The sequence below is a fragment of the Mesorhizobium sp. Z1-4 genome, from assembly GCF_004000235.1.
In the GTDB taxonomy this organism is placed as follows: domain Bacteria; phylum Pseudomonadota; class Alphaproteobacteria; order Rhizobiales; family Rhizobiaceae; genus RCIO01.
Window position 1 is genome coordinate 1 of sequence record NZ_RCIO01000001.1, and the last position, 57671, is coordinate 57671.

Annotated in this window: 51 protein-coding genes (1 of these 51 running past the window's edge); 14 read left to right on the plus strand and 37 right to left on the minus strand. The window is 58.7% G+C overall.

Annotation, left to right across the window (positions count from 1 at the left end; translation table 11 throughout):
• Positions 1 to 185: 185 nt before the first annotated feature.
• The 5 genes from EP165_RS00005 to EP165_RS00025 all read left to right on the plus strand — a co-directional run bounded on the left by EP165_RS00005 (position 186) and on the right by EP165_RS00025 (position 5207).
• Positions 186 to 740, plus strand: coding sequence for a hypothetical protein (locus EP165_RS00005; protein WP_127519514.1), 555 nt, complete (start codon positions 186 to 188; stop codon positions 738 to 740).
• Positions 740 to 1006: a hypothetical protein gene (locus EP165_RS00010; RefSeq protein ID WP_127519515.1), complete on the plus strand. Its 267-nt coding sequence runs from the start codon at positions 740 to 742 to the stop codon at positions 1004 to 1006. Before EP165_RS00005 ends, EP165_RS00010 begins: the two co-directional genes overlap by 1 nt.
• Positions 1007 to 1475: 469 nt before the next feature.
• On the plus strand, positions 1476 to 2492 hold the full coding sequence (locus EP165_RS00015) for a tyrosine-type recombinase/integrase (protein WP_245439869.1): 1017 nt from the start codon (positions 1476 to 1478) through the stop codon (positions 2490 to 2492).
• A gap of 402 nt (positions 2493 to 2894) precedes the next feature.
• Positions 2895 to 4043, plus strand: coding sequence for an alpha-hydroxy acid oxidase (locus tag EP165_RS00020; RefSeq protein WP_164742964.1), 1149 nt, complete (start codon positions 2895 to 2897; stop codon positions 4041 to 4043).
• Positions 4044 to 4184: 141 nt separating this feature from the next.
• On the plus strand, positions 4185 to 5207 hold the full coding sequence (locus EP165_RS00025) for a fatty acid desaturase (protein ID WP_127519518.1): 1023 nt from the start codon (positions 4185 to 4187) through the stop codon (positions 5205 to 5207).
• 4 nt (positions 5208 to 5211) lie between these two features.
• On the opposite strand, the gene EP165_RS00030 is transcribed toward EP165_RS00025, so the two are convergent.
• A complete protein-coding gene (locus EP165_RS00030) occupies positions 5212 to 6840 on the minus strand; it encodes an alpha-D-glucose phosphate-specific phosphoglucomutase (protein ID WP_127519519.1) in 1629 nt (542 codons plus the stop codon).
• Between the two features lie 208 nt (positions 6841 to 7048).
• On the opposite strand from EP165_RS00030, the gene EP165_RS00035 reads away from it, so the two are divergent.
• Positions 7049 to 7966 (plus strand): carbohydrate kinase family protein, encoded by a 918-nt coding sequence (locus tag EP165_RS00035; protein ID WP_127519520.1) that lies wholly within the window; start codon positions 7049 to 7051, stop codon positions 7964 to 7966.
• Here EP165_RS00035 and cysQ read toward each other — a convergent pair whose 3' ends face one another.
• The 4 genes from cysQ to EP165_RS00055 all read right to left on the minus strand — a co-directional run bounded on the left by cysQ (position 7967) and on the right by EP165_RS00055 (position 12473).
• A complete protein-coding gene (gene cysQ / locus EP165_RS00040; protein ID WP_127519521.1) occupies positions 7967 to 8779 on the minus strand; it encodes a 3'(2'),5'-bisphosphate nucleotidase CysQ in 813 nt (270 codons plus the stop codon).
• Between the two features lie 37 nt (positions 8780 to 8816).
• Positions 8817 to 10754 (minus strand): sulfate adenylyltransferase subunit CysN, encoded by a 1938-nt coding sequence (gene cysN, locus EP165_RS00045; protein ID WP_127519522.1) that lies wholly within the window; start codon positions 10752 to 10754, stop codon positions 8817 to 8819.
• On the minus strand, positions 10754 to 11659 hold the full coding sequence (cysD, locus tag EP165_RS00050) for a sulfate adenylyltransferase subunit CysD (RefSeq protein WP_127519523.1): 906 nt from the start codon (positions 11657 to 11659) through the stop codon (positions 10754 to 10756). Before cysD ends, cysN begins: the two co-directional genes overlap by 1 nt.
• A gap of 220 nt (positions 11660 to 11879) precedes the next feature.
• A complete protein-coding gene (locus EP165_RS00055; RefSeq protein WP_127519524.1) occupies positions 11880 to 12473 on the minus strand; it encodes a biotin transporter BioY in 594 nt (197 codons plus the stop codon).
• Positions 12474 to 12581: 108 nt separating this feature from the next.
• Here EP165_RS00055 and EP165_RS00060 point away from each other — a divergent pair, with 108 nt between their 5' ends.
• Positions 12582 to 13487, plus strand: coding sequence for an MBL fold metallo-hydrolase (locus EP165_RS00060; protein ID WP_127519525.1), 906 nt, complete (start codon positions 12582 to 12584; stop codon positions 13485 to 13487).
• A gap of 15 nt (positions 13488 to 13502) precedes the next feature.
• On the opposite strand, the gene EP165_RS00065 is transcribed toward EP165_RS00060, so the two are convergent.
• A complete protein-coding gene (locus EP165_RS00065; RefSeq protein ID WP_127519526.1) occupies positions 13503 to 14330 on the minus strand; it encodes a DUF1499 domain-containing protein in 828 nt (275 codons plus the stop codon).
• Between the two features lie 22 nt (positions 14331 to 14352).
• A complete protein-coding gene (locus EP165_RS00070) occupies positions 14353 to 15990 on the minus strand; it encodes a long-chain-fatty-acid--CoA ligase (RefSeq protein WP_127519527.1) in 1638 nt (545 codons plus the stop codon).
• 155 nt (positions 15991 to 16145) lie between these two features.
• On the opposite strand from EP165_RS00070, the gene EP165_RS00075 reads away from it, so the two are divergent.
• A complete protein-coding gene (locus tag EP165_RS00075) occupies positions 16146 to 16505 on the plus strand; it encodes a hypothetical protein (RefSeq protein WP_127519528.1) in 360 nt (119 codons plus the stop codon).
• Positions 16506 to 16620: 115 nt separating this feature from the next.
• Entirely contained in the window at positions 16621 to 17592 is a 972-nt protein-coding gene (locus EP165_RS00080) for an NAD-dependent epimerase/dehydratase family protein (RefSeq protein ID WP_127519529.1), read from the plus strand.
• Here the strand turns inward: EP165_RS00080 and EP165_RS00085 are convergent.
• From EP165_RS00085 to EP165_RS00115, 7 genes are all read right to left on the minus strand, one after another.
• Positions 17589 to 18536 (minus strand): glycosyltransferase family 2 protein, encoded by a 948-nt coding sequence (locus EP165_RS00085; protein ID WP_127519530.1) that lies wholly within the window; start codon positions 18534 to 18536, stop codon positions 17589 to 17591. The genes EP165_RS00080 and EP165_RS00085 overlap by 4 nt on opposite strands.
• On the minus strand, positions 18515 to 20272 hold the full coding sequence (locus tag EP165_RS00090) for an ABC transporter ATP-binding protein (RefSeq protein ID WP_127519531.1): 1758 nt from the start codon (positions 20270 to 20272) through the stop codon (positions 18515 to 18517). The genes EP165_RS00085 and EP165_RS00090 overlap by 22 nt, the downstream gene beginning before the upstream one ends.
• On the minus strand, positions 20250 to 21506 hold the full coding sequence (locus EP165_RS00095; protein ID WP_127519532.1) for a glycosyltransferase family protein: 1257 nt from the start codon (positions 21504 to 21506) through the stop codon (positions 20250 to 20252). The genes EP165_RS00090 and EP165_RS00095 overlap by 23 nt, the downstream gene beginning before the upstream one ends.
• Before the next feature lie 88 nt (positions 21507 to 21594).
• Positions 21595 to 22371 (minus strand): GNAT family N-acetyltransferase, encoded by a 777-nt coding sequence (locus tag EP165_RS00100; RefSeq protein WP_127519533.1) that lies wholly within the window; start codon positions 22369 to 22371, stop codon positions 21595 to 21597.
• Positions 22361 to 23350 carry a glycosyltransferase family 2 protein gene (locus EP165_RS00105; protein ID WP_127519534.1) on the minus strand — a complete coding sequence of 330 codons (990 nt, stop codon included), beginning with the start codon at positions 23348 to 23350 and terminating at the stop codon, positions 22361 to 22363. Before EP165_RS00105 ends, EP165_RS00100 begins: the two co-directional genes overlap by 11 nt.
• On the minus strand, positions 23347 to 24570 hold the full coding sequence (locus EP165_RS00110; RefSeq protein ID WP_164742904.1) for a lipid-A-disaccharide synthase-related protein: 1224 nt from the start codon (positions 24568 to 24570) through the stop codon (positions 23347 to 23349). Before EP165_RS00110 ends, EP165_RS00105 begins: the two co-directional genes overlap by 4 nt.
• Entirely contained in the window at positions 24567 to 25355 is a 789-nt protein-coding gene (locus tag EP165_RS00115) for a DUF2334 domain-containing protein (RefSeq protein ID WP_127519536.1), read from the minus strand. Before EP165_RS00115 ends, EP165_RS00110 begins: the two co-directional genes overlap by 4 nt.
• 308 nt (positions 25356 to 25663) lie before the next feature.
• Here EP165_RS00115 and lptC point away from each other — a divergent pair, with 308 nt between their 5' ends.
• From lptC to EP165_RS00135, 4 genes are all read left to right on the plus strand, one after another.
• Complete coding sequence (gene lptC / locus EP165_RS00120; RefSeq protein ID WP_164742905.1) at positions 25664 to 26344, plus strand: LPS export ABC transporter periplasmic protein LptC; 681 nt, start codon at positions 25664 to 25666, stop codon at positions 26342 to 26344.
• 178 nt (positions 26345 to 26522) lie between these two features.
• On the plus strand, positions 26523 to 27638 hold the full coding sequence (locus EP165_RS00125) for a DegT/DnrJ/EryC1/StrS family aminotransferase (protein WP_348629547.1): 1116 nt from the start codon (positions 26523 to 26525) through the stop codon (positions 27636 to 27638).
• A 186-nt stretch (positions 27639 to 27824) separates the two neighbouring features.
• Positions 27825 to 29171, plus strand: a complete 1347-nt coding sequence (locus tag EP165_RS00130) for a DUF2793 domain-containing protein (protein WP_164742906.1) — start codon at positions 27825 to 27827, stop codon at positions 29169 to 29171.
• A gap of 186 nt (positions 29172 to 29357) precedes the next feature.
• A complete protein-coding gene (locus EP165_RS00135; RefSeq protein WP_127519539.1) occupies positions 29358 to 31259 on the plus strand; it encodes a polysaccharide biosynthesis protein in 1902 nt (633 codons plus the stop codon).
• On the opposite strand, the gene EP165_RS00140 is transcribed toward EP165_RS00135, so the two are convergent.
• The 23 genes from EP165_RS00140 to ppdK form a co-directional block, all read right to left on the minus strand.
• Entirely contained in the window at positions 31260 to 32417 is a 1158-nt protein-coding gene (locus EP165_RS00140) for an acyltransferase family protein (protein ID WP_127519540.1), read from the minus strand. It lies immediately after the preceding gene.
• Positions 32418 to 32540: 123 nt separating this feature from the next.
• Positions 32541 to 33767 carry an O-antigen ligase family protein gene (locus tag EP165_RS00145; protein WP_127519541.1) on the minus strand — a complete coding sequence of 409 codons (1227 nt, stop codon included), beginning with the start codon at positions 33765 to 33767 and terminating at the stop codon, positions 32541 to 32543.
• Positions 33764 to 34453: a glycosyltransferase family 25 protein gene (locus EP165_RS00150; RefSeq protein WP_127519542.1), complete on the minus strand. Its 690-nt coding sequence runs from the start codon at positions 34451 to 34453 to the stop codon at positions 33764 to 33766. Before EP165_RS00150 ends, EP165_RS00145 begins: the two co-directional genes overlap by 4 nt.
• 18 nt (positions 34454 to 34471) lie before the next feature.
• Complete coding sequence (locus EP165_RS00155; RefSeq protein ID WP_164742909.1) at positions 34472 to 35299, minus strand: aldolase/citrate lyase family protein; 828 nt, start codon at positions 35297 to 35299, stop codon at positions 34472 to 34474.
• 7 nt (positions 35300 to 35306) lie between these two features.
• Complete coding sequence (locus tag EP165_RS00160; protein WP_127519544.1) at positions 35307 to 36563, minus strand: alanine racemase; 1257 nt, start codon at positions 36561 to 36563, stop codon at positions 35307 to 35309.
• Positions 36560 to 37144: a sugar transferase gene (locus EP165_RS00165; protein ID WP_127519545.1), complete on the minus strand. Its 585-nt coding sequence runs from the start codon at positions 37142 to 37144 to the stop codon at positions 36560 to 36562. The genes EP165_RS00160 and EP165_RS00165 overlap by 4 nt, the downstream gene beginning before the upstream one ends.
• Positions 37145 to 37152: 8 nt before the next feature.
• Entirely contained in the window at positions 37153 to 38058 is a 906-nt protein-coding gene (gene ilvE / locus EP165_RS00170) for a branched-chain-amino-acid transaminase (protein WP_127519546.1), read from the minus strand.
• Positions 38033 to 39271, minus strand: a complete 1239-nt coding sequence (locus EP165_RS00175; RefSeq protein WP_127519547.1) for a hypothetical protein — start codon at positions 39269 to 39271, stop codon at positions 38033 to 38035. The genes ilvE and EP165_RS00175 overlap by 26 nt, the downstream gene beginning before the upstream one ends.
• Entirely contained in the window at positions 39261 to 39974 is a 714-nt protein-coding gene (locus EP165_RS00180) for a class I SAM-dependent methyltransferase (protein WP_127519548.1), read from the minus strand. Before EP165_RS00180 ends, EP165_RS00175 begins: the two co-directional genes overlap by 11 nt.
• Before the next feature lie 40 nt (positions 39975 to 40014).
• Entirely contained in the window at positions 40015 to 41220 is a 1206-nt protein-coding gene (locus EP165_RS00185; RefSeq protein WP_127519549.1) for a glycosyltransferase family 4 protein, read from the minus strand.
• Between the two features lie 11 nt (positions 41221 to 41231).
• The gene (locus EP165_RS00190) at positions 41232 to 42371 is read right to left on the minus strand and encodes a glycosyltransferase (RefSeq protein ID WP_127519550.1); all 1140 of its coding nucleotides are present in this window, start codon (positions 42369 to 42371) and stop codon (positions 41232 to 41234) included.
• 3 nt (positions 42372 to 42374) lie between these two features.
• Positions 42375 to 43586, minus strand: a complete 1212-nt coding sequence (locus EP165_RS00195) for an N-acetyl sugar amidotransferase (RefSeq protein WP_127519551.1) — start codon at positions 43584 to 43586, stop codon at positions 42375 to 42377.
• 16 nt (positions 43587 to 43602) lie between these two features.
• Positions 43603 to 44775 (minus strand): glycosyltransferase, encoded by a 1173-nt coding sequence (locus EP165_RS00200; protein ID WP_127519552.1) that lies wholly within the window; start codon positions 44773 to 44775, stop codon positions 43603 to 43605.
• 9 nt (positions 44776 to 44784) lie between these two features.
• Positions 44785 to 45957: an N-acetyl sugar amidotransferase gene (locus EP165_RS00205; protein ID WP_127519553.1), complete on the minus strand. Its 1173-nt coding sequence runs from the start codon at positions 45955 to 45957 to the stop codon at positions 44785 to 44787.
• 56 nt (positions 45958 to 46013) lie between these two features.
• Positions 46014 to 47348 carry an oligosaccharide flippase family protein gene (locus EP165_RS00210; protein WP_127519554.1) on the minus strand — a complete coding sequence of 445 codons (1335 nt, stop codon included), beginning with the start codon at positions 47346 to 47348 and terminating at the stop codon, positions 46014 to 46016.
• Between the two features lie 7 nt (positions 47349 to 47355).
• On the minus strand, positions 47356 to 48114 hold the full coding sequence (locus EP165_RS00215) for an AglZ/HisF2 family acetamidino modification protein (RefSeq protein WP_127519555.1): 759 nt from the start codon (positions 48112 to 48114) through the stop codon (positions 47356 to 47358).
• Positions 48111 to 48731, minus strand: a complete 621-nt coding sequence (gene hisH, locus EP165_RS00220) for an imidazole glycerol phosphate synthase subunit HisH (protein WP_127519556.1) — start codon at positions 48729 to 48731, stop codon at positions 48111 to 48113. Before hisH ends, EP165_RS00215 begins: the two co-directional genes overlap by 4 nt.
• Positions 48732 to 48933: 202 nt before the next feature.
• Complete coding sequence (locus EP165_RS00225) at positions 48934 to 49536, minus strand: acyltransferase (protein WP_127519557.1); 603 nt, start codon at positions 49534 to 49536, stop codon at positions 48934 to 48936.
• Complete coding sequence (locus EP165_RS00230; protein ID WP_127519558.1) at positions 49536 to 50477, minus strand: Gfo/Idh/MocA family protein; 942 nt, start codon at positions 50475 to 50477, stop codon at positions 49536 to 49538. The genes EP165_RS00225 and EP165_RS00230 overlap by 1 nt, the downstream gene beginning before the upstream one ends.
• A gap of 13 nt (positions 50478 to 50490) precedes the next feature.
• On the minus strand, positions 50491 to 51807 hold the full coding sequence (locus tag EP165_RS00235; protein WP_127519559.1) for a nucleotide sugar dehydrogenase: 1317 nt from the start codon (positions 51805 to 51807) through the stop codon (positions 50491 to 50493).
• 66 nt (positions 51808 to 51873) lie between these two features.
• Entirely contained in the window at positions 51874 to 53076 is a 1203-nt protein-coding gene (locus EP165_RS00240) for a hypothetical protein (RefSeq protein ID WP_127519560.1), read from the minus strand.
• The gene (locus tag EP165_RS00245) at positions 53073 to 54731 is read right to left on the minus strand and encodes a GumC domain-containing protein (protein ID WP_127519561.1); all 1659 of its coding nucleotides are present in this window, start codon (positions 54729 to 54731) and stop codon (positions 53073 to 53075) included. Before EP165_RS00245 ends, EP165_RS00240 begins: the two co-directional genes overlap by 4 nt.
• An 86-nt stretch (positions 54732 to 54817) precedes the next feature.
• On the minus strand, positions 54818 to 57487 hold the full coding sequence (gene ppdK / locus EP165_RS00250; RefSeq protein WP_127519562.1) for a pyruvate, phosphate dikinase: 2670 nt from the start codon (positions 57485 to 57487) through the stop codon (positions 54818 to 54820).
• A gap of 131 nt (positions 57488 to 57618) precedes the next feature.
• On the opposite strand from ppdK, the gene EP165_RS00255 reads away from it, so the two are divergent.
• Positions 57619 to 57671: the 5' portion of a cupin domain-containing protein gene (locus tag EP165_RS00255; RefSeq protein ID WP_127519563.1), read on the plus strand. It continues 409 nt past the right edge of the window; the window shows 53 of its 462 coding nt (coding positions 1–53); the start codon lies at positions 57619 to 57621; its stop codon lies off the right edge, out of view.

Here is a 57671-nt window from a genome sequence, read left to right on the forward strand (position 1 = left end):
CCGAGGAAGAGACATGAAGCTGACTGAGGCTGGTCCCCGAAACCCAAACCTTGCGCATCTTCAATGCGTGAGTTGCCACCGCTCTGATCGGCTCTACGAGGACGCGCACGGTGTCTTTTGCAGTCGCTGTGGCCCGTCATATCCGGTCAGATTGCGCGCAGGCCGAACCGCCCTGGAGGAACAGGATGGATAGAGCAGAGCTTATTGAGCGGCGCGATGGCGCAGACTGCCCGACGCATATCAAGCTTCGAAAGGCCATCGAAAAGCGCGAGAGTGCATATCTCTGGACGCCGAGCGATGCGATCACCTTCATTCCTCGCGTGCTTCCAACCATCTTCGGCGACGGGCGCGCCCTGTTCACCCTAGCGACGATCAACCAGCGTCCCGCCTATTGGGTCATCCGGGCTTGCAGCACGTGGGGATCAGGTTTCGACCGTGAGGATTCAGCCGGCCCTGACTTCGGCGAGGTGGTCGACGACATCCTGACGGAGTTGGAAGAAGCTTTCGGCAACGGAAGATGTGGCTATTCCGACAACAGCCTGTTCTGGCCGAAAAAGGATCGTATCCAGAATTGCCAATGCGAGGAATGCTCCGACGGACGTTACCGAGCGCGCTGGCCGATGGTCGACGGTTACGGTGGCTGCTCATGGTCTCGCATCGACTGGCCCGAAGAATTCGATACCGTAGATAATCCGCTGTCCTGGCAAGGCAACCTGCTTCGTTCAGAGGAAGCGGGGTGATGGCGACGGCGCTAAAGCCCGGCATGGTCGTTGTCAAGAAAGACGGAACCGAGTTTGTCGGTAGGGTTGCGGTCGTCTATGCGCGCGAAGATGGTTCCGAGCGCATGGACGTGGAGTGCATCGTCCCCGGTGCGCGCGGACTGCTCCACATCTACAGGCCAGACCAGTTTCGCCCTGCCACCGGATACGAGATCGGCCGCATCGAGCGCATGACTGCGATTTGGCAGCCCGCTTCCCGCCCCACCCCACAGGAGAAAGACCTGTGACGAGGGCAGCCGCGGATATCCCCGTTGATCACAGGCCAGATCGCAATGCGCCGCTACGCCTAGAGTACGCGGCACGGGTTGCATATCCTGATGGCTCGATGACCGCAGCCGGGCTCCGCAAGGAACGAGATCGCGGCCGGCTCGTCACAGAGATCACCGCCGGCAAGGAGTACACCACCTTGGCCGAGATCGAGGAAATGAGAAAACGATGTCGCGTCCAAGCAAAGGCGCCCGCCTCGTCTGGCGCCGGGAATACCGGAAGAAAGACGGGTCGCTCAGGAGCAAAGCCGGCTGGTATATCGAAGACGCAGGAAAACGATATCCAACTGGCTGCAGCAAAAGCGAGCTTGAAGAGGCTCAAAGGAAGCTCGCCGAATACATCACCGACCGACACCAGCCGACGCGAGAGCGCAACCGTAACCCGGATCAGGTAAGCGTCGCTGAGGTCATTCACGTCTATAGCGAGGACGTGATCGCCAACAATCCATCAGAAGCCTACCGGAAAGAAGCTGCTTCTCGCCTATCGGCGACGCTCGACTTCTTCGCCAAAGACACGCTCGCGGACATCACCGGTGCACGGTGCCGCGAATATGTAAATGGTCCTAGCAGAAACGGACGTGTCCTTCCGACGCTTGCCGCAGGCCGCCGGCAGCTCGAGGATCTTCGCGCTGCGATCAATCACTATCACAATGAGAAGTATGTCTCGGCTGTCCCGAAGATCGTTCTCCCACCCAAATCCGAGCCACGATACCGGTGGCTAACCCGCGACGAGGCAGCTCGATTGCTATGGGCAATGTGGCGGATGAGGCAGACCTGGAAAGGACAGCCGAGTGATCGCAGGACCGGTCGCCACGTCGCTCGGTTCACACTGACAGGCTTGTACACGGGCACACGCTCTGGCGCGATCTGCGGAGCAGCCATACGGCCAATGCAGGGACGCGGCTGGGTCGATTTAGACCGGGGCGTCTTTTTTCGACGTCCAGCCGATGTTGTGGAAACGAATAAGCGCCAGCCGCCAGCGAGGCTTCCCGACCGCCTGATCGCCCATATGCGCCGCTGGGCGCGAACCCCTGTTGAGGTCAAGACCAAGCGACGCGGCAAGAGCCGAACCATCGGCCGGATGATCGCGCATGACTATGTGGTGGAGTGGGAAGGTGCGCCTGTTCGATCTGTACGGAAAGCCTTCAAGACCGCATGTGAGATCGCGGGGCTCGGATGGTACGAAACCCGGATCGTGAAGGGCGTCGAAAAGCGTGTCTTCGTTACCGATGTGACGCCGCATGTTTTGCGCCACACAGCGGCCACCTGGCTGATGAAGAACGGTGTGGAGTTGTCCAAGGCGGCCGACTATCTTGGCATGACCGAGGCTGTGCTGCGCAAGCACTACTATCATCATCATCCAGATTTTCAGGCTGAGGCCGCTGCCGCCATCGTTGCCAAAGGCCCGCTGCCGCGCGAGCGGAGCAATGTCGTAGCTTTGCGGTAGGTCTCCCACCCGATACCCACCTGAAACACCGAAACCGATCGGGAACAAACGCATTCGGACGTGGCGAACGGCACTCGAGGAAGCCCGCAATGCCGGGGTTTCTCTGGAAGCCACTCTTGTTCGGGACGATGGGGTCGCAGGTTCGAATCCTGCCACTCCGACCAGCTTTCAACCCTCTGACATTCTTTGAAAAAATTGCAGATGGGCTTCCCGGGAAGCCAGCTGAAATCGCTGCCTCACATCCAGGGCAATGCAGAATCCTCGGGTTTGTCCGGTTTCACGTCCGGCAAGGCAACAACTCGTGACGAAAAAAGCCGGTGGCGCGCCTGCACGAGACAATAGACGTTGCAGGAATCAAGCTGCTACGACGTGTCGTGCTTGATGAGGGGTTCAACAATGCGGATAGAAGACGCTCTGACCGTCGCCGATCTTAAGGAAATGGCACGCGGCCGCGTGCCACGCATGTTTTTCGACTATGCGGACAGCGGCTCCTGGACGGAAAGCACCTATCGCTGGAACGCCGACGACCTGCAGAGGATCAAGTTCGAGCAACGGGTCGCGGTAGACCTTTCAGACCGCACGCTGCAAAGCACCATGGCCGGGCGGGCGGTTGCAATGCCGGTCGCTCTTGCGCCGACCGGCCTGACGGGCATGCAACATGCAGATGGCGAGATACTTGGCGCCAAAGCAGCCGCCGAATTCGGTGTCCCCTTCGTTCTTTCGACGATGAGCATCTGTTCGATCGAGGCAGTGTCGGACGCGACCGGGCAGCCATTCTGGTTTCAGCTCTACGTCATGAAGGATCAGGAATTCGTCGAGAACCTGATTGGACGGGCGGAAGCTGCAGGCTGCGACGCTCTGGTGCTCACACTCGACCTGCAAATACTCGGCCAGCGCCACAAGGACCTTCGCAACGGGCTCGGCGCGCCGCCCAAATTCGGGCTGGGCACACTTGCGCAGCTTGTCGCCCGTCCGCGCTGGTGCATGGAAATGCTGGCGACGAAAAACCGAACCTTCGGCAATATCGTCGGTCATGCGAAAGGCGTCAGCAATACGGCCTCGCTCTCGGCATGGGCCGCCGAGCAGTTCGATCTGGAACTCGACTGGAAGAAAGCCGAAAAACTCAGGAAGCGATGGCAGCGCAAATTCATCGTCAAAGGCATCATGAATGTCGATGACGCGCGCATGGCGGCCGACATCGGCGCCGATGCCATCGTGGTCTCCAACCATGGCGGACGCCAGCTCGACGGCGCGCCATCGTCCATATCGGTGCTGGCCAGCATTGTTGACGCTGTCGGCGACAGGCTCGAAGTCCATATGGATGGCGGCATTTCAAGCGGCCAGGACGTCATGCGCGCTCTCGCGCTAGGTGCAGATGGCACCTATATCGGGCGCTCCTGGCTCTACGGCCTGGGCGCCGGCGGACAGGCCGGGGTTCGCCGCGCGTTGGACATCCTGCACAAGGAACTCGACCTCACGATGGCGTTTTGCGGTGAACGTGACATCAACAAGGTCGGCCGCCACAACCTTCATGCCCCGCTACCCTGGTAGCGGCCCGGGCCGTCGAACATCCTTGCCAATGCGGGCCAAACTGCGCTCCAATGAAGCACCGGCCGGGACGTGGGACAGTTCGGGCCGGAGCTGAACGCACGACATGAGAGCTCCGGCAAGCGGAGCCGGTTTGGGGGCAGTTTGATTTCAGTTTTCCGGGTCGTTTTCGCGCCGTTTTCTCTGCTCTTCATCTCGGCAGCACTGCTTTCCGGCGGCGCAGCGCTCTGGGCCGGGGTGGCCTATGTCGTCTTCGCCGCAACCGCGCTCGACGCGGTGTGGCAGGTGCGCAACGAAGGCGATGCCGAAAGCGAGCCGGACATTTTGATGCCGACCGCGATGCTCTCGGTTGTGTTTGCCGTTGCCTTCGCAGCTTTCATCCCCGGCGCTACCACAGCCGAACTGATTGCCGGCACACTGATTGCCGGCGCAGTCTTCGGCACAATCGCTAACATCGTCGCGCATGAACTCATCCATCAGGAAGACCGGCCACTGCGTTTCTTCCTCGGCATGGTGCTTGAAACGCTGTCGCTCGACCCTGCGGACACCGTCGGCCACGAGCTGCACCATTCGCTTGTCGCGACACCGGCCGATCCGTCATCAGCGCGCAAGGGCGAAGGGTTCTGGCATTTCTTGACCCGCTCGATACCCGGCGCCGCCGCAGGTTCGTTTCAGCTTGAGCGCAGGCGGCTCGGCGGCCGCATGTGGTCGCCCGGCAATCGCGTCCTGCAGGCCCTTGTTCTTCAGGCCGCCGTGTTTGCGCTATTCTACATTGCCGCTGGATGGCGCGGGCTCGCGGCCTTCATCTTCGCCGGCGTGCTTGCCCGTATCATCGTCGAGGCGACGAAATATTCATCCCACTACGGGCTGGTACGCGTGCCGGGTAGCGAGATCGAAATGCGTCATTCCTGGAATGCGAAAGGCGGTGTCTCGTCGCGCGCGCTTTTTAATGCAGGCTGGCATTCGGACCATCATGTGAATGACGAGCGTCCCTACCGGCAAATCCAGCTGCCGGACGATGCGCCGATCAACCCGCACTCAGCTGGGATGACGTTCGCATATGCGCTGGTGCCGCCGCTCTGGTTTTCCGTCATGGACCCGCTGGTCGAGAACTGGATGCAGAACTTCGCTTCACCGGAGGAGCGTGCGGTAGCCGAAGCCGCATAAAGCGTCAGGTTATGACGGAAGGCGCATCGCGGCCGATGCTCGTCTTGGGATCGAGAAGCAGGTCTGCCGCTTCGATCAGTTCGGCAAGCGCTGCCTGCGTTTCCATGTCGTGCTTGTCGGGGTCAGCTTCGAAACGCTCTATGTACACGCGCAGGGTCGCGCCACTCGTGCCGGTTCCCGAGAGCCGGAAAACGACGCGCCCGCCGCCGCTGAAACTGATCCTGACGCCCTGGTTGCGGGTGGCCGACCCATCCACCGGATCGATGTAGGAGAAATCGTCGGCATCCGTAATAGCGAGTTCGCCGCACCTCGTGCCGGGAAGAGCTGCGAGGCGTCCGCCAAGACTGTCCATCAGCGCCTCCGCCGACGCGGCATCCACACCTTCATAGTCGTGCCGCGAATAGTAATTGCGGCCGAACTCGCGCCAGTGTTCGCGCACGATTTCGGCAACGCTCTGGCGGCGCACGGCGATGATGTTGAGCCACATGAGCACGGCCCAGAGCCCGTCCTTTTCGCGGACATGGCTGGAGCCCGTGCCGGCACTTTCCTCACCGCAAATCGTCGCCATTCCGGCATCGAGCAGATTGCCGAAAAACTTCCAGCCGGTCGGCGTTTCGTAGATGCCGATGCCAAGCTTTTCCGCGACGCGGTCGGCTGCGGCGCTTGTCGGCATCGAACGCGCGATGCCCTTGATCCCGTCCTTGTAACCCGGCGCCAGATGTGCGTTCGCAGCGATGATAGCGAGAGAATCCGACGGCGTGACGAACAAGCCTCGGCCGATGATAAGGTTTCGGTCGCCATCGCCATCAGACGCGGCACCGAAATCCGTAGCCTCATGCGACATCATGAACTCGTACAGGTCGCGCGCATGCACGAGGTTGGGATCAGGGTGATGGCCGCCGAAATCAGGCAGCGGCACGCCATTGCGCACGGTTACGGGGATCGCGCCGAGCCGGCCCTCGATGATCTCATGCGCATAAGGCCCGGTGACGGCGTACATGGCGTCGAAGACCATCTTGAATCCGGACTTGAAGAGATCGCGGATCGCGTCGAAATCGAACAACTCCTCCATCAACGCGGCGTAGTCGGCGACGGGATCGATGACCTCAACCGACATATCGGCCAGCTTCGATGTGCATCGCCTGTCGAGATCGATGTCCGGAGCGTCGGCGATCAGATAGCGATCGATAACCTTGCTGCGGGCAAAAACTGCATTGGTGACCGCCTCCGGCGCGGGGCCGCCATTGCCGATATTGTATTTGATGCCGAAATCTTCGTTTGGCCCTGCCGGATTGTGGCTTGCCGAAAGCACCAGCCCGCCAAACGCCTTGTATTTGCGGATAAGGTGAGACGCAGCCGGCGTCGACAGGATACCCCCCTCGCCCACCAGGACGCGCCCAAAGCCGTTCGCCGCGGCCATTTTGATTGCGACCTGGATGACCTCGCGGTTGTGGAAACGACCGTCGCCGCCGATCACCAGCGTTTCGCCTTCGAACCCTCGCAGGGAATCGAACAGGGATTGGATGAAATTCTCGACGTAGTTCTCCTGCTGGAACACCGGCACCTTTTTGCGCAAGCCGGAAGTTCCGGGTTTCTGATCGTCAAAGGGCTTTGTCTTCACAGTTCTGATCATGCGCAGCCTTCCCCAGCCATAGGTGCACAACGAAGCACGGCATATTGCACGCGATTCTTCTTAACATCCCAATAGCGGTCGCGAATTACACGGTGGGGATCGAACCGACGTCCTCCCATGCTTTTGCAGGGCCGGTGAGCTGGCATCCACTTTCAAACGATTGAAGTTGATGCCATTACAGTCCGCAAACGCACTTCCGGAGGCCAAATTGATCGTCTGCTGCGGCGAAGCGCTCATCGACATGCTGCCCCGTCAAAACCCGGACGGCACACCAGTCTACATGCCCAAGACCGGCGGTTCGGTTTTCAACACGGCGATAGCACTCGGACGGCTCGATGTGCCGGTTGGCTATTACGGCGGGCTGTCGACCGACTTTTTCGGCGCCGATCTGAAAGCCGCGCTCGAAGCCAGCAATGTCGACCTCGGTTACGTTCGCTATTCCGACCTGCCGACGACACTTGCCTTCGCCAAGCTGACAAACGGCCACGCCAGCTACATTTTCTACGACGAGAACTCCGCCGGCAGGATGCTTTCGGACCTTCCGGTGTTGCGCAACGATGTTGCGGCGCTGCATTTTTCCGGAATCAGTCTCGTTCCCGAGCCCTGCGGATCGACCTATGAGAGCCTGATGCGGCGCGAGAGGGACGAGCGTGTCATCATGCTCGATCCAAATCTGCGCAAGCCGTTCATCAAGGATCCGGCGAGCCACAGGAAGCGGCTGAACCGCATGATCGCGATGGCAGACATCGTGAAGCTTTCCGACGAAGACATGGAGTGGTTCGAAGAGGCCGGCTGCGTTGATGACATCGCGCAGCGCTGGTTGAAACTGGGACCAGCGCTCGTTGTCGTGACCTCTGGCGAGAAAGGTTCGGTCGCCTATACGGCCACCGGCAAGGTGGAGGTGGCCGCGTACAAGGTGCAGGTCGTCGACACGGTTGGTGCCGGCGATACCGTAAATGCCGGTCTTCTCGCATGGTTCCACGAGGCCGGCCTGCTCAACAAGGATTCGATCCGCAAGCTGTCGACAACCGACATTCGGGCAGCACTTGAGCTGGCGGCAAAAGCAGCCGCCATCACGGTATCCCGCGAAGCCGCAAATCCGCCCAAACGCTCGGAGCTCGGCTGATCAGCCGGCTTTCGCCTTTCCGCCCCGCGCGATGAAGGCCGGGTTGGCCAGCCGGCTCGAGCCGCTGCCCTCGCGATAGCCATAGATCAGCGGTGCGCCGTCCAGCGTGGAGGTCGTTCCTCCGGCGGCACGCAGGACCGCGTCACCCGCCGCGGTATCCCATTGCATCGTCGGCCCGCAGCGCGGATAGATGTCGGCCTCGCCCGCAGCCAGCAGACAGAATTTCAGCGACGAGCCAACGGTGTGCACCTTGCCGACCTTCATGGAGGCGATGAGGTGCTCGGTCGCGGCATCCTTGTGCGAGTGGCTGGCCAGGATATCGAGCGCATCGCCGCTTTGGCGCACATGGACGCGATGCCGTGACGCAACCTGAAACGTTTCGTCCAGCACCACTTTTTCGGCGAGGCCGGGCCGTCCGACGAAGAGCCAACCGCGAGCCGGTGCATAAACGACGCCGATCTCGGGGACCGATTTGCGCACCAGCGCGATGTTGACGGTGAAGTCGCCGCGCCCGCCGACGAATTCGCGTGTGCCGTCGAGCGGATCGACCAGAATGAACTCATCACCCAGCGCAGCGGGCATCCGGCCTTCAGCGACCGCCTCTTCGGCAACCACCGCAATACCCGGCAGAGCCGCCGCAAGACCACGCTGAATGATCTCTTCGGCCGCCCGATCGGCCTCCGTCACCGGAGATTTGTCCGGTTTGTGCTCGACCTTGCAGCCATTTTTGAAAAGCGCGTATGCGGCGCGGCCCGCGTCAATCGCGATGCGTTCGAAAGCGGAAGATATCTCTTCGTCGCTGGCGGGTGGCATAATCTTGAACCAGTTGCGCTGCCAGTTGGGGATTAAGTCAGATTCCGGCGCCGTCGGCAAATCCTTCGGACGACTGGCGCTGGTTGATTTTCTCGATCAGGCGCTCAACTGCCTGATCCGGCGACAGGCCGAGCGTTTCGACATGCAGTTCAGGCGCTACCGGCGCCTCGTAGGGCGAATCCAGACCGGTGAAGTTCTTGATCTCGCCCTTGAGAGCTTTCGCGTAAAGGCCTTTCGGGTCGCGGCGGATGCACTCTTCCAGAGGCGTATCAACAAATACTTCAACGAATTCCTTCCCGTTGAACATGTCGCGCACGAGCTTTCGATCCGCCTTGAAGGGCGAAATGAAAGACACGATCACGATCAAACCGGCATCGACCATCAGCTTGGCCACCTCACCGACGCGGCGAATGTTCTCAACCCGGTCCGTATCGGAAAAACCGAGGTCGCGGTTGAGGCCGTGGCGTACGTTGTCGCCGTCGAGCAGATAAGTATGGCGTCCGGCGGCGTGCAGACGTTTTTCAAGCAGATTGGCGATGGTCGATTTGCCTGAACCCGACAGGCCGGTGAACCACAGAACCGTAGGGTCCTGACTTTTGAGCGCTGAACGCGCCGCCTTGTCCACTTCGACAGCGTGCCAGTGCACGTTCGATGCGCCGGTTTGCGCGGCATCGATCATGCCGGCGGCGACGGTGCGATTGGTCAGCCGGTCGATGAGGATGAACGAGCCCGTGGTGCGGTTTTCACCGAACGGATCGAACGCGACCGGCCATTGAGTGGTGATCTCGCACAGGCCGATCTCGTTCATCGCGAGCGCCGACGCAGGCGCCTCGTCGAAGCTGTTGATGTCGATGGCATGGACCAGCTTTGCCACCGACGCATTCGTCTGGTCGGCTTCGGTTCTGAGGATATAGGAGCGTCCGGGCACCAGCGGCTCGTCGTCGAACCAGACGAGCTTTGCTGTCAGCCGATCCGAAACACGCGGACGCGCGTCGGGCGTAACCAGCATGTTGCCACGCGATACCTCGATCTCGCTGTCGAGCACCAGCGTGACCGCCTCGCCCTCGCGCGCGGACGCGGCATCGCCATTCGGCGTCACGATGCGCGCCACTCTGGCGGAACGGCCCGATTTCGCGACAACCACCTCGTCGCCGGTTGCGACAGTTCCCGATGCGATAGTGCCGGCAAAGCCGCGGAAGTCGAGATTTGGCCGGTTCACATATTGTACGGGCAGCCGGAACGGCAGGTCGATCCGATCTTCCTCGACTTCGATCTCTTCCAGATGCTCAAGCAGCGTCGGCCCGTCATACCAAGCGAGATTGCCGGTGCGCGCCATAACGTTGTCGCCATAGCGGGCCGACAGCGGAATGGGCTGCAGCGTCGAAAAACCCAGGCCGGCGGCAAAGACCGAAAACTCTTCCGCAATCGCCTCGAAGGTTTGCCGGGAATAACCGGCGAGGTCGATCTTGTTGACCGCCAGCACCACATGGCGAATGCCGAGCAGCGAGGCGATGAAGGCGTGGCGGCGCGTCTGCGGCAGGATGCCCTGGCGCGCGTCAACCAGAATGACGGCGAGATCGGCAGTCGAGGCGCCCGTTGCCATATTGCGCGTGTACTGCTCGTGGCCCGGCGTGTCGGCCACAATGAACTTGCGCTTGGCGGTCGCGAAGAAGCGGTAGGCGACATCAATGGTGATGCCCTGCTCGCGTTCAGCCTCCAATCCGTCCACAAGGAGCGCGAGATCGACCTCCTTGCCGACTGTGCCGTGGCGCTGCGAATCCCGCTCCAGTGCCGCCATCTGGTCTTCGAAGATGAGCTTGGTGTCGAAAAGGAGCCGGCCGATCAGCGTCGACTTGCCGTCGTCCACCGAACCGCAGGTGAGAAACCGCAGCAGCGACTTCTGCGCAGTCTCGGGCACGAGCTCGGGTGCCATCGGCTGCGCGTCCCGTTCCAGGATATGGCTGCGCTGAAGCATCAGAAATAGCCCTCGCGCTTCTTCTTTTCCATCGAACCGGACTCATCGCTGTCGATCAGACGGCCCTGCCGCTCCGACGTGCGGGCGATCAGCATTTCATCGACAATTGCTTCAATCGTGTCGGCGCTGGACTCGATTGCCCCCGTCAGTGGGTAGCAGCCCAGCGTGCGGAACCGCACCAGCCGCTCCTGCACAACTTCGCCGGGCAGGAGCTTCATGCGCCCATCGTCGGCCATGATGAGCATGCCGTTGCGTTCGACCACCGGGCGGCGGGCGGCGAAATAAAGCGGCACGATCGGGATGTCTTCCTGCTGGATGTACTGCCACACATCGAGCTCGGTCCAGTTTGAGAGCGGGAAGACGCGGATCGATTCACCCGGCGCAACGCGCGTATTGTAAATCTTCCACATTTCCGGGCGCTGGTTCTTCGGGTCCCAGGCATGGTTGGCGTCACGGAAAGAGAAGATGCGCTCCTTGGCGCGCGACTTTTCCTCGTCGCGCCGCGCGCCGCCGAAAGCGGCATCGTATTTGCCCTTTTCGAGTGCCTGACGCAGCGCAACCGTCTTCATGATGTGGGTGTGCGTGCTGGAGCCGTGTGTGAACGGCCCGACGCCGTCGCGCAAGCCGTCCTCGTTGATGTGCACGATCAGGTCGATGCCTTTTTCCGCAGCCATGCGGTCACGGAACTCGATCATCTCCCGGAATTTCCAGGTCGTATCGACATGCAGGAACGGGAACGGCGGGCGAGCCGGGTAAAACGCCTTCATCGCCAGATGCATGAGCACCGAGGAATCCTTGCCGACCGAATACAACATCACCGGGTTGGCGAAATTCGCAACCACCTCGCGCATGATGTGGATCGCCTCGGCCTCAAGCCGGTTCAGATGGGATAACCTTGGCTGCATCGATGGAATTTTCCGTTGGCCGCCCAGCGGTTTGCAACGCAGGACGCTTCAGCGATCGTTGCATTGTGGGTACCAACGGGGGTGGCGTGTCTCAAGAAGAGGTCCACCAAAAACGGCTCACGGCAGGGTAGCGGTTTTCCGCTCCTGCCGCGACGCGGGAATATTGTTTCCCGGGACGGCTCCAGACGCGATCCGGAGCCGGAACGTGCTTAAAGGCCGGTCAGTCTGCCTTGCGCCAGAACGACCAGATCGCGGGCATGAATGCTGCGGCGATGCCAACCTTGATGAGGTCAGGCAGGATGAAGGGCAACACACCGAACTGCCAGGACTTCTCCGCACCGATGAGTGTCGCCAGCCAGGCGAAACCGAGAAGCATGATCGCGAACTCAGCGATCAGTAGCGCGCCGAGGAACTTGAACACGCTGCGGTCCCAACCGCGGTCCGCGGCCCAGCCGACAACCGCAGCCGCGACCACAAAACCGGCGAGATAGCCGCCTGTCGATCCCATCATGTACGCGATGCCGACCCCTTTCTCGGGTGTGCCCTGAAACACAGGCCAGCCCATTGCGCCTTCGGCGAGGTAAATCAGCAGGGTCGCAACGCCGAGGCGCATGCCAAAGGTCGCAGCAATCAGGAAGATCGCAAGCGTCTGCAGCGACATGTCCACCGGACCAAGGACAACCTTGGTCTTCGCCGACAGCGTCAGCAGGAGCGTGCCGCCGAAAACAAGCAAGATCTGGGTAATCAGCCGCGCAGTGCGGTCATTCGGCAACGCGGCCGAAATGAGAGGGCGTGCGGTAATTGCGGATGCCATCAAAGTCTCCTTGCGTGAAATTCCGATGCCGGAATGAACGTGGTTTCCGTATATTGGCTTCCGTGTTAAGCGGCAACATGCATTCCCGTTAACCGCACAAGTCAGCAAATGCCGCTCACTTTCGCCACGGCGTTCGAACCGGCCTATGGCAAGGCAGTCCCGGTAGCAGAGGGCGTTTTGCGCCTCACCGCGAACAACCCCGGGCCATTCACCTTCCACGGAACCAACAGCTACATTGTCGGTCGCGACACGCTGGCGATCATCGATCCCGGCCCGGAAGACGACAGCCATTTCAATGCGCTTGTCGGTGCGATTGCCGGTCGCACGGTCAGCCATATCTTTGTCACGCATACCCATCGCGACCACTCTCCGCTGACACCGAGGCTAAAGGAACTCACGGGCGCGACAGTTTTGGCGGAAGGTACGCACCGCGCCGCTCGACCGCTGAGGATCGGCGAAATCAATCCGCTCGACGATTCTGCAGACATCGATTTTGCGCCTGATGTTGCACTTGCCGACGACGAACTGACCAGGGGCGATGGCTGGGCGCTACGCGCCATCCACACGCCGGGCCACACCGCCAATCACGCTGCATTCGCACTCGAGGGCACCGGCATCGTGTTTTCCGGGGACCATGTGATGGCGTGGTCGACCTCGATTGTCGCGCCACCTGACGGCTCCATGCGCGACTATATGAACTCGCTCGACCGGCTGCTGGAGCGCGACGACACGGTCTATCTGCCGGGACACGGTGCGGCGCTCGAAGAACCCGCACCCTTCCTCGCCGGGTTGCGCGAACACCGCCTCGGGCGCGAAGCGGCGATCCTCGGCCGCATCAAGACCGGTGATCGGACGATCCCGGACATTGTGCGTGCTGTCTACAAGGACACGGACCCGCGCCTTCACGGTGCGGCCGGTCTTTCGGTGCTGGCGCATGTCGAAGATCTGGTCGGGCGCGGACTGGTGGCCGCGGAAGGCGGCATCGCAATAGACGGTGTTTACCGCATAGCCTGACATTACCTGACAAGGCTATTCGGCGGGTGCCTGAAACAGCGCGTTGCGGTCAGCAATCTCGGCCTCCATGGCGGCATAAAACCGCGTAATCGCAGCGGCATTGCCGCCAAGATCGTGAACGCCGTAACGAGATGCCGCCCGCAGGTCGACATAGATCGCATCCCCCTCGTCGCGCAGCCGGATGGCCACGTCGGAAATCAGCCCGAGCCATGGCGATGGTGCTATAACCTCCAGCGTGACGATGCCTCCAAAACCGCCCAGGCGCGCGCGTTCGTGCGTAGACCAGCCGAGCTCCTCCGTCGTCGCCGCGACAATGTCGAGCGCGACGTCGAGCCCAAGCGCATATCGCCGGCCAGAGACTTCAGGATACGCCTCGGCCTGAACGGCGGCGTTGCCGCGGTCGAAATAGGCCAACGTGTTCATGGATGAATCGCGCTGGCTTATCGCGTGATGGAAGGTCGGCGGGTCCGACAGGTCGGTTGAGACATCGACCAGGCCGGGCAACGTCAGCAGACGATGCGTAGCCAGGCAAAACGGAACCAGCACAATCAGCGCCAGGATGAGACCTTTGGTTGAGTTGCGCCCACCGCGATCGCCAAACTCCCAAAGCTGGGCATAACCCAACACCGCCAATACGATGGCAAGCAGCGCCATTGCGGCTACCAGGCCAAGCAGCCAGAACAGCGAAATTGTGTCGATCAGGCCCGAGCGATGGCCAAGCACCGTCGAAACAAGCAAAGTGGCCGAAAAAAGAGCTGTGCGCCGCGACCACTTGGCCGCGGTCGAAACCCGCCTTTCCAGAAGTACCGCCATTGCCGCATTGAACCCCAGAGCTGCGCTCAATTAGCGGCTGGTTGCCCTTGGGTCAAAGGCTGTTGACGCCTGGCAGCGAATAGTCCTTGAACTGGTCGCGCAGCGTCGTCTTTTGAATCTTCCCGGTGGCCGTGTGCGGGATTTCTTCCACGAAAACCACGTCGTCCGGCAACCACCATTTTGCGACCTTGCCGGCAAGATAGTCCATGAGATCGTCTTTGGTCGGTGACTTGCCCGTTTTGGCAACGACGACAAGCAGCGGCCGCTCATCCCATTTCGGGTGAGCGATGCCGATCGCCGCCGCTTCCGCAACGTCGGGATGGCCAACGGCGAGATTTTCGAGGGTAATGGTGGATATCCACTCGCCGCCGGACTTGATCACATCCTTGGCGCGGTCTGTGATTTCCATGTAGCCATTGGGGTCGATATGGGCGACATCGCCGGTATCGAACCAGTTTTCGGCATCGAACTGCTCGGCACCTGCGCCGCCATAGTAGGCAGAGGCAATTGCCGGGCCGCGCACTTTCAGGCGGCCGAATGTCTCGCCGTCCCAGGGCAGATCGTTGTTGTCGTCGTCTGTGATCTTCATCTCGACGCCGAACGGGGCAAATCCCTGCTTTTCCTGAATATCCAGCTTGGCGTCTCCCTCAAGGCCGGCATATTCCGGCTTCATGGAGCCAAGTGATCCGAGCGGCGACATCTCCGTCATGCCCCAGGCATGGATGACCTCCACTTCGTAATTGCGCTGGAACTTCTCGGTCATGGCGCGCGGGCAGGCCGAACCGCCAATCACCACCCTGTTCAGATACGGCAGCTTCTTGCCGGTCTCCTCCAGATGCTGGAGGAGCATCAACCACACAGTCGGCACAGCGGCGGTGAAAGACACCTTTTCGGTGTCGAGCAGCTCGTAAATTGCTTCGCCGTCCATCCGACCGCCCGGCATGACAAGTTTGGCACCGATCATCGGTGCGCTGTGAGCCAACCCCCATGCATTGGCGTGGAACATGGGTACGACCGGAAGGATGGTGTCGCGCGAAGAGATACCCATTGCGTCGGGCTGCACGGCGATCAACGCATGCAGCACGTTGGAGCGGTGCGAATAAAGCACCCCCTTGGGGTCGCCCGTCGTACCGGAGGTGTAGCACATGCCGCATGCGGCATTCTCGTCGAGTTCCTTCCAAGAGAAGTCGCCATCCGCATCGGCCAGCCAATCCTCGTAAGCAACGACATTGTCGAGCTTCGTTTCCGGCAAATGCGCGCCGTCAGTGAGGACAATGATCTTCCGGAGCGAAGTCACCTGCCCAGCGATCTTTTCAACGATCGGCAGGAAAGTGAGATCGACGAACAGAGCCTTGTCTTCGGCGTGGTTCATGATCCAGGCAATCTGGTCAGGGAAGAGCCGCGGGTTCAGCGTGTGATAGACGGCGCCAATGCCCATCGTGCCGTACCAGGCTTCGATATGGCGGGCGGTGTTCCAGGCCAGCGTTGCGATCCTGTCGCCTTCGGCAAAGCCGTCACGCGCAAGCTTCTGCGCAACCTTCAACGAGCGCGCCCTGATCTCGACATAGGTCGTCCGCGTGATCGGACCTTCCACCGACCGCGTGACGACCTCACGACTGCCATGCTGGATTGCAGCGTAGTCGAGTATCTTGTGGCACAGAAGCGGCCATTGCTGCATCAGTCCAAGCATGCGCGTTCCTCCCAAATCGCAATTCGGATTGTGCAGTCTTGGCCGGGTTTGTCCATTGTCTGTTTGTTGGATGCGGCGGCATGGACCGCGCCACAATTCCACCATCGATCAGCGCGAACATAAATTTGGGGAGGCTTGTTGCGTAGGAGGTTCGCATGAATGCGGCTAACCCGGTGCCCCCCGACACATCAGCGACAGAAGAGGCTGCAGGTCTCCAAGCTGCGCTAAAAGCAGCCGCTCCGTTCACAGACGGCTGTCAAACCGCCCTTGAAACCGCGCTTGCCGAAACCGACGGGTTTCTGCTCTTCCAACTCCGATCCGAACCCGAAGAAGACGACCGCTGGGTTGCCGCTGTAATGCTGGGCACCGGCGAAAAGCAGTCCATGAACATCGTCACGATGGTCATCGGCGATGGCTCCGTCACGGTCGAAACACTGGACAGGTCGCGGGAGCCGCTGGCGCGCATCGTGCCGGCCTACGCGGACGTGCTCATCCATCTGCGGGCGGCCGCCTGACGGCAAATCGACCTCCGGCATGGACAGCAAAGCTCCGCTGCTCTAAGGCAGCGCCTTCCAATGTCGTTTGACCGCTTGCCGGCCCACCGGGCAGCGGAACCGTCCGAATTGAGCCATGCCGAGAGCAAAAAAGACCAAGCGCATTCTGATCACCGGAGGGTCGGGCTGCGTGGGCCACTATCTGGTGGAGGAACTGGCGCGCGAGACGAAGCACGAACTTGTGCTGGTGCTGCGCAACCCGGCCAAGCTCCAGCTCGCGCCAGAACACATGGAGCGCATCACGGTCATAGAGGCCGACGTCAAGGATACCGGCGCCTATCTCGACAAGCTCGGCCATATCGACGCGGCAATCCTCGCCGCCGCCTGCTGGGGCGGACCCGACGCGCCGGTGGTCAACGTCGATACCAAAGTCGCGATCACCCGGCACCTCGCCGCGCATGGCGGCAGCCGCGTTTTCTATTTCAGCTCAGCCAGCGTGCTCGACCACGACGGCAGCATGCTGCAGGCGGCACACGACCTAGGAACGGAGTATATCCGCTCGAAATACGACCAGGTGGTCGCCATCGAGAGCATGGACGTGGACATCGAGCGCATCGGCATTTTCCCCACGCTGGTTCTGGGCGGCGAAGAGGGCAAGCCGATGTCGCACTTCGCCAAGCTGTTGAAGGAAGCGGCGCCGTGGGCATGGGCAGCCAGCTTCTTCCGCGCCGACGGCAGATTTCACTACATCCACACACGCGACATCGCGCGCACTATGCGCATTCTCGTTGATGCCAAGGATATTCCGGGCGGCAAGCCCGCACGCATCGTGCTTGGCAATACGGCGACGTCGGTCAATCAGTTCGTGGGCGACTTCACAAAATATCGCGGCATCCGGAACCCGGTGGGCATCAAACTCCGCGACTCCTATGCGCGCGTCTTCATCAAGCTGTTCCGCGTTCAGATGGAAGCCTGGGACCGCTACTGTATGGAACATCGCGATCTGTCTTTCCACCACCCGGTGAACCCCGCGGTGCTGGGCGAAGAAGCCTATTGCAGCGATTTGCCCTCGGCATTGGCCAGCGTCGGCGTGAAGGGCAAGCGCTAGGCCGCTATTACACGGGCTATCGTTTCAGCTTGCATCGCCCGGCGCTTTTCCGCACCAAGCTCTTCCCAGGTGCGGCGGCCGACATCGATTTCAGTATGCAGCACCAGCAATAACCGCATTAACGCGGAGCCTGGCTCATCACCGCTTTCAATGGCCTTTTCGAGCCGCGCGGAAAGCCCGATTGCGCCATCGACCACGCCATCCAACCAACGGAACAGGCCGAGCTGCTTCGTTTCGAACGCAACTCCGAAGATCGGATGCTTGGCGTAATAAAGCGCGCCCATGGCGCCGCGCTTCTGTTCCAGTCTGATGCGGTCGAAAAAGCTGCGGCGTACCGTTTCAGGTTTGTAGTGATAGATCGGAGCACGCCAGTTGTAGCGGCGTTTCACGCCGGTTTTCACCAGCCGGCGATACATCTCCGAATCTTCCCAGCCATAGGTGCCGAAGTCTTCGTCAAACATACCTGCACGCACAATCGTCTCGCGCGCTATCGAGGCATTTCCCGTTGCGAAGGGGTTCGAGTGACGGCCGAGCATCCAGCCCGCCGGCGGGTTGCGCTCTGCCGGCGGTTTCGAGCATTCGACGATGGGGCCGCTGACCACCAGGCCCGGGGCCTGCTCATGGGTGGCGAGATGCTGCTCGATGAAGTCCGGCCGGACGAGAGCGTCGTCGTCCACGAACAACAACAGCTTGCCGCTCGCCGCCTCGATTGCGCGATTGCGGGCATATGCGGCCGCCTTCTGCGTTTCGTTGCGGCGATAAACTATGTTGGGTGCCGCGTTTTCTTCGACTACGGCAGCCGTGTAGTCATCGGATGCGTCGTCCACGATAACGATCTCATAGCGCTCGCGCGCTACCGTCTGGTCCTGGAAGCGCGGAATGCTGAGCCGAAGAATGTCGGCACGGTTGCGGGTGGGGACGATCAGGCTGGTTTCAACGCCCATTCTTCCACCTGTCCGAAAAACTGCTGTTCGCTGAGCTTTCTGTAGAGCCCGCCCTGGTTGAAGAGCTCTTCATGTGTGCCGTCCTCTACGATCTCGCCGTCGCGAACCACCACAATGCGGTGCGCGGACTGCACCGTTGCAAAGCGGTGCGCGACAATCAGAGTCGTTCGGCCTTCCGAAGCGCGGTCGAGCGCGTCGTGTACCAGCCGCTCCGATTCCGCATCGAGCGCTGATGTCGGCTCGTCCAGAAGCAGAATCGGCGGATTCTTGAGGAATACGCGCGCGATGGCGATGCGCTGGCGCTGGCCCACGGAAAGGTTCGAACCATGCGCCTGCACCCGCGCCTCATACTGGCCGGGCATACGCATCGCGAATTCGTCGACATGGGCCGCACGCGCTGCCGCCTTTACTTCGTCGAGCGTGGCCTCCGGTGCGCCGAAGCGCAAATTCTCAAGCAATGTCCCCTCAAAGAGTACCGGCTGCTGGAAGACTATGCCGATCGCTTTACGCAGATCGTTGAGCCGGTAGGACGCCATGTCCGCTCCATCGATCATGACAGTACCGCTGTCAGGCGTCAGAAAGCGGGGAACAAGGTCGAGAATCGTCGATTTGCCGCCGCCGCTCGGGCCCACCAGGGCGATGCGCTGACCGGCCGGAATGTCGAGACTGAAATCCTTGAGCTGGAAGCCGTCCGGTCGATAGGAAAAGCTCACCTTGTCGAAACGCAGTGCGCCGCTCACGCCATCCGTCGCGAGAGCCTTCTCGCCACCGGTTTCGAGCGGCAATGCCAGCAGGCGCTCGAAGCGGTCCATCAGGGCGGCGAACTGAATGAGCCGTCCGACTGAATGTGCGGCTTCCTGCAGTGGCGAATAGGCGAGGCCGACACAGACCAGAAACGCCGTCAAAGTTTCGATCGAGATGAAGCCGCGCTCCAGAAGTACGGCGCTCAGCAGGATCATTGCGGCGATACCAGCTGCGGCGACCAGCGCAACGGCAAAGGGATGAAACGAATCGATGCGCTCGCGGCGCAACTGTGCTTCCAGCGTCTGCCGGTTCAGCCCGTCGAACATCTCCAGGACATGTTCTTCGCGCCCGAAGGATTTGATTTCCTTGGTGCCGTCGAGCATCTCCTCGAAGCGTCCGACAAGCCCCGCCAGCTGCTCCTGCGTGCTGTGGGACGCACCATGCAGGCGCTGGCCGAAATAGGATGTCACGAAAGCCAGCGGGCTGATCAGTACGATGACACAAATGAAAAGGACCCAGCTGTACCAGGCCATCGCCGCGCCGAAGACGACGATCAGAATGACGGAAGGCGCAAAAACAGCGACAACGCGCGTCAGCGCTTCCTGAAAAGTCTGCAGATCATTGGAGAAACTCGACACCAGCTCGCCGCCGCTCATGCGCGCAAGGCTACGGGGTGATGCGCGCATGATGTGGTGGAAGAGCTTCTTGCGCATCTGCATTGTGACGAGATGCGCAAGCCTCGTCATGAGGTAAATGCGGCCGAAGGTCAGCAGCGATCCGGCCATAAAGATGATGAGGCCGAGCGCGAGATAAAGGCCCAGCGTTGCGGCGTCTGAGCTTGGGAAAACCTCTCCCACAAGACGCTGCGCCCACATGGGCATGAGCACGAACGCGCCGGCGGAAGCGCCGGTGCAAAACAGCGCCGCGCCGAAAAGCCCCCTGCGCGACCACAGCTCGCGCCAGAGCCAGCTAATGTGCCGGCGCGATTTCATGCCGCCGGCCCTTTTCTGCCAGAAAATCTTCGAGTTCCGACACCAGTTTGGAAGTCGCACCGGGCGGCCCCATAATGGCCCTCAGCTCTTCCTGCAGCGCGCTCGTGTCGCTCTTCAGAACGCCTTCGATCGCATCGGCGAGATCCTGCGCATCCAGTTCACCGATCAGCTCCGGGATGACCATCCTGTCGGCGCGGCGATTGGGATGACTGAGAAATTTCATGCGCTTCAGCACCTGCTTCGCCAGGAAGCGCTTCATGCGCCAGCCGATGACCGGCAGACGGCCGAGATGTCCGGCAATCCCCGGCAGCGGCGCGATTTCATGCTTGTAGGTCGGCAATGTCAGGATCATCGGTACGCCGAGTGTCGCAAGCTCGGCCGTGTTCGACCCGGGCACCGTCAAGGCCAGATTGACGCGCGGCGCAACCTGCGCGGGCGAAAGCACTTCCATGGTCAGGCCGCCGGGCGTAACCATGTATTCGCGGTCGCCTTCGCGCTTCCACTCAAGATTGACTCCCTCCAGAGGGCGGCCATCGTCCACATCGGGCAAGTTGCGAAGGAAGTCGCGATCGACGAAGTCGGATTTGGAAATCACCCAGTCGACGCCGGGCATCACTTTGGCGACCTTTTCCGCCGCGGCCGCATAATAAGGAAGCACGTATTTCGTGAGGTACATCCGGCTGCTGGGGTAAAGCCCGACCAGCGGACGCCCTTTGCCGGCCTCGCTACGATCCGGGCACCGCAGGTGCGCTGCGTCCACCATCATTTCGCCGACGACCTTGTGGCGTTCGTCTTCCTTGAGGCCTTCGATCTTCTCGAAGCCGGAGTAGAACACCCGATCAAAGAGAAACTGGAAGGCGAGCGGCCGCTCGACATAAGCAAGCGCAGGAACACCAAGCCGCTTTGCCAGCATGATCGTGAACATGCTGTCACCGCCCAGGTGCAGCATGAAACCCGGCCCCTTCTTCCGAAAGCCCTTCGGCAGCTTGTTCCACTTGATGAACTTCATCGTTTCATCGATCGTGCAATAGGCATCGACGTAAGAAAGCGTTTTGAGGACGTCGGCCTCGGCGCCTGAAGAAAACACGCAAGGCACCACCGCGACGCAGATGCGCACACCGGGAATGCGCCGCTTCAACTCATGCGCCAGCGGGTAGAGCCAGCACGCGACCTCTCCGGGCCCGTTCACCGTCACCACGACCTGGATTTCGTCGCGTGTGTTTGTGTCGTCCAAAACCTGTCTCCAATCGATTCCGCGACGCCCTGCATGGCGAGTGTACAACCGGGTGTGCGGCGCGCCGGTCCTATCGAGCGTTACGCGCTCACAACCGGTACGTCTCACCTGTCCAAGTCATCCACTGGCGGAAATCATCGACTTTGGCACCCCATGCCCGATTGACCATCGGTTTGTCCACCCCGAGCACATATTGCTGAAAGGTCGATGGCTTTTCTGCAAAGAGTTCGAGCTCGTCGTGGCGGCCGCTGAAATCGAGAAAACCCTGGACCATCTTGCGCCATGGGCCACCCTCGGCAAACTCCTCGATCTGGCCGTGAAGTCCGCTTACGCCCTGGCGATCGATCTGGTCGGCAAAATGCAGCGCCAGCTTCGAATAATAGCCTTTGCGGAATCCCTTGCGCAGTATGTTGCAGTGATAGTGTGCGGGAAAGCGCTCAAGCGGGATCTCCGGAACTTCACGCCAGCCACGCGCAACCAGCCAGTAGAGCATGCGCCGTGTCGAGGCCTTGCGGTACTGAAACGTCCCCAGCCGCCAGAACGCGCGCGCCAGCGCCGGCGGCACAATTCTGCGCGACATCACCTTGATGAACCGTCGTGTATCCTTGCAGCCGAGCAGGTAGCCGACGACCTCACCCTCCTCTTCCACGATGAGACACGATTCAGGCTCGTAGTCTGTGTAGTAGCGAGTCCAGTAGTCGGCAAAAACCTCGCCGTCCTCGAACACAGCGTCCGACCCGCGATTGCGGTAGGCTGTCGTTCGGCAGATGTGGCGAACCGCTTCGCGGTCTTCGGCCCGATAGGGTCTGATGATGCCGTCGGCGTGGCGTTCACGCCGTTTGGATTTGTTGGTGTCAGCGGGCATATTTGCGGCCACCCCATTCGATCTCGGCGTTTCGCGTCAGGCGCCACATCACCGCAACGCCAATCGCAATCGCAAGCGGTTCATATAGAGGCGCGAGCGGCAAAAGTCCCGGCTTGCGGACGCGGATCAATGCCCAGCCGACGAAAAGTGCGCCCAGCCCGTATCGCAGCCAGAACAGCCAGGCGAACACGCCGCCAAAGACCAGCGCGCAAACGGCCAGAACCACAAGCAGCGTCATTCGGATGCCGAGCCAAACGGCAAGCGCGGACGCACCACCGGCACTGACCCGCTTTGCGCGCTCAACCAGGACCCGCCAGCTTTCGCATGCCGCGACTTCGACCGTGCCGCCGGAGACATAGACGAGCCGCGCCCCCGCTGCCTGAATCGCACGACCAAAGGCAAGGTCTTCGGTCAGCGTCATGCCGATCCTGTCGAAACCGCCGATCTTGTCGAACCATTCGCGCCGGAACGCGAAATTGCCGAAAAGCACGCCACCCTGGAAACCCAAAGCAACCAGCATCTGATTGGTTGCCAGATAGTCGGAGACATCGACTGTCTGCCACGCACCGAGCATCCCGTGCCGGGCCTTGAACGAAACGGGCCCCGCTGTGGCGTCGGCGCGGCCCGACAGGATTGGACCCGCCAGTGCCCTCACCCAATCTTCAGCGACAACACCGTCTGCATCGGTCGTCAGCACGATTTCGCCGCGCGCGGCACCGAAACCGGCGGCCAGTGCATCCTGTCGCGTCGTCAAACCGCTTGATGAAGCCTGGTCTATGCGGATTGTGCGCAGGCTAGGCAATGCCGTCGCGCGTGCTGCATCCAAAGTTCCGTCCGTGCTGCGATCGTCGACAAGAACGATTTCCAGTTCGCTGCCGGCGATGCCGGCCTGTTTGGATACGGAGTTCAGCGTCGCGCCAATCGTACCCGCAGCGTTGTGAGCGGTGATCACCACCGAGTAGGTCGGTGCGCCGGTCATTGCGCGGCCACTTTCACTGCTTCTCGATCGAGCCCGGCAAGCACGCTCTGTGCAATCGCGCGGCTTGCACCCGGCTCCCCCATGCGCTCGCGCCCGGCTGCGGCCATGAGGGCGCACCGCCCAGGATCGGCAAGCAGATTGGCGGCGGCCGCGGCGATACGGTCGGCTTCGCGCGGCACGTTAAGCGCCGCATCGCCGAAATAGACGCTCTTCATCTTCACATAATTGTCGCCCTGGACGCCTGCAGAAGGCACGGTAATCAGCGGGATGCCCAGGCCGATGGCCTGCTCATTCGCCGTGCCCGCCATGCCGATCACGAGCGACGACGCATGCAGCACATCGGCAAATGCGTCCTTGGCGACGATCACCTCGACGCCGTGCAGATCACCAAGCCGCAACACAACGCCAGAACCTTGCGCACCCGCGGCGACCGAGATCACGCTCCAATCGCCGAAACGGCTGTCGGCATTGATCTTGGCCGCAATTTCTGCTGCATCCAGGCCCGAGCGCGCGGCGAACACAAAACGTACGCGCTCTGGGCGACCGAAGTGCGCATGCGCGCGGCCCGCCGCCTCGATCAGGTCGAGCATATTGCCATCCGCATCGGCGCGGGTGCCGGCAAGCATGCCGATCACGACGTCATCGGCGCCAATTCCGAGGTCCGTGCCGGACGGCTCCAAGCCATCCATCATCGGATTGCCGAGGTAGAGCGTCCTGATACCGCTCGCTTCCAGCTCCTCAACGGTCTTGCGGTCGCGCGGGAATGTAAGCGTGCAGTATTTGCGCAAGAGGTGCTTGTCGGCCGCAGCGTAGGCGCGGCCGGGATTGTAATAATAGGATTTGGCGCAGCCGATGAACATGAACGGTGAACGGGCGGCGACTGCGGCAACGATCGGGATGATGTCACCGACGGCCAGCACCATGCGATAACGGCCTCGTAGAGCACGGGCGGCCGTGTACTGCCGCCAATGCGTCTGCACCCAGCCGGCAAGAAGATCGTCGATCATCAGCTTGGGGCTGATCGTCGCGAAACCGGCACTCGGCAGCAAATTGCGGGCGCCGACTATCTGTTCGCCCCGTGACTGGTAGACGGTCCCCTCACCCACCATCGGCCAGACTTCGACGCCAAGCGAAGGGCGCAGCGCCCGAAGTTCGTCGAGCACCTTCACAGCGATCGTGTCCTCGCCGTGCCCGTTGGAGAATATGCCCAGATCGATCATTGAGCGGCGACCGATCGAGGCTGCCCGGCAAAATCCCCTTCGCTCAGCTGTGCCATCGCCTCGTCGAGGCTGAGCGGCGTCCATCCCTCGTCGGTCAGGCGGCGCATCACCCGCTTCACCTGCCGCCAGGCCGGCGCATCCGTGACATCGCTTGGGTGAAGGGTGATCCTGAACGGACGTCCTGCCCTGAACAGCCGGTTGATCGTGAATTCGCGCAGATGCCGCGCAATTGCAGAACGAATGCGGCGTTCGCCCTCATCGAAGCAGAGCGCCGGCATACCGACCGAGGCTCCGGAGAAGAGCTGCAGCGAATTGCGCAGCATGTAGCCCTCGAACCCTGCCGAGCGCAGCGCCCCGGCTGCAGCAGCGCTCTGATGCCAGCGCGGCGCACAGAACCAGCGCGGCTTGCTGCCGAAATTGTCGGCGAAGCCCTTCACACCCGCGGCAATGCGTTCCGCCGCTTCATCCGCATTCAGCTTGCCGAATTCGGAGCGGTTGTCGTGGCCGTACAGCAGCCAGTTCCAGAACTCGGGGCCCAGCGAATGGGTGTACCCGTGCAGTACCTTTTCGCCCGGAAGCGCGGCAACGCGGCTCACGAACTCAGGAGAGGCCACAAGCGGGAACCGGTTTTGCCAGTCCGGCACCACAAGCAGCGCCAACTTGTCGCGCGCGGCCGCCGGCCAGACGTCCAGCATGGCGTCGAGCTCACGCTCCATACCCGGAAAAATGTCATGCACCTCAGGTACATAGAAGCGCGTCGCGCTATCGTTACCGGCGTTTGCCATTCGGTCCTGGCTTGTCGTTTCCCGGCCGGAAGATGTGACTTTATCGCTTCCGGTTCAACGGCTGCGGCTCGCATCCGGCTTCGCCTGCGTTCTGTGTGATGGTGCCTGGTTTGTCAAACGTTGCGGCGGCCCCTGGGTCATACGATGCAATGCCGCGACCGCGGATAAATCTCGTGGTAAGTATCGCCAATTCAAACTTGCGGGCCTAGATGTGCGACAGTGGCCGGTGCTGGTTGCCGTTGCCACCGCATATTGGCCACGATGCGATGACGTAAGGAGCGCAAGATTTTCGACTGGTCGAAACGATGATGACGGACGCTACATTTGACGCGGCAGCAGCACCTGCGCAGCGGGTGACAGCGCAGGTCTATGCCAGCGAGCAGCGCCGATCGCGCCGCATCAGGCTGCTTCGCCGCCTGTTGCCCGCGCTGGCGCTCGTCATGGTCGCGGCGCTTGGCGCGCGCTCTGTCTTCAATCAGGTCGTCAGCGCCTCCATCGATCTCGACGGCATCACCATCGAAAACGCCAAGGTCGTTATCGCCAATCCACGCATGAGCGGTTTTACCGAAACAAATCGCCCCTATGAACTTCAGGCGCAGCGCGCGATCCAGAGCCTTCTGGACAACAACCAGACCGACCTCGAAAAAATCACTGCCAAACTGCCGCTGGGCACCGCGGCGTGGGCCAATGTGGAGACCGCCGGCGGTACCCTGCTCAAGGGTTCCAGCAAGCTTGTACTCACCAATCCGGTGAATATCGAAACCACTGACGGCATGACCGCGCGGCTCGAAAAGGGCGAACTCGACCTCGGCTCCGGCACGGTCGCCGGCCGCGAAGGGGTCCAGATGACGACCAAGGATGCCCGCGTCATCGCCGACACGGTCGACGTCACCGGCGGAGGCGCAGTCATCGTATTCGAGCGCAACGTGAAGATGACGATCCAGCCCGAAAGCGTGCAGCCGGCCTCCGGCACGACGCCGGGGAAATAGCGAAACTTCCGCCTGGGAAATCCCGCCGCCGCATCGCACAAGCGCTGTTACGGCCTCGTTACAATCCGTGCATATGGCCGCGCTTGCCGCTTAGCTGCCTGGCGTGATAGCTGCCTGTGGCAGCCGCGCTCAGCACTACTGCCGTCTCAGACAATTTCCCGGAAAGGCTCCGCCAAGCATGACCATGCCCTTTATCGACCTTGCGGCGCAGCAGGCGCGCATTCGCAACCAGCTCGACAGCGCGATCGGCCGGGTATTGGAACACGGGCGCTACATCATGGGGCCCGAGGTTAAAGAGTTCGAGGAAAAGCTCGCCGCATTCTGCGGCGCCAAACACGCGCTCGGCTGCGCAAACGGCACCGATGCGCTTTCGCTGGCGCTGATGGCGCTCGGCGTGAAGGCGGGCGACGCGGTGTTCGTACCGTCCTTTACCTTTGCGGCGACCGCGGAAGTGGTGCCGTTTCTCGGAGCGACGCCAGTCTTTGTCGACGTGTTGCCAGACACGTTCAACATGGATGTCGAAAGCCTGAAGCGCGCAATCGCCTTCGCGAAAGCCGAAGGCCTGACGCCGCGCTGCGTCATTCCGGTCGACCTGTTCGGGCTTTCAGCCGACTATGACGCGATTATTCCGGTCGCGCGCGAGAACGGGCTGTTTGTCATCGACGACGCAGCGCAGGGTTTCGGCGCCAGCTATCACGGCCGCACCGTCGGCGCGCTTGCCGATATCACCACGACCTCGTTTTTTCCCGCGAAGCCGCTCGGTTGTTATGGCGACGGCGGCGCACTGACGACTGACAATGATGAATATGCGGCACTGATATCGTCGCTGCGCAATCACGGTCAGGGCGCGGATCGCTACGACCAGCAGCGTATCGGCATGAACAGCCGCCTCGACACGCTGCAGGCAGCGATCCTTATCGAGAAGCTGGCCGTGTTTGCCGACGAGATCGAAGAACGCCAGCGCGTGGCCGAGCGCTACTCGCAAGGGCTCAAGGGCCGCTACGGCGTGCCAACCGTGCCCGAAGGCCTGCGCAGCACCTGGGCGCAATATACGATCACCACCAAATCCGCCGCCGAGCGCGACGAGGTGATTGCAAAAACCAAAGATGCGGGCATTCCGACTGCGATCTACTATCCGATCCCGCTTCATGCCCAGGTAGCGTTTCGCGATTTTCCGCGCGACCCCAATGGCCTGCCGGTCAGCGACGGGTTCGCGGCCCGGGTAATCAGCCTGCCCATGCACCCCTATCTTGGCGCGCAAGTGCAAGACAAGATCATCGAGGCTATCCTCTAGGTCGCACGGCTGTGGGACAGATTTTCTGTCCCGCAACATTTATTTCCACCTGCAAGCAGTTCGAGCGCCCACGAGAAAGGCGTTTTCGGGCTGGCGCAGCTTCATATTTCATATTCGGCCCTCCGCGCTGTCCCACAGCCTGCGGATGCCGCCATGCTGGGCTCCGCAATTTGCGAAAGGCCCGCCATGGAAAGCACCCCAAATCTTGACCTGCCCTATGTAATGCCGGCGCAGGCACAGCCCAACGTCACGCATAATGAGGCGATCCGCCGGCTGGATGCGGTGGTGCAGGTCGGAGTCACGTCGAGCGGCACAGACACGCCGCCCGGCAGCCCCGTGGATGGCGAACGGCACGTCGTCGGCAGTTCACCAACCGGCGCCTGGGCAAGCCATGCAGGCGAACTTGCGGCCTGGCAGGACGGAACCTGGACCTTTCACGAACCCAAAGCGGGTTGGCTGGCCTGGGCCGCTGACGAAACGATGCCACTTGTTTTCACCGGAAGTGACTGGGAGCGGCTGGACGCGGTGATCGGCGCCGGCGGCAGTGCCGCCTTCTCTGTCGGCAGCCTCGGTATCAACACCTCTGCCGATCCGGGCAATCTGCTTTCGGTTCGCGCTGCCTACGCGCTTTTCACGCATGCGGGCGACAGCCACCGGATATCGATCAACAAGGCGGGTTCGGGGGATACCGCCAGCCTCATCTTCAAGAGCAATTGGACAGGGCATGCGGAAATCGGCCTGGCGGGCGACACCGATCTCAGCATGAAAGTGAGCCCGGATGGCGGAAGCTTTGTCGAAGCATTGAAAATCGACAGCACCAGCGGCATCGTCTCGATGCCGCAATCAGGCTTCCTGACCGACCATGCGATGAACCTTCTGCAGGACAGCGGGCGCATGGCGGGCAACGGCGTCGTATCCGCAACGATTGGTGCGTTTTCGTTTCCCGCCTATCTGTCTTTGCTCAACGGGGCAACACCTTCGAGCCTCGCCAAATACATCAACGACAACACCGACTATGGCGGCGCGGCGGGTAGCCTCAATCCGGATGTGAAGGGGTTGATCGACAAAATCCGCGACGTCGGCAGCCGGCGGTACGGAGCAGAGTTCTGGGTGGCGCAGATCACGGCCGGTGCTGGCACGGCCGGATCCGTCAGCCATTCAGGCCACACCTATTATGAAGCGCTTGCGATGGCGCAAGGATTGCGGCCGCCAAGCCTCACCATCCATGTCTATCTGCGCGCGGTGGACGACACGCTGCTCATTCACCGGTCGGACGGCGTGACGATCCACAAGGATGGCAGTTCCGCTGAAGACCACATGCCGGTCACTTCCGGCGAGGGCTGGGTCTCCGTCACGATCCACGACAAACGCGGCCTGCGCGGTTTCGACGGCATGACGCCCAGCCCGGTCGATATCCGCTGCAAAAACAGCGGCGACCGGGTGCTCCTCGCCTGCCCTGCCCTGATCGGCGGACTGTCGAAGATCGACGACGATATCGGGATCGTGCCGGCTTACGGGAGCTGGGCGGGGTAGTAGTCGGGTTTGCGCAATGTTTCCCGCTGCAACAGCTGTCGCCCCGGGTTGCCAGTTGAATCTGGCTCCATGGGTTAGATTCAGGCGGCACCCGAACTGAAAATAGTTGGATTGCAAACTTCAATTTACAGAATCCGCCAAAATTGAGCTTGCAATTCTAACTGTTCGCCGGTTTGTGCAGTTGCCATGAACGGCGGCATTTTGAAGATCAAGGGCGCGTTGACTGCCCTCCCGCGCCGGCAAAAGCAGTTGATCGTGCTTTTTGCCGATCTCTGTTTGGCGCTGTTTGCGACCTGGCTTGCTTTTTCGCTTCGCCTGGAGGTGAGGCACATACCGACGGGACATCAGTGGACGGCCTACGGGCTATCGGGCGTCCTGTTTATCCCGTTCTTCATTCGGTTTGGTCTGTATCGCGCAATCTTTCGGTATTCTGGAGCATCCAGCTTGGGCGCTACTGCTACAGCGGCCTTGCTATATGGCGGACTGTTTTTTTCGATATTGCTGTTGGCTAGATTTCCAGCCGTGCCCCGATCGGTTGGTATTCTGCAGCCAATTCTTTTTTTCAGTCTCGTGTTCGGCGGTCGGATCGCCGCAGCGCAAATGCTAATGAGACCTGCCGGAACCGGAAATACGAGAAAGATTCTCATTTATGGAGCAGGCGAGGCAGGAGCACAGGCCAGCCAGGCCCTGTCGGGCACACATGAATACAAGATTTGTGGATTTCTCGACGACGACAAGGCCAAGCATGGCCGGCGACTGAATGGCTTCGAGATTTATTCACCTGCGGACGCTGCCGCAGTTATTCGACGTTTCGATATAACGGACATTCTCATTGCGGTTCCCAGCGCAAGCGTGGAGAGGCGAAGGCAAATTGTCGATGCGCTAGTCGACCTCAAGGTGCGAGTGCGAGCAATACCGGGGATCCTGGATATCGCACGTGGCGAAGCACAATTCGCCGACCTTCAAGAACTGCAGATTATCGACCTGCTCGAACGCGCGCCCATCACCGAGTCAATTGATCCGGCTTTGCTCAGGGGAAAATGCTGTCTTGTAACTGGTGCAGGCGGGTCGATTGGCAGCGAGCTTAGTCGTCAGATCCATGCGTGTAGTCCATCACGGATCGTTCTCTTCGACCACAACGAATTCGGCCTCTACACAATCGACCAAGAACTTCGGACTCTGGCCGAGAAACATGCGATCGAAACCGCGATCAGTCCTTGCCTTGGTTCTGTTCGCGACACCAACCGCCTAAATTCAGTGTTTTCGGAGTACGAGCCACAAATCGTATTTCACGCCGCTGCCTACAAGCATGTTCCGCTTATCGAGGGAAATAGCATTGAGGCAGCAACGAACAACGTTATTGGAACGCTTAACGTTGCGCGCGCGGCACAAAATTCACGCGCCGAGCGGATGACACTGATCTCAACCGATAAGGCCGTGAGGCCGACAAACATTATGGGAGCAAGTAAACGACTTGCCGAGCAGGTCGTCCAAGCACTGGCGGCGCAGAACGACAACGAAGTCCTGTTTTCTATGGTGAGGTTCGGAAACGTCCTGGGAAGCAGCGGATCCGTCGTCCCGCTTTTCCGCCGGCAGATAACCTCGGGCGGCCCGATTACGGTGACCGACCCGGAGGTCACCAGGTATTTCATGACGATCCCAGAAGCCGTTGGGCTGGTCTTGCAGGCGTCGGCGATGGCTCAGGGCGGCGAGGTATTCGTTCTCGATATGGGTGAGCCTGTGAAGATCATCGATCTTGCCCGAAAGATGCTCCGTCTCTCCGGCAAACTCGAAAAGACGCCTGCCAATCCCGATGGTGACATTGAAATCGTGCCCATCGGATTACGGCCGGGAGAAAAGCTCTATGAGGAGTTGCTCATCGGTGACAACCCGCAGCCAACCAGCAGCTCACACATCATGATGGCCCGCGAAGGCTTCTTGTCGTGGGACAAGCTGGAGCGTGAACTCGAGGAACTGCGTGCCGCGGTGGAAGCCGAAGACAATAGACGCCTGCATGCGGTGTTCGAGCGCACCGTCATCGGCTTTGAGCGCGACGCAAGCCAACGGCTCGTCGTGGAACCGACCTAACTACCCTGCCGGCTTAAGCGCAGTCGAGGTGACGCCGGCCTCGTATCGATGCCGGTGCCCTAGCCGCTGGAACCTTTTCTCGACGGTCTCGAACAGAGCTACACAGAAGGCGACGGTCACAGCTAGAGACCCAACCACCAAAGCGACATCGTACCACCCAAGGACTAGCTCACGCCTGCCTGCAACAACGAAAAATAGGCTCAAGAAGAGCGGATGGAAGAGATAAAGCGAGTATGAGTATCTCCCCGCGAGAGAAAGGGGGAACGAACTAAGGAAAGACAACTTGTGGGCATTCAGGACGACTGCCGCAATGACGAGCGCATACACAACCGATAACCAAGCATGGCCCCACAGGTACATATGCCAAGCAAGCTCGTGCCTGATTAGCGCGATTTGAAACGGCACACAAAGAACACTCACTGTTGCCGCAGCTAGCAGCGCGACTCGCTTTTTCACTGCGATTTTCCAAACAAAAGCGCACCTGTAGCCCAACGCCAATAGCCCCCCTACGCACAGGCCGTCGAGCCTAAACGGCGTCAGCACATAAGGAGCCAACTCGTACTGAGGATAGGTCAGATGAAACCCAACCCGTGCTGCCCATGATCCAAGTCCAATAATGACCAAAAGATGTGCGATGCGTTCACGAGGACAAACCCAAACAAGAGCTGGAAAAACGAGGTAGAAATGCTCCTCGATATTTACCGACCAGGTAATTGAAAAGCCCCGTGCGATGCCATTGTCAGCCCATGACATGGCAGCATTCCACAGCATGGAAGCTTGTGCCATCAGGTTTAGGGGAAAGCCGTCGTTGTTGAACGCCTCTGAACTGCCCAGCAAAAGAAAGCAAAGCCAATAGAGAGCAATGAGCACCATGTACGGCGGCAGGATGCGGCAAGCGCGCCGGACATAGAAGACCGAAAACAGGTTTTTAGATCGGCGCCTATCTATCAGAATTCCGACGATAAGGAAGCCGGAAAGAACAAAGAACAGATCCACTCCTGTCCGTCCGAAGATAGTCGTCGCATAAACCATCTCGGACCATCCCTGGCGGTTTACCATTGACCCAGTGAGGTGCCACGCGATTACCATGATGGCTGCGATGCCTCTCAGCCCATCCAGAGCTGGAATTCGAGTCTCAGAGGGTTGTGAAGGGACCATCTCAGCTACCTAATACAAAGATTTTCCTACGACCCACAGGCCATTTGGCATCGGGAAATTGCTGCTGCGCATTAACTTGGAACCACCGCGCACAAGCGACCAAGGGGATATTGCCGGCATTCTTCAGCGCGCTATCCTTGCGAAGGAAAGCCGTGGCGAAACGTTATCAGTGCTAAAGAAATAAGCTGTGAGAAACCACCAACTGTAACTCGTGGGGGCATAGTTTAATGCGATATCGAAATTGAGGAAGACGAACCCCGCCGAAAGCCAAAGTATGCCTGCTCGCTTGTCCGTATCCATAGCGGCATGGTGAATCGCCCAGAGCGCAGTCCCAAACAATGCAAACATGAACAATAGCCCTGCAAAGCCGAAGGCAGCCGCGTGGACGATAAACTCGTTGTGCAGGGTGGAATAGACCGGGAAATTCTCTGCTCCTTCCCGCCGGAATTGCGCACTGGCCTGGGCATGCTCCAAAAGCCCCCAACCGGTCAGCGGACGCTCAACAAATGCTGCAATGCCGCTCAACCAATATTCGATACGCACACCCATGCTCGTTAGCTGCGGAGCTTCGAAGGCTGCCCAGGTTTCCTGTATTGCAACCTCAAAGCGCCAGAGCACATGGGTAGTGCTTTCCGGCAGCAGCAATGCCGCGAGGACTGGTACCGCCAGCAACACGGCAACCAAACCGCCCGATGCGACCCAGTTGCGTCGGCTTTGCCATGGCGCGGCCGCAGCTGCGACGATCAAAGTCACAGTAAATGCTAGTATGGAGGCGCGGTTGGCAAACAGGATTAGCCCAATCATCGCTGCGAATAGTCCAACAAGCGCTCCCAGCTGGTGCCAGCCGCGTTGAGGTACCCATGCCAGTAATATTGCGGCGGACACCAGCAGATTGAACGCGCCCGAAACCGTCCCGTAGCCGAGCGGAGCCGGGTCGTTGTTGGCGAAGACGAGGTGCTGGACGAGCAGATATCCCGAGTAGAGGGCTGCAGCAAGCAAAGCGGAAACGAGAAGCGCCCGACTTCCGAAGCCAATCCACCCAAGAGATACCACCGTAGGATAAAGAAGCAGTACTCCCGCATAACTCAACAGTACATGCAGCCCGCTTTGAGCAGCTCCGCCGGCAAGCATGTTGAGACCAGCCAGCAAGAGCACCATGATTCCAAGCGCTAGAAACGGCCCTGGAGCCGGGCGGGGACCTCGGTTCAGCGCTATCAAAACGAGCCCCAAAACCGCCAGAACGCCGAAACATAGCGGGCCTCCGGCAGACCACAGCGTTGCTGGCAAGAGACCATATGCTGCTGTTCCGATGACGAACGTGGCCAGACCGGATAGGGTCTCCGTTCTCATCGCTGCTGCCGCCACGCGGCGAATGAATGCTTGCGGGATTGCTCGATATGCGAGGCTTCGACATGACCGTTCGACCGCCGCACCTGTCGAGGAAGGCAAGCTAGCGCACCCAACTTGCGCAAATCCAGCGGCCAGTCGGCAGTCATGCTCACAGGGGTTGTCGCTTCAAGCAACGTCTCCGCCCCCCGCCGCGAAAGCGAATAGCCTGTTGCGTAGTTGGCCTTGAAGCCAACCGGAAGTGCAATTCCGCCGCCCGGCAGGCGATGCCATCGGCCGAACCAGGGTATGATCTGCCCGTGATCGAGCAGCATCAGATCGCCGCGCCGAAATGCCCGATTATCCAGAAATGATCGCAATCTCGAAGTAGGATGCGCATCATCTTCGAGGATGACCGCTCCCTCCACACTGGAGGAGAGTATGTGTTCATACGCCGACCGGTGTGAAAGTGCGCAGGCCAGCTCCGCGTCGGTCATTTCGCGGCCCTTCAGCCTTTCGCGCGCCGCCGAACGATCGACAAGTACCTCGAAGTGCTCTGCAAGCCCTGACCTGCCGTCGATTGCATCGAGAAACGAGAACGGAATCCCAAGAGCGTCAAGGCGGGCCTTGATCCTTGTCCTGCGATCGCTGTCGTCTTTCAACGAGATGACCAAGACAGGCCAATTTCGAGGCTCGGTAACGTGCTGCATGTAAATGCGATATACCTCTCAGTCGCAGGAATTTCCAGCCGCTGCGCGCAGCGTCGCTATCTGGGTGACACGATCCCTAAAGGTGGCCTGATCGCTTTCGACTTGCGATATCGTCCGTTTTTCAAGTTTTACCAGATGACGTCGCAAATCACCGACGGCTCGGGTCCAGGCCGAGACACGATCTTCGGGGGTCGTCGCAGAAAGAGTGCGGAAGTCTCGCGAGAGGATCACTCGCTGAGACCCCAGCCGGCAATGTTCAGCCAACACCAGATCTGCGGGCAGCACTCCCTGCCCCAGGCGGGCGACGCCTCCAATGCCAAAGCGAATACCGGCGGCGTTGCACAGACCCGCAGCATGGTCCATCAGGCCTCCGGACATCACCTCGAACATAAAGTCTAATCCGAGTGCCAAATGCAGATCGTTTAGGCCAAAATGTATGGAGTCTACGCCTGCAACCTTCAGTATTTCAGGCAGCCGGGCCAGTGCAGCCCCGGTTTCCAGAAGTGCGACGGTTGCGGCACGCCCGTCGACCAGCTCAACAAAGCGGGCGAGCTCATCAGCGTTGGTAAACATCGGCAGCATGAGGAGATCGGCACCTCTCGCCACCACCTCCTCAATCTCAGATTGGCTACCTTCATGTAGTGGATTAATCCGTACGACGAGTTCGCCCTCTCCCAGCGCCGCGCGCAGGGCTGACACGTCCTCAATCCTGTGACGCGAAATCACCGTGTCCAGGTGTCCCTGGCGAGTTTCTTTTCCCAGAATTTCTAAGTCGACCATCACCAGATCGACACCCGCATCGCGGACTAGTGCCGCCTCCGCCGGATCATTAGTGATGTAGATCAATCTCATCTCAGAACCGGAAGTTATGGAAGACGTCCTCCATGCTCTGGCGATCCCGCAACACTCTTACCTCTCCGCCGACCCGCATGAGGATAGGGTTGGCGGGCAAGATAAACGGGGGACGCATGACTACCGAATAGGAACCGACATTGCCGTAGCAGAGGAAATCTCCGTTGCGAAGCGCAGCCATAACGCCTTCGCTAAGGATGTCTTTTTCTATGCAGGTGTAGCCCGCGACATCCCATGACGAAAGCGCGGAAACCTCAGGGTTCTGATGCAGCGCCCGGACAGGGAGGGCGCGCGTTCTGGCCATGGGGCTTATATCGAACATGGAACCGGCAACGGTCGCGAAGTGCTTCCCTCTGATGCTCTTGGTTGAGACCACACGCGTGACGAAATGAAAACAATCGGCCACGATTGCTGTGCCGGGTTCCAGAAACAGGGTGGGCGGTTGTGGCCCATCCGCGAATGCGGATATCAAGATAGGACCGACCAGCTCGGCATAGTCCGTGAAGCTCGCCGGCGGTACAGCAAACTTGTCACGGAGACTTTCAGGCATAGTGCTAAAATAGCCACCCCCGATATTGAGAATCTCAGGCGGCGCCTCGGTGAATACATCTTTCACCAACCTTGCCATCTGCTCGGCGCGGCGCCCGAAGCTATCCAGATCGCGGTCAGGAAAATGGCAGTGCAACCCCGCCAGACGAACCCCATCCAAAGCTCCGATCCGGTGAATCATTTGCCGAAACTCAGGCGACCCGACATCGACCCCGAAACGCGAAATCTCGCCAGGCGATAGTTCGAAATTACAACGGATTACCGCACGAATATCGCCTCCGTCTGCAGTTGCGGCCGTCTCCTCCAGAAGCTCCAAATCGCGCGCACTGTCGAGATTCAGAATGGCTCCGCTTCGCGCAGCATCGGCAAATGCCGCAGGCGCCTTTACAGGGCCATTGAAAACGATACGGTCTCCAGGGATCTCAAGCCGTTTGGCAAGCGCATATTCCATCTCCGAGACGACTTCGGCGTAACCACCAAGTTGGTGAACAATCCGACAGAGGTGCGGGGTGTAGTTGGTTTTATAGGAATAGCCTATCGCGACCCGCGGATAGGTTGAAAGGAAAGCGTCCCTCAGCGCGAGGAAGTTTCCCCGAAATCGGCTCTCATCAAACAGAAAGAAAGACGGCCCGTACTCGTCCGCAATCGCTGCAGCTTCAGCCCAGGTCAGATCGTCTGGCACGGATGTCACCTGTTCGTAGTCGCTCATATCTGGTCCCGGCGTTTCTCAATCACATTGGCCGCACTCAGAACCACCCAAAGGGTCCGCAGCAGTATCCAGACATCGATCAGGATGCCCCATTTTTTCCAAAGCGCTACATAACGATTGTCGTGGACAATCTTCTGATCCCAGTCGAGATCATTGCGACCGGTCACCTGTGCCAGGCCAGTTATTCCGGGTTTGACCTGGAAGCGTATCTTCATTGCCTCTGTATACTCTTCGATGGGCCCAAGCTCGTAGCTGACTGGCGGGCGCGGCCCCACCAGCGACATGGTTCCCTGAAGCACATTAAAAAGTTGGGGAAGCTCGTCGAGGCTGGTCATGCGAAGAAATTTGCCCACGCGCGTAACGCGCGGATCATCGTCGTAGCTAAAGAGCCCGGTTCCCATGGTCTCGGCTTTGTCAACCATCGAACGAAACTTCAGCATTGAAAAGAGCCTCAGTTCGCGTCCGACCCGCTTCTGCGCGAAAAAGACTGGCCCCGGGCTGTCTAGGCGAATTAGCAGCGCGATCAGCAGGAAAAGAGGACTGAACAGTATTAGCGCAATCAGGCCGCCAACCAGATCCATCAACCGTTTCAGCACGCCGTGGCCCAGTCAACGAACCGCGGATCACGGCCATCGGCGGCAGTGTAGTAGAGTTCCAACATGCGGCGCGACAGCGGGCCCATTCGGCCACTGCCGACAATAAGTCCGTCGATTGTCGTCAGCGGTGTAATCTCAGCCGCGCTGCCGCAGAGAAAAATCTCGTCGGCAAGCAGCAGTTCAGTGCGGTCGATACTGCGTACATCTGCCGTTATGCCTTCAGCCGCAGCGAGCTTCAGGAGACTGTCGCGCGTTATGCTTTCCAGGATTGAGTCACTGATCGTCGGCGTCACCAGCATGCCGTCGCGAACCAAAAAGAGACAAGCTCCCGCCCCCTCGGCCACCCGCCCGTGCTGGTCCAGAAAGATCGGCAAATCGCAGCCCTTGCGTTGTGCATCGAGTACGCCATAGCGGCCGTTGATGTAGTTTGCGCCAGTTTTGATCCGGGGAGGCATGGACTGATCACTGATGCGCCGCCAACTGGATACGCAGGCGCTCTTACCACTGTCGTCGTTCACGTCGCGGCGTGGCCGCGAGACCGGGGCGATGAACATATCGACGGGGCCGAGACTGTGCCACGTTCCGGTTCCATCGACGAAGATCGTCACGCGCAGCGCTATGTCATCATTATAGTCATTTGCGGCTATAGCCGCGGCGATGTTGCTGGCAATTTCGGCAGAACAATAGGGACTCTCGATGCCGATCATACGGCAAGACTGGAATAGCCGCTTCAGATGTTCATTCAGACGGAAGATGCGTAGAACGCCATCGCTTCCGCGATAGGCGCGAATGCCTTCGAAGACGTTCAATCCGAATTGTGCTGTCGGGGACAGAACATTTACCCGTGCCTCCTCGGAGGGAACCAAAGAGCCCTTAAACCAGATGATTTGCTGGGCCATCTACATCCTCCGGTGTTGCTAACGAACTCTCGGCCAAGGGCATATCAGGTGGTAGCCATCGCGGAGACCGAGGTGCACGGTTGCGCAGCCAATTTGCAATCCCAGCGGCCAAGTTTCCGGACGTATGATAGGTAATTACCCCGTCGGCAAGCTCACCTTCTGGCAATAGGTCGATATTTTGCATGGCGACGCATTCCACTGCGCCTATCTGACGGAAAGGCGCTCCCGGACGCCGTATCGCGGTTAGGTCCAGAGCCTCTTCCAGCGCACTATTCAGTTCGCGTTTGTTGGCTCGCCGTTCAAATTGCAGCTCAACAAGAAATCGCTTGATGCCGGCTTCTGACTTGTCGACTGGAGGCATCGTATCCACACGCGAAACCCGGCGCAGTGGCCAGCGCCGCCATATGCCAACGTAGCATTGGTGTGTCAGGATGTCCGCTTCCGCAAGTTCGACAACTACGGCCAGCCGTAAGTCGGGCCGCGCCTTTGCGGCAACCCACCCGGTTCCTGCCTGATCGGGGCGAAGCCCCACAGAAGTGGTGGCATGTACGGCAGACACCAAAAGAGTGCGCCTCTCGGAATCAGTGACCCTCCATCGATTTCCGTCGCGATGAATGGCTGTAACTTCCCGCCTCTCGAAATCGGCTCCAGCGCGTATAGCGCGTTCGTAGAGGCGCGTGAGGAAATCTACGTAACCGAAACGAGGTCCACGCATTTTGGGACAGCCGCGTAGATAGCCGATCTGGAAGCGCAGAAGATTGGCGAGCTTAATGCGATTGTTCAGATATTCGTTCCTGGCAGATCTCCGACCAAGGACCGTTTTCAAACCGTGAACAGCGACTCCGGCCGTCATCCGCAACGCCGCGAGTAAGAGGAGCGGGCGGTTGAAGTAGGGCAATAGCCGACCGTTGCGCCCAACCCGCATTGGTTGTTCCCGCAAGGTCTCGAAAGGAACCCCAGCCGCGGCTTCCAAGCATTCATAAACACCTGGAAAGGCCTCGATCACATGGCAAGCGATTTCGGTAGCGACATCGGATCGCTTTGAATCGTCCTTTATGATTGCTGTTTGCCAAGCGCCCCCGCGCACCGCATCCCGGTCGACGATCAGAACCCGCCGCCCTTCTACCGCAAGCAGTTGAGCCAACATGAGCATCAGCGGGCTGGTACCTACGACTAGGTCGTCCCACCTCTCCTGGGCGATCTTATCCGGCATCTCCCGGCTCCGTTCGCAATGTCTCAGAGCGCGCGACCAGCCAGGTGTCCGCGTTATACCGCCCCTTGCGCCGCTCCAGAATCTCATAACCGAAATGTGCGAGCCTTTGGGCTTCGGCAGGATCCACGTAAATCAGCAGGTGCGGATGATCGCGAAGCGCATTCAAAACATGGCCAAGCGTTTCGCCCTGAAACGAGTTATAGAGGTAGATGATCGACAAATCGCCGGCTGTGTATTCCCGAATATTTGTCGCGCTGTCTGCGGCTACTTGAACCTCGTTGGGCTGGAAGCCACAGGCTCGGACATTGGCTTTTGCCAAGTCCGCAAGGTCGGAATCATACTCGATTCCAACGGGCGGATGTTGGACCATTCGCGCGTAGTTCAACGCATAAACAAGCAGGGCTTTGCCTTTTCCGCAACCGAGATCTAGGAACTGCGCCTGTCTGAAACGGGCCGAACCAAGAATTTGCTCAGCCAATGCAACACTCTGGCGGGTCACGGTCGTAAAGGAAGCAACGTACAGCAGGCCATCCGCTGCATCAGTGCCAGCCTCAACCAAATCCTGGTCTTGCTTCGGGACGCGAGCGCTTGTGCGCGTACGGTGCCTCAGATCGAACCAGACCGATTCACGGAAATAGATGAAAAAGAACGACAAGCCGCGCCGGCGTAAAATACTCAGTGCATAGAACAGTTTTGCAACCATCTCATATCGTCCTTCGCGGCATCGGCTGCCCGGTTCGTTCTTATTGTGGGAAAAGTCTCGCTGCAATCGAGGCTGCCAGCGCGCCGTACTCCATACTGCCGCAGGCTACCCGGTGACCGATTTCCCCTAAGCGCTGGCGTTGAACGGGGCTCATGTCTGCCAATCGTTCCGCGGCGGCCGCGACGGCTGCACCGTCCCCTGCTGGTACGCTAAGTCCAAAGCCCGCCGCCGCAACGGGATCTCCCCGGCCCGAATAAGCATGCAAAACGGGCAGACCGGCATACATGTAGTCGACCAATTTGTTTGGTGAGATGCCAAAATCATAGAGCGGCGACGCATGCCAGCCCAGATAAGCTGCATCGAAACGTGCGAGAGCCGACTGGACCTGGCGCTTCGGCACAGCATCGACAAACGAAACGGCATCAAGCTTTTCAGATGCAACGCGCTTGATGAGCGCGTTCCGCGCCTGCCCCTGTCCGACAATTCGGATAGCAATGTCAGGCCTATGGCGCAGCCGCGCCGCCGCATCAAGCAGCGTGTCGATGCAATTTGCTGTGCCTATCGTTCCTACATAACCAAGGACGAACTTGTCTCTCGGCAGATCTTGTTCAACGTCTTTTGGCAGGGGATCCGGGTCCGCCAGCTCTGCATCACTAAATCCGTTGGGAACATGCAGAAACTTGGCCGGGTCGAGGCCTCGCGCCCGCATGTGTTCAGAGGCGTTTGAGAGGGGTGAAATGGCTACATCCGCTTGGCGATACGCCTGATCTTCTATCCATTGCATATATCGGATCGCTGGATGCGACGGAGCATACCCGCCAAGCTGGCAAAGTGTCAGTGGCCAGATGTCGCGCACTTCGAAAGCCAGTCGAGCTCGATGGCACTGCGCCAATCGCGCCGCTCCCCGGAACGGTATCAGCGAGGGAGACGAATAGAACACTGCGTCAGGAGCATGTGGCAACATACGGCTTAATTGCCGGAGCCGCACGTTGAACAGGAACCAGTTCAGAATGCGCTTGCGATCATGAGCATGCTCATAGTCCATGACCGGTAAGCGCACGAATGTGTAGCCATCTACGGGCTCCAGCTCCGGCGCCTGGGACGCTTCCCCGCGGTCTATCAGGTAGTGATGCCAGCGCGCCGCGATCAGATAGACGCGAAACCCTAGAGCAGCGAACTCGCGCGCGAGATGGTGCGTCCTGCCTCCAAGACCGTTATTTGGGGTCGAGGCATACTGGTTGATCATCCATATTGTTTTCACGATCGGAGCAGCCCGCCATATATGTCGAGGAGCTTAGATTTTTCAGTCGCCCAGTTCGGCGGCGAGAACGCCTCTAGTGCCGGTCGCTGACCGCGAATGTCGGCGACGTCCCATTCGTGGAGCACGGCCGAGATTACGTCAGCATCAGGTGCAGTCAGTCTGGCTGCCGGATACCCGGCAGCAAACCGTGCTAGTTCCGGTCCGGGACCGAGCAAAAGCGCCAAGCCTGCTGCGGCGTATTCGAAGACTTTGTTCGGCAAACAATACTGATAACTGAGCGATTGGCCGTCTGGGACAAAGACACCAACATCCGCACCGCTCAGGAACGCAACCAATTCTGAACTTGGCACCGCTGGGTGAATATGCACGTTGGGCAGATTTTCTGCGCGCGAACGCAACTCGCTCTCAAGCGGTCCATAGCCCACAAGGACCAAATGCCGGTCTCTCGGCGCTGCAAGGAAAGCATCAATTAACTGGATGAGCCCCCGACCACCGCCGAACGCACCACAATAAGCATAGACGAGATCGCTTTTGGACAAGCCCAGATCTTCGCGCAACGAACGGGCAGTAGAACCCATATGCCCCAGTTCAGGTACGTTGCGCAGCGTCGATACAGCGAGGTTCGGGTATGTTGCGGCATACCAGTCCCGAATAGTGTCGCTCACAGCGAGAGTGTGATCGACTTGGCGGACAAAATGCCCTTCGAGTACACGGGCGGCCCAGCGAACTGGACCTGCCCAACCCTGCCGTTCGCTTTCGAGCTCATGCGCATCATAGATCAATGGCGCGCCAGTTCGGCGCGCAAGCATCGCCGCGCCTGGAAGAGAAGCCAGACTATGAGCGGTGACAAGGCCAATCTCCTGTCCATTGAGCATGTTTTGGAACGCCTGCCACCAACGTGGCAGCGAAAGAGCACGTTTCAAGCGCGGGCTGCCCGGGCGGCTAGGCTCGGGACCGATGCGTCGCACCGTCTGACCAGGTCCAATTTCCTCTATCTCAGGAAGTCCCGAGACGCGGTAGCCGGCGTAGATGATTTGGTCCGCAAAGCCGTGCTCCAATGCTGCGGTACCCGCGCGCCAGGCGCGGCTTTCGTGTGTCCAGTCACAATAATAGAGATGCAGATGGTAGCGAGGCATCACCTATCGCCCGGCCTGTCGGATTGTGCTAAGCTTGGAAAGGGAAAACTCGCCCTTTGCGATGTAACGCGCAATTTGCACCGGCAGCGAAGACTGATTGAACATCCACTGTGCGTTCCGGAATTCAGTGTGCGCCCGGGGGGGCGCCATAATCAAGGCCTCCAGCTCATCTGCGCTGAAACCGAGTTTCTTGGCCACGTATTCGAGCTCTTCGCGCGCCTCATTACCTTCATAGAGCGGCTCGGCGATCTTCCTCAGTGCGTCGTCGCGTGTCATTTCTCCGGCCACGATCAGGCTAGAATAATGCCCGACCCGCTTATCGATACCGAATTTGCGCGGAAGGTAATATTCTTGGAAGAATCGGGTGAATCGATTTTCTCCATGCTTTCGTGGATATGGGCGCCAATCGAATAGCGCCTTCATCTCTTCAACCGCCTCCGTCTTGTTATAATCCAGGTAGTTCAGGATGGGCAGCGTCTTGATACGACGGATGAAGAGATAATTGAAGAACTGCCACGGCATCATATAGGGGTAGCTCTTTAGTGGCACACTGCCAAAGGCACGGTGCACAGCGCGCAGGTTGACACCATCGCGCTTATCATAGGCCCACGCTGCCGGCATGGTGGATTCTGTCGCGACATTGCCACCATGGATAACGGTTCCGATACGCATATCGTAGGCGGTCCGGAACATGATCGTGTTGATTGCATGATCGCTAACGCACTCGAGATCCAGAAGCGAAGCGCGTATATATGCGCGCTGCAGATCCTTGATCTCTCCCCAATCGACCACATGGGTCATCAGGTCGATCCCAAGCCGTTTCACCAAGCGCTCGATATTGCTCACGGCCGTGTCAGTGTTCCATCCGTTATCTAGATGAATGGCAAGCGGTCGAAGTCCTAATTCGACCACGCGCGCGGCGACGAAACTGCTGTCGACTCCGCCTGATAACCCAATCAGGCAATCGTAATCTCGCCCCCGACCTTCGGCTTTGATTCGGGCGACCAAAGCATCCAAACGCTGTCGACCGTCCTCTCCGTGGAAAACCTCATGCTCGAGCCTCCACAGCGACTTGCGCGCGAAATTGCAAACCCCGTCCTCGTCGAAGCTGATCCCTGGCGCGGTGTCATCGAAAATCGTCATCGCGCACATGCGGCGGTTATGCCCTGGGCGCGCAATCCGTGCTGCCTGTTTCGGCCCGTTAATCTGTGACATCCCTCAGGCGCCTCTTTCAGCGATAAATATATGAAAAAAGGGCAGCGTCGGCTTCCCAAGTCGCCCGTTCGGCATAGTGCGCGACCCGCTCCCGCATAGCTTCGATGTTCTCCAGCGATACCGACTCGATAGTCGCGCGCGCATCCTGAAACCTAGTCACCCAGCCGATATCTGCCTCCTCGATAAGCTGAGCCAGATAGCTCAGATTGTCGCTGACCAGAACTGGAAGACCGGCATGGGCGTACTCATAGAACTTGTTGGGCAGCGCATACCGATAGCTAAGCGGTGCCGTCTCATTGATCCAGATACCGATATCCGCGCCGGAAGAATATGACACGATCTGATCGGCTGGTACTGCAGGCTGAAAGTGGATATTTCTCACCGTCGCCGCAAAGGACCGTATCTCCTCCAGAACTGCGTCCGTTCCGTAACCCATCAGAACCAGATGGCAACGGTCCCTGGGAAGATCTGCAAATATGTGCAGCAGTACATCGGTGCTGCGCTCGGGCCCAAGCACCCCCTGGTAGATAAAAACGGTAGCTGCTGACGGAATTGCAAAGCGGTCTCGAAACGCACCACTTTGGATAGGCTTGCGCATGACGGAAGCGGCTTCGGGAAGGTTGCGGATCACATGCACGTTGTCGCCGCCATATACCTGTCGGTACCAGTCGGCGATCGGGGGCGATACGGTGACGACATCACGCGCACGGCCAATCAGCTGTCGCTCGATCCATATCTCCATCCGCTTGCGCAGACCGCCGAGACCCGTGCGCTGAGTTTCTAGCTCGTGTGGCAGATAGACGAGATGCGCGCCCGTAATCCGAGCCGCGATCCATGACAGCGGCAACAGGATCAAATTGTGACAGCTGACATGCGTTGGCTTGAGCCTACGTGCGCGCAGCAAAACAGAAGCCGCGTATTGCAACAAGCTCAGCGACGCGACCACTTGCCAGATGAAGCCTCGCCGGGTCAGAACCGACCAACCGCGGAGGCGACGCACCCAGGTGGGCACGCGCTGCACCTCCAGCCCTGAGGACAAGGTCTCACCCTCAGCCAACCCCTCAGCCCAAAGCCCTACCACAACCACGCGATCAAATATGCTACGCCCGAGTGTATAGCGGGCCTCCTTGAAGAGGCGGGTTTCAGCTTCGATGTTCGAGGCGAAAATATGAAGGTTCAACCGTGTCATCAAAGTCGGTCAGACCGTGCGCACCCGACGATATGCTCGCACAGCCGGCTTCAGCCGACGCTTGATCCACTCGTAAAATGCTTCGCTGTTGCGATAGTCAGTGTAGTCGCGAGGACGCTCGGCCATGACCCGATCGTATTCTGCGCGGGAGATACCGAGCTTCTTAATCCAGTAGGTACGGTCTTCCTCAAGCTCTCGCGGATCGTAAAGCGGCTTCGCCAGTTCGATCAGTGCTTCATCGCGACTGATCTGGCCGGAGACAATCAGACTAGAAAGATGCGCCAAGCGCTTATCGTAACCGAATTTCTCGGGCAGGTAGTGCGCTTGGAAGAATTTGGTGAAAGTGGACTCATAGTGCTTGCCACCATAGTCGCGCCATCCAAGCTTTGATTTGAGAAGCTCTTTCGCCTCGGCCTTGTTGTATTCGATCAGTTCCAGCGGGCGGTGGGTACGCATCTTCAGGATAAACGGATAGTAGATCATCCGAAGCCAATTCGAATAGATCGGGAATGTCTTCAGCGGCACGGTCCCGTATGCCTTGTGAATCGCCTTAAGCGACACAGCGTCTGAGGCATCGTACCCCCAGGCGTTCGGCAGAATGGACTCGGTCTGCATGTTGCCGCCGTTCAGAATGTCGCGAAGGCCATATTTCTTCGCCTCCCGGTTCAGCGCCGCAATAAACGCATGGTCTTGCGGAACATCCAGATTGGCAACGCCGGCTAGAAAATAAGCGCGTTGTAGGTCTCGAATTTCTTCCCATTCAATGACGAGGGTGTGCAGGTCGATCCCAAGCCGGTCTACGATGTTCTGAATATTGTTGACCGCCAGTTCCGAGTTCCACCCGGCGTCCACGTGCACCACCAGTGGGCGAAGACCCATTTCCTTGACAGCGAACCAGGCCAAGTAGGAGCTGTCCACGCCGCCTGACAAGCCCATAATGCAGTCATATTCTTTGCCGCGGCCCTGCTCCTTAAGGTGAGCAATCAGTGCCTCGAGCTTCGCGCGACGATCCTCTGGCGTGCCGTAGCCCGCCAAATAGGCGTCATACATCTGGCAGTGGCTGCAAAGACCGTTTTCATCAAAGCTGATCCAAGGGTCAGAGGTGTCCATCACGCAGCGCACACAGGTCTGGTGCGGGGTTTTGTGCAGTATCTCGGTAAAGGGGTTGTCCCGGTAATCCATAACTCAATACCTGGTGGCGCTTCGGAGGATTGCCATCGGAGAATCGTCTGGCTTTTCTAAACTGTTCCGTCTGTTCGTGAAACAAGAGTAGTACTCCGTTCAGGCGGGGCGACTTTGGCCACAGCTAGACGCCAAGAGACAGTCAACGCAACCAAATACCATGCGGCAAGAACCAGGCTAAAGACCCAAAGCGCGCGTTCAATCGACAGCTCTGGCCACAACTGAAGCGGGACGAAAAATCCGAGTAGACCCAATATCAGCAGGCCAATTTGCCACATGAGGTCCAACCGCTGCCGCCCGCGAATGATCCAGACATAGCTGAGCGGGGATGAGACAAACCGGATTGTAATCAAAATCGCCAATGCCTGGATAAGATGCCCCGCTTGATCCCAGTCGGGGCCAAACACGATCGGAACTAGCCAAGGAAGGAGCGCAATCACCGGAAGCAATACGAATATGGCCATCCCGCTCATCAACAAAAAAAACCGGGTGAACGCAATGCGGCAGGTGCCGGTCTCGTTGAACTCGCGTGTTGCCTGCTGGCGGAAAATATCCTGAACTGCCGTCGAAACGAAAGCGAGTGGAAAGTTGACCACTCGATTAGCCAACGCATATTGCCCCAAGGGCGCGGTGCCAAACAAACTGTTAATCAAAAAGTCGGGCGTAAACGTGCTAAGCATGTTTACCAAGTTCGCAGGCATCGTGTAGAGCGGAAGCGCGATGTGCAGGCGGAAACGCTCGGCTAGAGCAGCGTAGCTTCGCTCCGGAGAAACTCGCCGCCACCCCTGTGAAAACAGCCCTACTAGCAACCCCAACGCTAGTGATTGACTTCCAAGTTGCGCCAGCACGAAGCCAATTGGCCCTGGGTCGGTAAGGCCAATCCCGATTTGCAAGCCGGCTGTTGCAGCACCAAGAATGAACTTGTTTCGGGCTAGCAATTGAAACGCTTCGCAGCGTACAGCCCATGCATAGAGGGCTTGATAGAGACTTGCCGCCAGGAGAACTACCGGCAACCAAATAAGCAGATCGGCGGCGGCGATGCCAAATATTTTGTGCAAGATTGGCTTGGGCACCGCCAAAACAATTAGAAGCAGGCTTGCTGAGAAGCAGGTGCCTATGCTGAGCGACAGCAGAGCTGACTGCATTGCAGTCCGATCCTGTTTTTCTAACAGAATGGCGTTGTTCATCGCTAGCAGCGATACCCCGCCCAGCACAGCAAGAAGGGCATAGAAAACCGCAAAAGCACCGAAATCTTCTGGGCTGTAGAGCCTAGCCACAATTGGTGCCGTAAGGAGCGGCAATGCTTGCACCGCAGCTGAACTGACCAAGAAGTGCGCATGCCCACGATTGAAAGCCGTTCCAAAATAGGAAAGAAGCTGCGCGATCTTCATCAACTGGTCAAAACCCGGCGCGTTCTTCTTCGGTGGGATATGTGATCAACACCGCCCGGTGCTTCCCCTGAAATACGAACATCGCGCCACCGGCGGCGGCCGTAGCATCGGCCTCTGTCACTGCTGCCTGTAGATCGGAGATAGAGGATGCACCGCCGGCGGCGATTACAGGCACGGATACTGCGCCTGCCACACTGCGTACGAGGTCTAGATCGTAACCAGTCATTTCGCCATCCCGGTCGATGGCATTGATCATAATTTCGCCTACGCCACGACGCTCCATTTCCAGCGCCCAGTCGACGGGGGCAAGCGCGATCTTTTCCTGACCACCGCGAATCATGACCTGCTCTTTACCGCGCCAGTTGCGTTTCACGTCGATTGATCCAACGACGGTCGAGCTACCGAAATGATCTGCAATGCGGGTGATCAGGCCTTTGTCCGTCCACGCAGCTGAGTTGACCACGATCTTTTCGATCCCGATCGCCACCAACTCGCGCACCATTTCAACCGACTTTACGCCACCCCCATAGCTAAGGGGCATGAAGCACTCACTGGCGATGTCCTTCAGGAGGTCGAAGTTGGGGTCACTCCCATTCCGAGCGGCTCCAATATCAAGGAAGCCCAGTTCATCAACCGCTTTCTCATTGAATATGCGGACCGCGTTTATCGGGTCACCGATATAGGTTTCATCGCGAAATTTGCGGGTTTTATAGAGCCCCTGCCCCTTAAGCAGCAAAAGCGGGATAATACGGGTTCGGAGCTTCATGCTTCCAACTCCGCAAATGCCTGCAGAAGGCGCTTGCCGAAGACATGGCTTTTTTCGGGGTGGAACTGCGCGCAGTGGAGATTGCCGCGCGACAACCCGCAGGCAAACTCAAACCCGTATTCAGAGGTCATCGAAACGATCTCCGGCGTTTGCGCATGCATGTAATAGGAATGCACAAAATAGAAGCGGGGTGTGCCCTGGCTTTCGTCGAGAAGGGAATAGCCGTTTTGCGCTTTCACGTCGCGCCAGCCGATGTTCGGCAGCGGCCAGCGGCCAGGGATGCCTTCGAAGGTCATGCGTCTCGTTTCGGCTTCGAACCACCCAAGCCCAGCCTCTTTGCCCTCGTCGCTTCGTTTGGTCATAAGTTGAGCACCCAGGCAGATTCCCAGCACCGGTATTTTCTCTTCCAGCGCCTTCTCGTGCAGAATGTCCACCACGCCGGTGGCGTTGAGGTCACGCATTCCGCTATCGAAAGCTCCGATTCCTGGTAGGATCAGCTTGCTCGCCGACCGGATATCTTCGGCCTCGCCGCTGACAGTTGCTTCATAGCCGATCTTGCGGAGCATGTTCCGGATCGAGCCGAGATTGCCCAGCCCATAGTCGACGATTACGATCATATCCATATCCCGGCGCGGTAGCGCGAGTCATAGCGCTGGTTCCGCAGAACTGCAGCCGAAATCGAGCCGCGATTTACATTCGTGACATTGGTTTTCATCGCCGATGCCCATACCGTCAAGCCGCAGAACTGACGCTCGGCGCCTTTATCCGCCCTTACTCAACTTGATCGGAAGCGAGAGCGTTACCTCCAACTTGGTAGGTTCACGAACCCATCCCTGCAGTTGCTGGCGTTCGGGTCAGACAACCGTCAACGAGCCTGTAAAGATCACCCGTATGCGGGCAGCGTGCTTCTGCAACGCCCTCTACAGGGATATTCAACTGCTCGCCATATGCACTCATCCATCCGATCTGGCGGGCAGGCACACCCACCATCAGCGCGAAATCGGGGACATCACGGGTGATCACCGCACCGGCGCCAATAAAGGCATAGGCTCCGACTGTCACCCCGCACACGATGGTGGCATTCGCCCCCAGGGTTGCTCCTCGCCGGACCAAGGTGTCGCGGAACTGATCTTTTCGCTCGATCAGGCTGCGTGGATTATGGACGTTCGTGAAGACCATTGAGGGACCGCAAAAGACACCCTCTTCCAACGTGACGTTGTCATAGACCGAGACGTTGTTCTGAATTTTGCAGCGATCGCCAATAACGACCTTGTTGCCGACGAATACATTCTGCCCGAGGGACACGCCCGCCCCTATCCGTGCACCGCCGCAGACATGTGTGAAATGCCAGACCCTGCTGCCTTCTCCAATTTCGGCGCCTTCATCGACAATTGCACTCGGGTGACGGAAAACCTCGTTCATCAGCCCCGATCCACAAAAGGATGCCTCTCGCCCCTCGTAGCTTCTACCGGGGCCGTCCTTATGCGCGAAACAGTCTCGACTGCGACCCGGTTCTCCTCCAGTCCAAAACCGTTGCCGGCCAGGATCTCTTCGTAGCTACGCGTGTGCAGATCGGTAAAGCCGCCAGAGAACTCGATTTCTTCGCCACCGACGGTGATAGAACGATAAGTCCGCTGGCCGGCTGCACGGAGCGTATCGGGCACATCTTTCACATCAAGCGAGAGGAACCAGCGCACGCGGGCGCGTTCGTACTCTAGATAACCTGCCGCCTTTGTTTCAGCCCCCATATGCAGAACATTTTCCTGCAGCTGGCCGAAAACGAAATGCAACATGTCGAAAAAATGCACGCCAATGTTCGTCGCGATACCGCCTGACTTCTCGGTGAAGCCCTTCCAGCTCTTCAGGTACCAATTCCCACGCGACGTGACGTAGGTTAGATCGATATCATATTTTTTGTCCTGCGCCTCACGGGCTACGCGGTCACGCAACGCGATGATTGCCGGGTGCAAGCGCAACTGCAGAATGGTGTTGACCTTCCCGCCGCTGGCAGCTTCCAGGTCCTTTAGAGGATCGATATCTCGAGGATTCAGGACAAGTGGCTTTTCGCAGATAGCGTCCGCGCCCGAGCGCAAGGCATATCGCATGTGAGCGTCATGCAAATAGTTTGGAGAAGCGATCGCTACATAGTCTGCACCCCGCCCGGCGCGCCGCTCGGAATCCATATGCGCGTCAAACTGCTCAAACTCTGTGAAAAACTGCGCTTCCGGGAAGTGGCTGTCCAGGATACCGACACTGTCGTTCACATCCATTGCCGCGACCAGGTCATTACCGGTTTCGCTTATAGCCTTCATATGGCGCGGAGCAATATATCCGGCGGCGCCGATCAGTGCGAAACGTTTCACGGTCGGAAAGTCCTCAGGCTTTTATGATGTGCGCCGCTTGATCGCGGTAAACGCCGCGGCTGTCAACAATCAGGGGCGCGTAATCACGAATCATCGCATAATCGAACGCGTCGTGATTCGTTGCCAATACGGCCGCATCGAGCCCTGCAAGCACCTCAGGTGTAAGCTCTACGCTCCGTAGATCAAACGAGTGTTCGCGCATTTTCGGAAAAACTGGCACATGTGGATCGGAATAAGTCAGTTTTGCGCCCAAATCGCGCAGGATCTCCATCACCTGAACTGACGGAGACTCGCGCATATCGTCTACGTTCTTCTTGTAGGCGATGCCGAGGACCATGATGCGGGCATCCTTCAGCGCTTTCCCCTTGTCGTTTAAAGCCAACGTCAGTTTGTCGACCACATATTGGGGCATCGCCTGATTGACTTCGCCGGATAGCTCAATGAAGCGGGTGTGAAGCCCGTACTCTCGAGCTTTCCAGGTCAAGTAGAATGGATCGATAGGTATGCAGTGGCCACCGAGGCCCGGCCCGGGATAAAAAGCTGTAAAGCCGAATGGCTTTGTCGCCGCGGCGTCGATTACCTCAAAGATGTCGATGCCCATCCGATCAGCGACGATCTTCATCTCGTTCACAAGTCCGATATTCACAGCGCGATGGATATTCTCCAGCAGCTTGGTCATCTCGGCCGCTTTGGTAGAACTGACCGGCACAACATTGTCGATCGCAGGCTCATAGAGAGCACGACCAATCTCAAGACAAGTTGGCGTATGGCCTCCAACGACTTTGGGAATGGTGTTGGTGGTGAAATTCGCATTGCCGGGATCCTCACGCTCCGGCGAGTACACCAGAAACACATCTGCGCCCACGGCAAGTCCAGTTTTCGTAATACGGGGAAGAATTTCTTCTTCAGTGGTGCCCGGATAAGTAGTGCTCTCAAGTGAAACCACCTGCCCCCGCCGCAAGAAGGGTGCAATAGCATCGCAAGTGTCGGTCACAAAACTGAGATCTGGCTCACGGTATTTGTTAAGCGGCGTCGGCACGCAAAGAATAACTGCATCCGCCTCATTGATGCGCGAAAAATCAGTCGTGCACCGCATCCCGCAGGCATTGGCGGCAGCAATTTTCGTATCGGGAATATGTTGAATCGCCGAATGGCCGGCGTTCAATTGTGCGACTTTTCCGGCGTCAATGTCGAAGCCAAGAACCTTGAACCCAATCTGTGAGTAACGCAACGCCAGTGGCTGTCCCACGTAGCCCATTCCGATGACGCCAATAACAGCTGAACGCTCATTCAACGCCAGTTTCAGCTTCTCTGCCACCCGTTGCGTCATATGCTCCATTGCCCCGTAATTATCGCCAAAAGCTCGCACTCCCCTAGTACCAATGCCTAATACTGTCTACGAGGCAAACCCATCTCCGTCGCCCTTCGCAAAAGATCGCTGACGCCCTATCGGCGGGATCGAGGAGACACACAGTAGCCCTAGTAAGAACCAAAGCGGCGGCCACGTAAAGAAACTAGAGACACCCCCAACCAATATTACGGTAAAAAACATAGATGATACATTTATCCTGTAAATACTTGAAAAATTCAATAAATTTTCTTTTAATATAATCATAGACAGCAATAAAAAAAGCAAAGATCCACCTATAATCCCAGTGTGGGTTAAAGTCGACAAAAGTACCGAATGTTGATAGTATCCCCTCCCAGGGCCAGCTATTATTTCTGATGAAAAACTTCCTGTCAGCGGAGCCACCTGAAATTGCTCCACAAAGTAGCTCCACAAAGAAACTCTGCTAATAATTGACGAGAGCTCTGGAATATATTCCACCCCAATATATTCTCTTGTATAGTACAATACAATTGTACCAAATAAAAAAGACGATAATATCAAAAAGATAATCAATGCATATCTTCTCCTGTCTAGCATAAATTTTGCAAAAATGATAGAGAAAAACATAGATAAATAGCACGCCCAAATAAGAATAAATAGCTTTGATCCGAACTTAAATATAATGTATACACAGACTGAAATTAGCATAAAAACCGGAAAATAAAGGGGGTTAAAATCCTTGCCTCTGAACATTGCATATAACATCGATATTAACGCGATACCGGCCCAGAACGCCACATCTTGGTACATCAATGGATCGGGTTCATCTAAATATACTATTATTGGCAAGGTAAAAAATGCCACGTACGCCACCCGTCGACCTAGCAAGATACGGCCTGGCGCCTGACCTGCGCTTTCTTCGACCCATGCGGAGAAAGCTACGGCCATCCCTAGCAGCAACCATACAATCATTCCATACCGTGACACGAGCAGTCGAGTTCCGTTAAATTCGGAAGTAGCCGAAGCCACGAGCGCTGCATATAACGCAAAAATAAGCGCCGTCAGAAAGATCGGAACCAACACCTTCCTAAAATATATTGCCTGGTAGACAAGATATGTTGCCAACAATAGCGTCAAAACACCAACTGACAGTGAAAACACGTATGCCTGAGGCGAAATTGTACTATCTAATACCTGTAGCAATATGAGAAATGCAAACATTAACTGAAATAAGCTTGAACTTGATGTGGGTAAGTATTTCTTCATCATTGTACAGAATCTGAAAGGGACACAAATCCCGGACGCAAGACCTGATTCAGTCTCATAGCGCGGGATACGACCTTCAGGTTGTCGATTCTTTCATGGCCGATCTTTGCCAAGTAGACGGAAAAATGGGCCAAGCGAGAAACAATCGCGCTCTCCAATCCGTTCTCATTGGACAGTGTGATCAGGAATACGGCATCATATTCCTGATCCATCCCTAGTACCTTATCCTCGAATGCCTTGGTCGATATCAATCTCTCAGCATTTACGCTCAACACGCGGATAAGGGAGGAGAACGTGTGTATGGATATGTCTGCAAGTTCGCCTGGTGCAGAGTCAAACTCCAACAAATTATCAACCTGCGTCGAGCAGCTAACTAGAGCGACCCGATATCCCAAGTTCTGGAAACCGTCGGATAATTTTAGAATGACATTCTTACAACTAGAACAAGCCGCTGACGTTACAATTTGCACCCGGATTGGATGCTCTGACTTTTTTCGAATGAGAATCTCAGATCTCAGCTTGTCGATCTCGCCTTGAAAGGACATTGACGTCTGATTTCGGCTGAACTCCGCCAGATGAACCCAACCCAACAGACGCTCGACTTGCTCCTTGCTCCGTAGTCCCGGGCGAGACCACAATATCGCTGCCGCCCCGATAAATGAAATCAAAGCACCAAGCGCTGCCGCAACGCCAACCTGAACAACGGCTTTCGCGATTTCTGAGCGACCCGTTTTCCAGGTTCCCAGACTGGCTTCGTTAAGGACCCAGTTGGCCTGCTCCATGTACGGAAGTTCACTGCGAACGGCTTCCGCACGCTGTCGGATCCCTGCTATGGTTAGATCGAAAGCTCTCGCGAGAGCCTGCTCCCAACCTGGTTCAAAGCCATTCTCTCGAAACAACCATGCAGAGCGCAGGCTCTGCACCAGCTCGTCTGCGTCGCCATCTGTCTGGAACCTCGCAAATGCCTTGCTCCACGATTCTAAGAAGCCTGGAATGTCACCTGAAATCGCACCGCTCTCGCCAGGTATTCTGTTTCGAAGTGTTTCAAGTTCGGCCGCCATTGTTGACAGACGTTCTGCACGCGCGGCAGCGCTCATTTCAAGCACGGCACGCCTATCATCGAGATAGGCCCGGGCCAGTGCGTTAGCAAGATACTTAGAGAACTCAGGGGACGGGGAGGTCACATCTATGTCAAATATATAAAATGGATCCCTCGTTTCCACATTGATGGAATACCTAGCGTTGGACAAAATCCACTCGTCCACAGGCGCCGAGGAAGTCGACGGCTCAAAACCATTGGCTGTCAGGTGCCGGGTGTAGAGGTCAGGGTAATTTTCAGCGAGCAGTGTGAGCGCTCGCTGAAGGGTGGCATCTGACCTTGCCGACTGAAGTTCGGCATAAATTTCGGGGTCATTTGCGAGTGGATGCTGGCTCGGATTGAGCGCCTCAGCATACGGTACATCACGTGCTAGAAATGAGATCGATGCGTACGAGACATACGATGGGCGCCATTCGGCATAGCGTCCGACAACAGCAACAGCACTCAAGATGCTGCAAGCAACTATTATCCATTTGGCCTTCTTGATGACAAAACAAATATCATGCCAGTTTGGTTCCCAAATCGGATTTCTATCGTCGTCAGGTCCTGTGTTGGTCATACACCCGCACCAAATTTACATTGTCTTTGGCTTAGCGGAACAGGCCCGAGTTTTCTAGACGCCGCTATCCTAGGCCACAATGGTACTCAAATGCCCTCCGCTCTCGCCGCCGCCTGCGCGGCGGCCAGGCGTGCGATGGGAACGCGGAATGGCGAGCACGACACATAGTCCAGCCCGACACTTTCGCAGAATTCCACCGAGGCCGGGTCGCCGCCATGTTCGCCGCATATGCCGAGCTTGATGTCCGGTCGCGTTCCCCTGCCCTTCTCAGCCGCCATGCGCACGAGTTCGCCCACGCCATCGACGTCGATCGAAACGAACGGATCCTTCTCGATCAGGCCTTTCTGGCGATAGGTTTCCAGGAACGACGAGGCGTCGTCGCGCGAAATGCCGTAGGTGGTCTGTGTCAGATCGTTGGTGCCGAATGAGAAGAACTCGGCGGCCTCGGCGATCAGGCCAGCGCGCAGTGCCGCACGCGGCAACTCGATCATCGTGCCGACCAGATAGTCAAAGCGGCTTCCCGCTTCCTTCATCACGGTTTCGGCGACATCGTCGATGCGCTTTTTGACGTAGTCCAGCTCTTCCTTGAGCCCGACTAGCGGCACCATGACTTCGGGAACCACCGGGCTTCCGGTGCGCTTGCCCGCTTCGGCCGCAGCCTCGAAAATGGCGCGAGCCTGCATCTCCGCAATCTCGGGATAAGAAACCGCGAGGCGGCAGCCGCGGTGACCGAGCATCGGGTTGAACTCGTGCAGTGTCTCGGTGCGCTGCCGCAGCTTCTCGGCCGACACATCCATGGCCGCGGCAACCTCGGCGATTTCCTCGTCAGAATGCGGCAGAAACTCATGCAGCGGCGGGTCGAGCAGACGGATCGTCACCGGCAGGCCGGCCATGATCTCGAACAGCTCCAGAAAGTCCGAGCGCTGCATGGGCAACAGCTTGGCAAGAGCTGAGCGCCTTCCAGCTTCCGTGTCAGCCAGGATCATCTCGCGCATGGCAACGATGCGCTCACCGTCGAAGAACATGTGCTCGGTGCGGCAAAGGCCTATGCCTTCCGCGCCGAAGGAACGCGCCATGCGCGCATCCGCCGGCGTTTCGGCATTGGCACGCACCTTCATGCGCCGCGCCTCGTCGGCCCAGCCCATGATGGACGCGAAGTCGCCCGAAAGCTCAGGCTGCAGCATGGGCACCGCGCCTTTCAGCACCTGGCCGGTGCCGCCATCGATGGTGATTATATCGCCCTTGCGGAGCGTAACGCCCATGGCAAGCAGCGTGCCGGTCCGATAATCGACACGCAAACCGCCGGCGCCGGAAACGCAGGGCTTGCCCATACCGCGCGCCACAACGGCGGCGTGGCTGGTCATGCCGCCGCGCGTCGTCAGGATACCCTGCGCGGCATGCATGCCGTGAATGTCTTCGGGGCTGGTTTCGACGCGAACAAGGATGACGTCCCGGTTCTGCGCTTTCGCCTCTTCCGCCTCGTCGGAGGTGAACACAATTTCGCCTGTTGCGGCGCCCGGCGAGGCCGGCAAACCGGAACCGATGATGTCGCGCCTCGCATTGGGGTCGATCGTCGGGTGCAAAAGCTGGTCGAGCGAGGCCGGCTCGATGCGCAGCACCGCTTCCCGGTTCGTGATCAGCCCTTCACCTGACATTTCGGCAGCGATGCGCAGCGCCGATTTCGCGGTGCGCTTGCCCGAACGGGTCTGCAGCATCCACAGCTTGCCGCGCTCGATGGTGAATTCGAGATCCTGCATGTCGCGATAATGCGCCTCGAGCCGACCCGCGATCTCGGTCAGGGTCTTGAAGGCGTCGGGCATCAGCTTTTGCAGCGAAGGCTTGTCGGATCCCGCGGCGACACGGGCCTCCTCGGTGATGTTCTGCGGGGTGCGGATGCCTGCCACCACATCTTCGCCCTGTGCGTTGACCAGGAACTCGCCATAAAGCGCGTTTTCGCCGGTGGAGGGGTTACGGGTGAAGGCAACGCCGGTCGCCGAGCTGTCGCCCATATTGCCGAAAACCATGGCCTGCACATTAACGGCGGTGCCCCAGCTTTCGGGGATGTCGTGGAGGCGGCGATAGGTTATGGCGCGCGGGTTCATCCAGCTGGCGAAAACCGCGTTGATTGCGCCCCACAGCTGCTCCCTGGCGTCCTGCGGGAACGGTGCGCCCAGCTCCTGCTCAATCTTCGCGTTGTACCGGCCGATCACATCCTGCCATTGCGCGGCAGAGAGATCGGTGTCCTGCTCGAAGCCGTATTCTGCCTTGGCGTCTTCGAGGATTTCCTCGAAATTTTCATGGTCGACGCCAAGCACCACGTCTGAATACATCTGAATGAAGCGGCGGTAGCTGTCATAGGCAAAACGCTCGTCGCCCGAAGCCGCAGCCAGAGCAGCAACGGTCTCGTCGTTGAGGCCGAGATTAAGCACCGTGTCCATCATGCCGGGCATGGAGGCGCGCGAGCCTGAGCGCACCGAAACCAACATCAGCTTTTGCGGATCGCCGAAGCGGCCGCCCGCAATCTCGCCCATAGCGGCAAGGGCCGCATCCACCTGGCCGTTCAGGCCGTCCGGCAGTGTTCGGCCATTGGCATAATAAGCCGTGCAGACCTCGGTGGTGATCGTAAAGCCAGGCGGTACGGGAAGGCCGAGATTGCACATCTCTGCCAGATTGGCGCCCTTGCCGCCCAGCAATTCGCGATCAGAGGCGCTTCCGTCCGCCGAACCGCCACCGAATCCGTAGACCCATTTTGTCATATCAGGTGAACCGCCTATTCATTTCGTACGACCATGGCCGCCAGAGCGATAAGGTTCGCAGTTGCGAAAGGCAAGAACGCAACCGCTGCCCGCCACATATCAATCGATTAGTCCCGCCAGGAGATTTCCTCATGCCAATCATACGTGCCGGCAATGCGCCCTTAGAGACGGGAGAAGGCTCAAG

Coding starts and splice junctions, on each gene's coding strand:
- EP165_RS00005 (WP_127519514.1), top strand. CDS start 186: ATGGATAGAGCAGAGCTTATTGAGCGGCGCGATGGCGCAGACTGCCCG.
- EP165_RS00010 (WP_127519515.1), top strand. CDS start 740: ATGGCGACGGCGCTAAAGCCCGGCATGGTCGTTGTCAAGAAAGACGGA.
- EP165_RS00030 (WP_127519519.1), bottom strand. CDS start 6,840: ATGATCAGAACTGTGAAGACAAAGCCCTTTGACGATCAGAAACCCGGA.
- cysQ (WP_127519521.1), bottom strand. CDS start 8,779: ATGCCACCCGCCAGCGACGAAGAGATATCTTCCGCTTTCGAACGCATC.
- cysN (WP_127519522.1), bottom strand. CDS start 10,754: ATGCTTCAGCGCAGCCATATCCTGGAACGGGACGCGCAGCCGATGGCA.
- cysD (WP_127519523.1), bottom strand. CDS start 11,659: ATGCAGCCAAGGTTATCCCATCTGAACCGGCTTGAGGCCGAGGCGATC.
- EP165_RS00055 (WP_127519524.1), bottom strand. CDS start 12,473: ATGGCATCCGCAATTACCGCACGCCCTCTCATTTCGGCCGCGTTGCCG.
- EP165_RS00060 (WP_127519525.1), top strand. CDS start 12,582: ATGCCGCTCACTTTCGCCACGGCGTTCGAACCGGCCTATGGCAAGGCA.
- EP165_RS00070 (WP_127519527.1), bottom strand. CDS start 15,990: ATGCTTGGACTGATGCAGCAATGGCCGCTTCTGTGCCACAAGATACTC.
- EP165_RS00075 (WP_127519528.1), top strand. CDS start 16,146: ATGAATGCGGCTAACCCGGTGCCCCCCGACACATCAGCGACAGAAGAG.
- EP165_RS00080 (WP_127519529.1), top strand. CDS start 16,621: ATGCCGAGAGCAAAAAAGACCAAGCGCATTCTGATCACCGGAGGGTCG.
- EP165_RS00085 (WP_127519530.1), bottom strand. CDS start 18,536: ATGGGCGTTGAAACCAGCCTGATCGTCCCCACCCGCAACCGTGCCGAC.
- EP165_RS00090 (WP_127519531.1), bottom strand. CDS start 20,272: ATGAAATCGCGCCGGCACATTAGCTGGCTCTGGCGCGAGCTGTGGTCG.
- EP165_RS00100 (WP_127519533.1), bottom strand. CDS start 22,371: ATGCCCGCTGACACCAACAAATCCAAACGGCGTGAACGCCACGCCGAC.
- EP165_RS00105 (WP_127519534.1), bottom strand. CDS start 23,350: ATGACCGGCGCACCGACCTACTCGGTGGTGATCACCGCTCACAACGCT.
- EP165_RS00110 (WP_164742904.1), bottom strand. CDS start 24,570: ATGATCGATCTGGGCATATTCTCCAACGGGCACGGCGAGGACACGATC.
- EP165_RS00115 (WP_127519536.1), bottom strand. CDS start 25,355: ATGGCAAACGCCGGTAACGATAGCGCGACGCGCTTCTATGTACCTGAG.
- lptC (WP_164742905.1), top strand. CDS start 25,664: ATGACGGACGCTACATTTGACGCGGCAGCAGCACCTGCGCAGCGGGTG.
- EP165_RS00125 (WP_348629547.1), top strand. CDS start 26,523: ATGACCATGCCCTTTATCGACCTTGCGGCGCAGCAGGCGCGCATTCGC.
- EP165_RS00130 (WP_164742906.1), top strand. CDS start 27,825: ATGGAAAGCACCCCAAATCTTGACCTGCCCTATGTAATGCCGGCGCAG.
- EP165_RS00135 (WP_127519539.1), top strand. CDS start 29,358: ATGAACGGCGGCATTTTGAAGATCAAGGGCGCGTTGACTGCCCTCCCG.
- EP165_RS00140 (WP_127519540.1), bottom strand. CDS start 32,417: ATGGTCCCTTCACAACCCTCTGAGACTCGAATTCCAGCTCTGGATGGG.
- EP165_RS00145 (WP_127519541.1), bottom strand. CDS start 33,767: ATGAGAACGGAGACCCTATCCGGTCTGGCCACGTTCGTCATCGGAACA.
- EP165_RS00150 (WP_127519542.1), bottom strand. CDS start 34,453: ATGCAGCACGTTACCGAGCCTCGAAATTGGCCTGTCTTGGTCATCTCG.
- EP165_RS00160 (WP_127519544.1), bottom strand. CDS start 36,563: ATGAGCGACTACGAACAGGTGACATCCGTGCCAGACGATCTGACCTGG.
- EP165_RS00165 (WP_127519545.1), bottom strand. CDS start 37,144: ATGGATCTGGTTGGCGGCCTGATTGCGCTAATACTGTTCAGTCCTCTT.
- ilvE (WP_127519546.1), bottom strand. CDS start 38,058: ATGGCCCAGCAAATCATCTGGTTTAAGGGCTCTTTGGTTCCCTCCGAG.
- EP165_RS00175 (WP_127519547.1), bottom strand. CDS start 39,271: ATGCCGGATAAGATCGCCCAGGAGAGGTGGGACGACCTAGTCGTAGGT.
- EP165_RS00180 (WP_127519548.1), bottom strand. CDS start 39,974: ATGGTTGCAAAACTGTTCTATGCACTGAGTATTTTACGCCGGCGCGGC.
- EP165_RS00185 (WP_127519549.1), bottom strand. CDS start 41,220: ATGATCAACCAGTATGCCTCGACCCCAAATAACGGTCTTGGAGGCAGG.
- EP165_RS00190 (WP_127519550.1), bottom strand. CDS start 42,371: ATGCCTCGCTACCATCTGCATCTCTATTATTGTGACTGGACACACGAA.
- EP165_RS00195 (WP_127519551.1), bottom strand. CDS start 43,586: ATGTCACAGATTAACGGGCCGAAACAGGCAGCACGGATTGCGCGCCCA.
- EP165_RS00200 (WP_127519552.1), bottom strand. CDS start 44,775: ATGACACGGTTGAACCTTCATATTTTCGCCTCGAACATCGAAGCTGAA.
- EP165_RS00205 (WP_127519553.1), bottom strand. CDS start 45,957: ATGGATTACCGGGACAACCCCTTTACCGAGATACTGCACAAAACCCCG.
- EP165_RS00210 (WP_127519554.1), bottom strand. CDS start 47,348: ATGAAGATCGCGCAGCTTCTTTCCTATTTTGGAACGGCTTTCAATCGT.
- EP165_RS00215 (WP_127519555.1), bottom strand. CDS start 48,114: ATGAAGCTCCGAACCCGTATTATCCCGCTTTTGCTGCTTAAGGGGCAG.
- hisH (WP_127519556.1), bottom strand. CDS start 48,731: ATGATCGTAATCGTCGACTATGGGCTGGGCAATCTCGGCTCGATCCGG.
- EP165_RS00225 (WP_127519557.1), bottom strand. CDS start 49,536: ATGAACGAGGTTTTCCGTCACCCGAGTGCAATTGTCGATGAAGGCGCC.
- EP165_RS00235 (WP_127519559.1), bottom strand. CDS start 51,807: ATGACGCAACGGGTGGCAGAGAAGCTGAAACTGGCGTTGAATGAGCGT.
- EP165_RS00240 (WP_127519560.1), bottom strand. CDS start 53,076: ATGATGAAGAAATACTTACCCACATCAAGTTCAAGCTTATTTCAGTTA.
- EP165_RS00245 (WP_127519561.1), bottom strand. CDS start 54,731: ATGACCAACACAGGACCTGACGACGATAGAAATCCGATTTGGGAACCA.
- ppdK (WP_127519562.1), bottom strand. CDS start 57,487: ATGACAAAATGGGTCTACGGATTCGGTGGCGGTTCGGCGGACGGAAGC.